This window comes from Arthrobacter sp. OAP107 (assembly GCF_040546765.1).
Lineage (GTDB): Bacteria > Actinomycetota > Actinomycetes > Actinomycetales > Micrococcaceae > Arthrobacter.
In genome coordinates this window covers 1,305,156-1,361,483 of sequence record NZ_JBEPOK010000001.1, presented here as the reverse complement: position 1 = coordinate 1,361,483, position 56,328 = coordinate 1,305,156, and the positions used below count along the sequence as shown (strand labels likewise).

Annotated in this window: 55 protein-coding genes and 1 pseudogene (2 of these 56 running past the window's edge); 20 read left to right on the top strand and 36 right to left on the bottom strand. The window is 66.8% G+C overall.

The features are described from left to right. Positions 1-631 carry the 5' portion of a PHP domain-containing protein gene (locus ABIE00_RS06395; RefSeq protein WP_354258162.1) on the bottom strand. 215 nt of this gene lie to the left of the window's left edge, so the window shows 631 of its 846 coding nt (coding positions 1-631); its start codon is at positions 629-631; its stop codon lies beyond the left edge, outside the window. Positions 632-748: 117 nt separating this feature from the next. On the opposite strand from ABIE00_RS06395, the gene ABIE00_RS06390 reads away from it, so the two are divergent. Continuing rightward, positions 749-2,338: an aminopeptidase P family protein gene (locus ABIE00_RS06390; RefSeq protein ID WP_354258159.1), complete on the top strand. Its 1,590-nt coding sequence runs from the start codon at positions 749-751 to the stop codon at positions 2,336-2,338. Between the two features lie 85 nt (positions 2,339-2,423). Here the strand turns inward: ABIE00_RS06390 and ABIE00_RS06385 are convergent, their stop codons facing one another. Further along, positions 2,424-3,335: a general stress protein gene (locus ABIE00_RS06385; protein ID WP_354258156.1), complete on the bottom strand. Its 912-nt coding sequence runs from the start codon at positions 3,333-3,335 to the stop codon at positions 2,424-2,426. Positions 3,336-3,412: 77 nt separating this feature from the next. On the opposite strand from ABIE00_RS06385, the gene ABIE00_RS06380 reads away from it, so the two are divergent. The 3 genes from ABIE00_RS06380 to ABIE00_RS06370 are packed head-to-tail and all read left to right on the top strand — an operon-like array spanning position 3,413 to position 6,537. Continuing rightward, a complete protein-coding gene (locus ABIE00_RS06380) occupies positions 3,413-4,696 on the top strand; it encodes a magnesium transporter MgtE N-terminal domain-containing protein (RefSeq protein WP_354258153.1) in 1,284 nt (427 codons plus the stop codon). Beyond that, the gene (locus ABIE00_RS06375) at positions 4,680-5,399 is read left to right on the top strand and encodes a DUF1003 domain-containing protein (protein WP_502914204.1); all 720 of its coding nucleotides are present in this window, start codon (positions 4,680-4,682) and stop codon (positions 5,397-5,399) included. Before ABIE00_RS06380 ends, ABIE00_RS06375 begins: the two co-directional genes overlap by 17 nt. A gap of 10 nt (positions 5,400-5,409) precedes the next feature. After that, complete coding sequence (locus ABIE00_RS06370; RefSeq protein WP_354258142.1) at positions 5,410-6,537, top strand: Mrp/NBP35 family ATP-binding protein; 1,128 nt, start codon at positions 5,410-5,412, stop codon at positions 6,535-6,537. Between the two features lie 73 nt (positions 6,538-6,610). On the opposite strand, the gene ABIE00_RS06365 is transcribed toward ABIE00_RS06370, so the two are convergent. The 3 genes from ABIE00_RS06365 to sigE form a co-directional block, all read right to left on the bottom strand. Then, complete coding sequence (locus ABIE00_RS06365; RefSeq protein WP_354258139.1) at positions 6,611-7,009, bottom strand: twin-arginine translocase TatA/TatE family subunit; 399 nt, start codon at positions 7,007-7,009, stop codon at positions 6,611-6,613. A 90-nt stretch (positions 7,010-7,099) separates the two neighbouring features. Further along, positions 7,100-8,044 carry an anti-sigma factor gene (locus tag ABIE00_RS06360; protein WP_354258137.1) on the bottom strand — a complete coding sequence of 315 codons (945 nt, stop codon included), beginning with the start codon at positions 8,042-8,044 and terminating at the stop codon, positions 7,100-7,102. 8 nt (positions 8,045-8,052) lie between these two features. Beyond that, entirely contained in the window at positions 8,053-8,670 is a 618-nt protein-coding gene (gene sigE / locus ABIE00_RS06355; RefSeq protein ID WP_354258134.1) for an RNA polymerase sigma factor SigE, read from the bottom strand. Between the two features lie 320 nt (positions 8,671-8,990). On the opposite strand from sigE, the gene ABIE00_RS06350 reads away from it, so the two are divergent. Then, on the top strand, positions 8,991-9,623 hold the full coding sequence (locus ABIE00_RS06350) for an O-methyltransferase (RefSeq protein WP_331575711.1): 633 nt from the start codon (positions 8,991-8,993) through the stop codon (positions 9,621-9,623). A gap of 64 nt (positions 9,624-9,687) precedes the next feature. On the opposite strand, the gene ABIE00_RS06345 is transcribed toward ABIE00_RS06350, so the two are convergent. The 4 genes and pseudogenes from ABIE00_RS06345 to ABIE00_RS06330 form a co-directional block, all read right to left on the bottom strand. After that, complete coding sequence (locus ABIE00_RS06345) at positions 9,688-9,855, bottom strand: DUF3117 domain-containing protein (RefSeq protein WP_102973820.1); 168 nt, start codon at positions 9,853-9,855, stop codon at positions 9,688-9,690. Between the two features lie 257 nt (positions 9,856-10,112). Then, positions 10,113-11,445 (bottom strand): annotated as a pseudogene (locus ABIE00_RS06340) (putative hexosyltransferase). Further along, positions 11,442-11,924, bottom strand: coding sequence for a DivIVA domain-containing protein (locus ABIE00_RS06335; RefSeq protein ID WP_354258130.1), 483 nt, complete (start codon positions 11,922-11,924; stop codon positions 11,442-11,444). The pseudogene ABIE00_RS06340 and the gene ABIE00_RS06335 overlap by 4 nt, the downstream one beginning before the upstream one ends. A gap of 51 nt (positions 11,925-11,975) precedes the next feature. Beyond that, on the bottom strand, positions 11,976-12,761 hold the full coding sequence (locus ABIE00_RS06330; protein ID WP_331575704.1) for an LOG family protein: 786 nt from the start codon (positions 12,759-12,761) through the stop codon (positions 11,976-11,978). A gap of 106 nt (positions 12,762-12,867) precedes the next feature. Between ABIE00_RS06330 and ABIE00_RS06325 the strand changes: the two genes are divergently transcribed. The 4 genes from ABIE00_RS06325 to ABIE00_RS06310 all read left to right on the top strand — a co-directional run bounded on the left by ABIE00_RS06325 (position 12,868) and on the right by ABIE00_RS06310 (position 16,187). Next, complete coding sequence (locus ABIE00_RS06325) at positions 12,868-13,623, top strand: amino acid ABC transporter ATP-binding protein (protein ID WP_331575702.1); 756 nt, start codon at positions 12,868-12,870, stop codon at positions 13,621-13,623. A gap of 86 nt (positions 13,624-13,709) precedes the next feature. After that, a complete protein-coding gene (locus ABIE00_RS06320) occupies positions 13,710-14,600 on the top strand; it encodes a glutamate ABC transporter substrate-binding protein (RefSeq protein WP_354258126.1) in 891 nt (296 codons plus the stop codon). 100 nt (positions 14,601-14,700) lie between these two features. After that, positions 14,701-15,351, top strand: coding sequence for an amino acid ABC transporter permease (locus ABIE00_RS06315; protein WP_354258123.1), 651 nt, complete (start codon positions 14,701-14,703; stop codon positions 15,349-15,351). Then, positions 15,348-16,187, top strand: coding sequence for an amino acid ABC transporter permease (locus ABIE00_RS06310; protein ID WP_354258120.1), 840 nt, complete (start codon positions 15,348-15,350; stop codon positions 16,185-16,187). The genes ABIE00_RS06315 and ABIE00_RS06310 overlap by 4 nt, the downstream gene beginning before the upstream one ends. Positions 16,188-16,289: 102 nt before the next feature. On the opposite strand, the gene dapE is transcribed toward ABIE00_RS06310, so the two are convergent. Continuing rightward, on the bottom strand, positions 16,290-17,414 hold the full coding sequence (dapE, locus tag ABIE00_RS06305) for a succinyl-diaminopimelate desuccinylase (RefSeq protein WP_354258117.1): 1,125 nt from the start codon (positions 17,412-17,414) through the stop codon (positions 16,290-16,292). Between the two features lie 149 nt (positions 17,415-17,563). Here dapE and dapD point away from each other — a divergent pair, with 149 nt between their 5' ends. Both dapD and ABIE00_RS06295 read left to right on the top strand, forming a co-directional pair. Then, entirely contained in the window at positions 17,564-18,592 is a 1,029-nt protein-coding gene (gene dapD, locus ABIE00_RS06300) for a 2,3,4,5-tetrahydropyridine-2,6-dicarboxylate N-succinyltransferase (protein WP_354258114.1), read from the top strand. 90 nt (positions 18,593-18,682) lie between these two features. After that, a complete protein-coding gene (locus tag ABIE00_RS06295) occupies positions 18,683-19,534 on the top strand; it encodes a hypothetical protein (protein WP_354258111.1) in 852 nt (283 codons plus the stop codon). Between the two features lie 70 nt (positions 19,535-19,604). Here the strand turns inward: ABIE00_RS06295 and ABIE00_RS06290 are convergent, their stop codons facing one another. The 5 genes from ABIE00_RS06290 to fdxA form a co-directional block, all read right to left on the bottom strand. Further along, on the bottom strand, positions 19,605-20,216 hold the full coding sequence (locus ABIE00_RS06290; RefSeq protein ID WP_214853796.1) for a hypothetical protein: 612 nt from the start codon (positions 20,214-20,216) through the stop codon (positions 19,605-19,607). 89 nt (positions 20,217-20,305) lie between these two features. After that, positions 20,306-20,971 (bottom strand): TetR/AcrR family transcriptional regulator, encoded by a 666-nt coding sequence (locus tag ABIE00_RS06285; RefSeq protein WP_354258107.1) that lies wholly within the window; start codon positions 20,969-20,971, stop codon positions 20,306-20,308. Positions 20,972-21,119: 148 nt separating this feature from the next. After that, a complete protein-coding gene (locus tag ABIE00_RS06280; RefSeq protein ID WP_331575684.1) occupies positions 21,120-22,421 on the bottom strand; it encodes a citrate synthase in 1,302 nt (433 codons plus the stop codon). A 323-nt stretch (positions 22,422-22,744) separates the two neighbouring features. Next, entirely contained in the window at positions 22,745-23,884 is a 1,140-nt protein-coding gene (gene dapC / locus ABIE00_RS06275; RefSeq protein ID WP_354258103.1) for a succinyldiaminopimelate transaminase, read from the bottom strand. Positions 23,885-23,895: 11 nt separating this feature from the next. Next, entirely contained in the window at positions 23,896-24,222 is a 327-nt protein-coding gene (gene fdxA, locus ABIE00_RS06270) for a ferredoxin (protein WP_026265673.1), read from the bottom strand. A 154-nt stretch (positions 24,223-24,376) separates the two neighbouring features. Between fdxA and ABIE00_RS06265 the strand changes: the two genes are divergently transcribed. Further along, complete coding sequence (locus ABIE00_RS06265; RefSeq protein ID WP_354258100.1) at positions 24,377-24,619, top strand: putative acetyltransferase; 243 nt, start codon at positions 24,377-24,379, stop codon at positions 24,617-24,619. Here the strand turns inward: ABIE00_RS06265 and ABIE00_RS06260 are convergent. Then, a complete protein-coding gene (locus ABIE00_RS06260; protein WP_354258097.1) occupies positions 24,616-25,983 on the bottom strand; it encodes an MFS transporter in 1,368 nt (455 codons plus the stop codon). The genes ABIE00_RS06265 and ABIE00_RS06260 overlap by 4 nt on opposite strands. Before the next feature lie 64 nt (positions 25,984-26,047). Between ABIE00_RS06260 and ABIE00_RS06255 the strand changes: the two genes are divergently transcribed. Next, positions 26,048-26,557 (top strand): helix-turn-helix domain-containing protein, encoded by a 510-nt coding sequence (locus ABIE00_RS06255; protein WP_331575676.1) that lies wholly within the window; start codon positions 26,048-26,050, stop codon positions 26,555-26,557. Positions 26,558-26,575: 18 nt separating this feature from the next. Here ABIE00_RS06255 and ABIE00_RS06250 read toward each other — a convergent pair whose 3' ends face one another. Together ABIE00_RS06250 and typA are read right to left on the bottom strand one after the other, a co-directional pair. After that, positions 26,576-26,944 (bottom strand): hypothetical protein, encoded by a 369-nt coding sequence (locus ABIE00_RS06250; protein ID WP_354258094.1) that lies wholly within the window; start codon positions 26,942-26,944, stop codon positions 26,576-26,578. Positions 26,945-26,972: 28 nt separating this feature from the next. After that, complete coding sequence (typA, locus tag ABIE00_RS06245) at positions 26,973-28,901, bottom strand: translational GTPase TypA (protein WP_003805173.1); 1,929 nt, start codon at positions 28,899-28,901, stop codon at positions 26,973-26,975. Between the two features lie 274 nt (positions 28,902-29,175). On the opposite strand from typA, the gene ABIE00_RS06240 reads away from it, so the two are divergent. Continuing rightward, positions 29,176-30,018, top strand: a complete 843-nt coding sequence (locus ABIE00_RS06240; protein ID WP_354258089.1) for an SGNH/GDSL hydrolase family protein — start codon at positions 29,176-29,178, stop codon at positions 30,016-30,018. Between the two features lie 97 nt (positions 30,019-30,115). On the opposite strand, the gene ABIE00_RS06235 is transcribed toward ABIE00_RS06240, so the two are convergent. Continuing rightward, positions 30,116-31,990, bottom strand: a complete 1,875-nt coding sequence (locus tag ABIE00_RS06235; RefSeq protein WP_354258086.1) for an ABC transporter ATP-binding protein — start codon at positions 31,988-31,990, stop codon at positions 30,116-30,118. A 79-nt stretch (positions 31,991-32,069) separates the two neighbouring features. Between ABIE00_RS06235 and ABIE00_RS06230 the strand changes: the two genes are divergently transcribed. After that, positions 32,070-32,699: a PH domain-containing protein gene (locus ABIE00_RS06230; protein WP_354258083.1), complete on the top strand. Its 630-nt coding sequence runs from the start codon at positions 32,070-32,072 to the stop codon at positions 32,697-32,699. 43 nt (positions 32,700-32,742) lie between these two features. On the opposite strand, the gene ABIE00_RS06225 is transcribed toward ABIE00_RS06230, so the two are convergent. The 4 genes from ABIE00_RS06225 to ychF all read right to left on the bottom strand — a co-directional run bounded on the left by ABIE00_RS06225 (position 32,743) and on the right by ychF (position 38,783). Beyond that, the gene (locus tag ABIE00_RS06225; RefSeq protein WP_502914203.1) at positions 32,743-33,876 is read right to left on the bottom strand and encodes an ABC transporter permease; all 1,134 of its coding nucleotides are present in this window, start codon (positions 33,874-33,876) and stop codon (positions 32,743-32,745) included. Then, positions 33,873-35,414 (bottom strand): ABC transporter permease, encoded by a 1,542-nt coding sequence (locus ABIE00_RS06220; protein ID WP_354258080.1) that lies wholly within the window; start codon positions 35,412-35,414, stop codon positions 33,873-33,875. Before ABIE00_RS06220 ends, ABIE00_RS06225 begins: the two co-directional genes overlap by 4 nt. Positions 35,415-35,592: 178 nt before the next feature. Continuing rightward, entirely contained in the window at positions 35,593-37,371 is a 1,779-nt protein-coding gene (locus ABIE00_RS06215; protein ID WP_354258077.1) for an ABC transporter family substrate-binding protein, read from the bottom strand. A gap of 326 nt (positions 37,372-37,697) precedes the next feature. After that, positions 37,698-38,783, bottom strand: a complete 1,086-nt coding sequence (ychF, locus tag ABIE00_RS06210) for a redox-regulated ATPase YchF (protein ID WP_331575662.1) — start codon at positions 38,781-38,783, stop codon at positions 37,698-37,700. A 91-nt stretch (positions 38,784-38,874) separates the two neighbouring features. Here ychF and ABIE00_RS06205 point away from each other — a divergent pair, with 91 nt between their 5' ends. Then, on the top strand, positions 38,875-40,110 hold the full coding sequence (locus ABIE00_RS06205) for a DNA recombination protein RmuC (RefSeq protein ID WP_354258074.1): 1,236 nt from the start codon (positions 38,875-38,877) through the stop codon (positions 40,108-40,110). 38 nt (positions 40,111-40,148) lie between these two features. Here the strand turns inward: ABIE00_RS06205 and ABIE00_RS06200 are convergent, their stop codons facing one another. Both ABIE00_RS06200 and ABIE00_RS06195 read right to left on the bottom strand, forming a co-directional pair. After that, entirely contained in the window at positions 40,149-41,225 is a 1,077-nt protein-coding gene (locus ABIE00_RS06200; RefSeq protein ID WP_354258071.1) for a 4-hydroxy-3-methylbut-2-enyl diphosphate reductase, read from the bottom strand. Positions 41,226-41,283: 58 nt separating this feature from the next. Then, a complete protein-coding gene (locus ABIE00_RS06195; RefSeq protein WP_354258068.1) occupies positions 41,284-42,132 on the bottom strand; it encodes a hypothetical protein in 849 nt (282 codons plus the stop codon). A 307-nt stretch (positions 42,133-42,439) separates the two neighbouring features. Here ABIE00_RS06195 and xseA point away from each other — a divergent pair, with 307 nt between their 5' ends. Together xseA and ABIE00_RS06185 are read left to right on the top strand one after the other, a co-directional pair. Continuing rightward, positions 42,440-43,723: an exodeoxyribonuclease VII large subunit gene (xseA, locus tag ABIE00_RS06190; protein ID WP_354258065.1), complete on the top strand. Its 1,284-nt coding sequence runs from the start codon at positions 42,440-42,442 to the stop codon at positions 43,721-43,723. Between the two features lie 79 nt (positions 43,724-43,802). Then, positions 43,803-44,072, top strand: a complete 270-nt coding sequence (locus ABIE00_RS06185; protein WP_354258062.1) for an exodeoxyribonuclease VII small subunit — start codon at positions 43,803-43,805, stop codon at positions 44,070-44,072. Positions 44,073-44,126: 54 nt separating this feature from the next. Here the strand turns inward: ABIE00_RS06185 and ABIE00_RS06180 are convergent, their stop codons facing one another. The 10 genes from ABIE00_RS06180 to ABIE00_RS25935 all read right to left on the bottom strand — a co-directional run bounded on the left by ABIE00_RS06180 (position 44,127) and on the right by ABIE00_RS25935 (position 53,284). Beyond that, positions 44,127-44,981, bottom strand: a complete 855-nt coding sequence (locus ABIE00_RS06180) for a PPK2 family polyphosphate kinase (protein ID WP_354258059.1) — start codon at positions 44,979-44,981, stop codon at positions 44,127-44,129. A 35-nt stretch (positions 44,982-45,016) separates the two neighbouring features. Continuing rightward, complete coding sequence (locus ABIE00_RS06175) at positions 45,017-46,237, bottom strand: pyridoxal phosphate-dependent aminotransferase (RefSeq protein ID WP_331575648.1); 1,221 nt, start codon at positions 46,235-46,237, stop codon at positions 45,017-45,019. A gap of 171 nt (positions 46,238-46,408) precedes the next feature. Beyond that, the gene (locus ABIE00_RS06170; protein ID WP_354258055.1) at positions 46,409-47,368 is read right to left on the bottom strand and encodes an ABC transporter substrate-binding protein; all 960 of its coding nucleotides are present in this window, start codon (positions 47,366-47,368) and stop codon (positions 46,409-46,411) included. Further along, a complete protein-coding gene (locus ABIE00_RS06165) occupies positions 47,365-48,108 on the bottom strand; it encodes an ABC transporter permease (protein ID WP_354258052.1) in 744 nt (247 codons plus the stop codon). Before ABIE00_RS06165 ends, ABIE00_RS06170 begins: the two co-directional genes overlap by 4 nt. After that, a complete protein-coding gene (locus ABIE00_RS06160) occupies positions 48,105-48,818 on the bottom strand; it encodes an ABC transporter permease (protein WP_354258049.1) in 714 nt (237 codons plus the stop codon). The genes ABIE00_RS06165 and ABIE00_RS06160 overlap by 4 nt, the downstream gene beginning before the upstream one ends. Further along, complete coding sequence (locus ABIE00_RS06155) at positions 48,818-49,924, bottom strand: ABC transporter ATP-binding protein (protein WP_354258046.1); 1,107 nt, start codon at positions 49,922-49,924, stop codon at positions 48,818-48,820. Before ABIE00_RS06155 ends, ABIE00_RS06160 begins: the two co-directional genes overlap by 1 nt. Positions 49,925-50,140: 216 nt before the next feature. Further along, complete coding sequence (gene rsgA, locus ABIE00_RS06150) at positions 50,141-51,202, bottom strand: ribosome small subunit-dependent GTPase A (protein ID WP_354258043.1); 1,062 nt, start codon at positions 51,200-51,202, stop codon at positions 50,141-50,143. Positions 51,203-51,526: 324 nt separating this feature from the next. Further along, entirely contained in the window at positions 51,527-51,991 is a 465-nt protein-coding gene (locus ABIE00_RS06145) for an NUDIX hydrolase (protein ID WP_354258040.1), read from the bottom strand. A 67-nt stretch (positions 51,992-52,058) separates the two neighbouring features. Beyond that, positions 52,059-53,039, bottom strand: coding sequence for an N-acetylglucosamine kinase (locus ABIE00_RS06140; RefSeq protein ID WP_354258037.1), 981 nt, complete (start codon positions 53,037-53,039; stop codon positions 52,059-52,061). Then, positions 53,036-53,284, bottom strand: coding sequence for a hypothetical protein (locus tag ABIE00_RS25935; RefSeq protein ID WP_502914202.1), 249 nt, complete (start codon positions 53,282-53,284; stop codon positions 53,036-53,038). Before ABIE00_RS25935 ends, ABIE00_RS06140 begins: the two co-directional genes overlap by 4 nt. Here ABIE00_RS25935 and ABIE00_RS06135 point away from each other — a divergent pair. Further along, complete coding sequence (locus ABIE00_RS06135; RefSeq protein ID WP_502914273.1) at positions 53,174-54,106, top strand: nitronate monooxygenase; 933 nt, start codon at positions 53,174-53,176, stop codon at positions 54,104-54,106. The genes ABIE00_RS25935 and ABIE00_RS06135 overlap by 111 nt on opposite strands. 64 nt (positions 54,107-54,170) lie before the next feature. Here the strand turns inward: ABIE00_RS06135 and ABIE00_RS06130 are convergent, their stop codons facing one another. Continuing rightward, positions 54,171-55,157 carry a LysR family transcriptional regulator gene (locus ABIE00_RS06130; protein ID WP_354258034.1) on the bottom strand — a complete coding sequence of 329 codons (987 nt, stop codon included), beginning with the start codon at positions 55,155-55,157 and terminating at the stop codon, positions 54,171-54,173. Between the two features lie 91 nt (positions 55,158-55,248). On the opposite strand from ABIE00_RS06130, the gene ABIE00_RS06125 reads away from it, so the two are divergent. Next, positions 55,249-56,328, top strand: the 5' portion of a protein-coding gene (locus tag ABIE00_RS06125; protein WP_354258032.1) for an MFS transporter. Its footprint extends 222 nt past the window's final position; 1,080 of the gene's 1,302 nt are visible here — the first part of the coding sequence; its start codon is at positions 55,249-55,251; the stop codon falls past the right edge of the window.

Sequence of the window (56,328 nt, the reverse complement as noted above, 5' to 3'; positions counted from 1 at the left end):
CGTCGATCATGCTGTGGTAGGTGCTTTCGCCCACGATGCGACCCCGCGCGGAGGCGACGGGGTGGGCAAAGACGGGAACGCCGCCGGCGGCGCGGACCAGTTCGACGGCGAGGGCCGGCTCCGGCGCGTAGTGCTGCACGAAGTAGCGCGAGTGCGAGGTGAGGATCGAGGTGAAGGCCTCGGAACGGTCCGCCACCACACCGGCAGCCACCAGGGCATCGGCGATGTGCGGCCGACCCACCGTGGCCCCCGGCGCCACGTGGTGGATGACATCGTCCCAGGTCAGAGGGTAGTCCTCGGCGAGCAGCGTGACCATGCGCTCGGCGCGGGTCAGGCGGGCTTCCCGGGCTTTCGTGATCTCTTCGAGCAGGCCCAGGTGCGCGGGGTCGTGCAGGTAGCTCAGCAGGTGGACACTGATCCCGTTCTCCGTCCTGCAGGAAATCTCCATGCCGGGCACCAATGCCACGCCGTTGTCAGCCGCCGCCCGGGACGCTTCCTCCCAGCCGTCCGTGGAGTCATGGTCCGTCAGCGCAATGACGTTCAGCCCCGCCGCCGCGGCGGCCGCCATGACCTCGGCCGGCGTTTCCGTGCCGTCAGAAACATTTGAGTGGGCGTGCAGATCTATCCTCACCTGCCCAGCCTAGTAGATGGCGCGCTCCTGTGGCCGGGTGGGGCGTGAATCTGCCCCCGCTTCTCCCTGCAGGGCCGGTGTTGGCCTAAGCCGCTCGGCTGGTGAGACGATGGGACCGTGAACTCTGCAGACAACACCCACAACGGTGACAACACAGCTTCCCAGCCCCTGGAAGAGCGCGTCAACAACCGCTCCCAGCGGCCCAGTTCCGCGGCTTTCAAGGCCTTCATGGCCAGCAACTGGGCGCCCGCGCCGCAGGTGACCCCTGAACGGGACGCCGTTGCCAGCCATGCCGCGAGGAGGCGGCGGGCCATCTCCGACCAGTTCAAGGGCGAACGCCTCGTGCTTCCGGCCGGGCCCCTGAAGGTCCGCTCCAACGACTGCGACTACCGCTTCCGCCCGCACTCCGGCTTCGCCCACCTCACCGGCCTCGGGCTGGACCATGAGCCCGACGCCGTGCTCATCTTCGAACCCGTCGAGGAGGGAAAGGGCGACGACGGCGGCAGCCACCGCGCCACGCTCTACTTCCGGCCGCTGGCCGGACGGGACACCGAGCAGTTCTACGCCGACGCGCGGTCGGGGGAATTCTGGATCGGGGCACGGCCCACGCTGGCCGAGTTTGAGGCCCGGCTCGGAATCCCCACAGCCCACATCGACGAACTCGAGGTGGCCGTCACCAAGAACGTCGGCGCCCCCGAAATCGGCGGCATCTCCATCCGCCTGGTGCGCAAGGTGGACGAGAACATCGACGCCCTCGTGGACACCGCCCGCTACAACACCGCCAAGGATCCGGACAACCTGGACCTGGGCGTGCTGGACGCCCTCGACGAGAAGCTCTCCGAGGCCCTCTCCGAACTGCGCCTGACCAAGGACGAGTGGGAAGTCGAGCAGATGCAGATCGCGGTGGCCGCCACGGTGGAGGGCTTCACCGAAGTGGTAAAGGCCCTGCCCCGCGCGCTGACGCACTTCCGCGGCGAACGCGTGGTGGAGGGCGCGTTCTTCGCCCGGGCCCGGGAGGCGGGCAACGAACTCGGCTACGACACCATTGCCGCCGCCGGCAACAACGCCACCGTGCTCCACTGGACCCGCAACACCGGCAAGGTCAACGCCGGCGAGCTGCTCCTGCTGGACGCCGGTGTTGAGGCCGATTCCCTCTACACCGCGGACATCACGCGCACGCTTCCGGCCAACGGCAAGTTCTCGGCCGTGCAGCGCAAGATCTACGAGGCGGTCCTGGATGCGGCCGATGCCGGCTTCGCAGCCGCCCAGATCGGTGTGAAGTTCCGCGACGTGCACACCGCCGCCACGACGGTCCTCGCGGAGCGGCTTTCCGAATGGGGCCTGCTTCCGGTCTCCGTCGAGGAGGCCCTGGGCGAGGACGGCCAGCAGCACCGGCGCTGGATGCCGCACGGCACCAGCCACCACCTCGGCCTCGACGTCCACGACTGCGCCCAGGCCAGGCGGGAACTCTACCTGGACGGCGTGCTGCGCGAGGGAATGGTCTTCACCATCGAACCCGGCCTGTACTTCAAGCAGGAGGACCTCGCCATCCCCGAAGAGTACCGCGGCATTGGCGTGCGCATCGAGGACGACATCCTGATGACCGCCGAGGGCCCCGTAAACCTCAGCGCGGCGCTGCCCCGCACCGCGGACGATGTCGAGGCCTGGATGGCCGGCATCTACCAGGAGATCGACGCCAAGGACTAAGCGCTCCGACACAGGAAGGGACGGCCACCGGATGATCCGGGTGGCCGTCCCTTCCTGCTGTCCTGGCCTTATTGCCGGGACCGGGCTACTGCTGCTGTCCGTCCCGGCCCTGCTCGGCCTGGTTTGGGTCCACCCGTACGCCGTACTGCGGCCGCCCGTCGGGCAGGTCCGGGTAGCGGACGGCCGGGCGCTGGCCTGCTGCCGGTGTGCCCTCTGCTGGCTGGCCCTGCTCCGCGTCGTACGGCTGGCCCTGCTGGTGCTCACCGTACTGGTGGTGCTGGCCCTGCGGCTGTCCGCCCTGAACGTGCTGGTCTGGGACGTGCTGCCCGTTGGCGTCCTGGCCGCGCTGGCCGTAGGGGTCGTTCCAGCCAGCCGGGCGCTGCGGCGCCTGGCCCTGCGGGGGGCCCTGGTGCCGGCCCGGCTGCTGGTAGGGCTGGTTCTGGTAGTCGTGCTGGGTGTGCGGCGCCGGGTGCCCGCCCGGGGTTGCGTCGGACGGCGTCATCGGCAGCTGCAGGAGCAGGCGGCGGGCCTCATGGGCAGCCTCGAAGGCCACGACCACGTCGTAGCTGGTGGCAACCACCTGGCTGGTGGACGTGAAGTCGCGCTTGCCGCGCTGCATGGCGTAGGTGACGATCCCGAACAGCATGAAGAACGCGGCACCCATCAGCACCGAGCTGATGATGGAGAACGTCCCGCCGGCGGGCGTGAAGAAGGACAGCATGACACCGACGAAGAGGCCGAACCACATGCCGCTCAGCGCACCGGAGAGCGCCACCCGCGGATAGCTGAGGCGCCCCGTCACCCGTTCCACCATCTTGAGGTCGTTGCCCACGATGGACACCAGGTGCACCGGGAACTGCTGGTCGGCGAGGTAGTCCACGGCCTTCTGGGCGTCCAGGTAGGAGGTGTACGAGCCGACGGTGTCCCCCGTGGGGACCGTCTTCGATTCGTCCGAGCCGTTGGGTCCAGCCTTGGGAGCACCAAAAATATTCGCCATGTCTTCATTCTTGCCTATAAGGATGGGTGTGAGCTGAAAATTCAGCTAAAAGAGAGCAGACTCGGTAGCCTGTAGAGGTGAGCACGAATCCTACCCGCGTCTTTGTCGCGCGCCTCCTCGGACTGGATGTCTTCGACCCTCTGGGCGACCGTCTGGGACGATTGCGCGACGTCGTCGTGCTCTCCCGCGGAACCCGGGGCGCCCCGCACGTGGTGGGCATCGTCGTCGAAGTTCCCGGCAAGAAGCGCGTCTTCGTCCCGATGACCCGGATCACCTCCATCGACCAGACCCAGATCATCTGCACCGGCCTGGTGAACCTCCGGCGCTTCGAGCAGCGCGGCGCCGAGACACTGGTGGTGGCCGAAATGTTCGACCGCCGGGTCACCCTCACGGACGGCAGCGGCGACGCCACCATCGAGGACATCGCCATGGACCAGCACCGCTCGGGCGACTGGTTCGTGAGCAAGCTGTTCGTCCGCCGCGGGCATTCCCTGGCGCCCCTGAGCAGGCTGCGCCGCAACGAGACCATGATCATCGACTGGGCAGACGCGCACCAGGGCCCCAAGACGGAACCTCAGGCAGCCACGCAGTTCGTGGCCAACCACGAGGACCTCAAGCCCGCGGACTTCGCCGAGGCGCTCCAGGAAATGAGCGACAAGCGCCGCTTCGAGGTGGCCAGCGAACTGCAGGACGAGCGGCTCGCGGACGTCCTGCAGGAGCTGCCCGAGGACGACCAGGTGGAAATCCTCTCCGCCCTCGACGTCCAGCGCGCCGCCGACGTCCTGGAGGAGATGGACCCTGACGATGCCGCCGACCTCCTCGGCGAGCTGCCGTCCGCCCAGGCCGAGGAACTCCTTCAGCTGATGGAGCCCGAGGGCGCCGAGGACGTCCGTCGCCTCCTCGAATACGACGAGGACACCGCCGGCGGCCTCATGACCCCCGTTCCGGTCATCCTCCCGCCCGAAGCCACGGTGGCCGAGGCTCTCGCCCACGTCCGGCGCGAGGAGCTCTCCCCCGCCCTCGCCTCGTCCATCTTCATCGCCCGTCCGCCGCTGGAAACCCCCACCGGCCGGTTCCTCGGCGTGGTGCACATCCAGCAGCTGCTGCGCTTCCCGCCGTTCGAGTCGCTGGGCAACCTCGTGGACAAGAACCTGGAACCGCTCTCGGACCTGGCCCACATCAGCGAGGTGGCCCGCACCCTCGCGACGTACAACCTGAACTCGCTGCCGGTGGTCAACCAGGCCGGCAGGCTGGTCGGCGCGGTGACGGTGGACGACGTCCTGGACCATCTGCTGCCCGATGACTGGCGGGCCAACGACGGCGAGGCACCGGTCAGGAAGCTTGGTGGCCGCATTGGCTGAGAACACGGCAAAGGGAACCCGTCCGGGCGCAAAGCCGGCAGCCCAGGGCAGCCTGGACACCCCGCTGAGCGGCCGCCAGCGCATCCTCCCCAAGTTCTCGCCGAACCCTGATGCCTTCGGCCACGCGACGGAGGGCTTCGCCCGCTTCATGGGCACCCCGCAGTTCCTGCTCTACATGACCGTGTTCTGTGTCTTCTGGCTGGCCTGGAACACCTTCGCTCCCACGGCCTGGCAGTTCGACAAGGTCGAACTCGGGTTCACGCTCCTGACACTGATGCTGTCCCTGCAGGCGTCCTACGCCGCGCCGCTCCTGCTGCTCGCGCAGAACCGCCAGGACGACCGCGACCGTGTATCACTGCAGCAGGACCGCCAGCGGGCCGAACGCAACCTCTCGGACACCGAATACCTCACCCGGGAACTGGCCGCGCTCCGGATCGCGCTGCGTGAAGTCGCCACCCGCGACTACGTCCGGGCGGAACTGCGCAGCCTGCTGGAGGACCTGCTGGAGGCCCAGGAGGAGCTCCGCACGCACGAACCGTCCGGGCCCGGCAGCCATGAATCGCCGCGCGAACTGGTCCGGGAAAAGCTGAAGGAGAAGCGGGAAAAGCAACGCAACCCCCGCACGCAGCAGATCCCCAAGATCAAGTCTGAAAAGACGCGCCAGGGCCGGGCAGCCCACCGACCCACCTCTCCCGAAAGCTGAGCACCACGGCATGAGCACCACCCTCGTTCAGGCAGTCAACGCTGCCCTGGCAACCGTCATCGACCCCGAGCTCCGGCGCCCCATCACCGAACTGGGCATGGTGGACTCCGTGGAGATTTCCGACGACGGGACCGTCCACCTGTCGGTGCTGCTCACCATTGCCGGCTGCCCCCTGCGCGACACCATCACCCGGGACTCCGAGGCGGCGCTGCTGGACGTACCCGGCGTGACCGCCGTCGAAGTGGACTTGTTGGTCATGACCCAGGCGCAGCGCGACGCCCTGAAGGAGCAGCTGCGCGGCCCCGGCGGCGAGCGGGGCATCCCGTTCAACCAGCCGGGGTCCCTCACCAAGGTCTTTGCGGTGGCCAGCGGCAAGGGCGGGGTGGGAAAGTCCTCGGTGACCGTCAACCTCGCCTGTTCCCTCGCGGCACAGGGGCTGCGCGTGGGCATCGTGGACGCGGACGTGTACGGTTTCTCGGTGCCGGCCCTGATGGGGATCACCCAGGCCCCCACCCGCGTGGACGACATGATCCTGCCGCCGGTGGCTTATGGCGTGAAGGTCATTTCCATCGGCATGTTCGTCACCGGAAACCAGCCCGTGGCCTGGCGCGGACCCATGCTGCACCGCGCACTTGAGCAGTTCCTCACGGACGTCTACTTCGGCGACCTGGATGTGCTGTTCCTGGACCTCCCGCCGGGCACCGGCGACATCGCCATCTCGGTCGCGCAGCTGCTGCCCAAAGCCGAGATCCTGGTGGTCACCACTCCCCAGGCGGCCGCGGCCGACGTCGCCGAGCGTGCCGGCGCCATCGCCACCCAGACCGGGCAGACGGTGGCCGGGGTCATCGAGAACATGTCCTTCCTGGAAATGCCCGACGGCGGCCGGATGGACCTGTTCGGCACCGGCGGCGGCGAGGTGCTCGCCGAGAGGCTCAGCGCGTCGACCGGCACGGACGTGCCGCTGCTGGGCCAGATTCCGTTGGACATTCTCCTGCGCGAAGGCGGCGACTCAGGCAGGCCCATCGTCCTGGGCGGCCCGGACACGCCGGCCGCAGCGGCACTCTCCGGCACCGCCGGGAAGCTCGCGGCCAGGCCGCGGGGACTGGCCGGGATGAAGCTGGGCGTCCAGCCCCGCTGATTATTCCGGTTTCGCCGGTCGAACCCGGGCGACCGCTAAGCCTGTCCCCTGGGTGGGCCTGCCGAAACCCGGGTTACGTCGCCTCGGAATCGAAAGGGGCCCGCTCCCCCACGCCAAGGCTTTCGATGATGCGGGCCGGCCGCTCCTCGGCCAAGGAAGCCGCGGCTGATGCCGCGGCGGCCACGGCCGCGGGACTGCCCGAGCTCACCGGCTTGGTGTCGTCCTCGAGGAGCGCTTCCTTGATGATGCGCCGCGGATCGTACTGGCGGGGATCGTATTTCTTCCAGTCAACGTCATCGATGTCGATGCCGACTTCTTCCTTGATCTGCTCCCGCGCGCCGGAGGCCATCCGCCGCACTTCACGGACCAGGTTTGCCAGTTTCTGGGTGTATTCGGGCAGCCTCTGGGGGCCGATCACCAGAATGCCGATGAGCAGCAGAAGGATAAACTCCGGGCCGTTGATTCCAAACACTTTAGGAAGATTACCCTCTCCGGGGAGGCAGTGACGATTTCATCCCGGCCAGCGTCCTGCGGGCCCATTCTGCAGGGACGGGCAAGCGTCTCAAAGCCCCAACTGGCGCGCTATTTTACGCAGGCCGCGTTCCACCCGGTCAACGGCAGTCTCCTGCGCCGGTCCCTGGGCTCCGGCACTGCCGCTGGCCGCGTCCGTCCCTGCGGCAAGGCCCGGGCTGGCCGCCCCTCCGGCCCCGGCGAGCATCGCCACGGCGTCGTCGGCCGAGGTGGCGGGCAGGTCCGACACGTAGGTGAAGGTGCTCCGGGACGTCTGGTAAATGGCGCTCCATGGTTGCCCCGCCTTGACCCAGACCTGGCCGACCGCCGTCGTTCCCGGCAGGTTGGCGGCCACGTATCCGTCGCTTCCGGCAGGGTGGCCGGTCAGTGGGTTGACCGGCCAGGGCGCCGCCGGCGTTCCCTGGTGCTGTTCCAGGATCCGTGCCGTGTGCTGCCCGTCCGTCAGGCGCAGTTCGACTGTGGGCTGGCCCGCCAGCACCGTTGTGCTGGCCGAAACAAGGTGGAAACCCATGGCGCGCAGTTCGGGGCAGGTCCAGCCGGAGGACCGCAGGGCGGCGAGCCGGCTGTCCGTTCCCGGGGAATGCCCTGACTGGCCATAGAGTGAGGCCGTTCCGGCGGCGTACTGGCGGGGTTCCCCGGCCACCGTGTACGCTCCGGCGGCCACCGCCCCGGCCGCCACCACGGCTACCCCGCCGGCCAGCCCGGCCAGCCGCATGCGGCTGGGCCGGTAGACGGGGGCCGGCGCCATGGCCAGCTGCTGGGTGCGGAGCAGGAGCCGCGCTGTCAGCTCGTCACTGGCGGCCGGGACAGCGGCAGTACGGAGCCGCTCGATGTACTGGCGCTGCCGGTGCAGGGCGCTGGCGCACTCCGCGCACGCGCGGACATGGTCCGGCGTCTGCGGGTGCCGTCCGCCGGCAAGCGGCGAGAACGCTGCCTTCCTCCTGAGCCCCTCCAGCAAGCGATGTAGCTGACGCATGTCGCCGATCAGAGAACGCCGGCGATGCGGGGCATCTTCAGCCGCGGCTTGCGTGCCTGCTGCGGCCGCGGATCGCGGTGGGCAAGCTTTTCGCGCAGCATGGTCCGGCCGCGGTGAATGCGTGACCGCACCGTGCCCAGCTTCACGCCCAGGGCCTCGGCGACCTCGTCGTACGACAGCCCTTCAAGGTCGCACAGGACGACGGCGGCACGGAAGTCAGGCGGGAGTTCCTCGAGGGCGGCCTGGACGTCGAGGTCCAGGTTGTTGAGTTCGAAGCTTTGCTCGGGGCCGGGTTCCCGGCCGGGCAGCCGCGATTCGGCGTCCTCGGCCAGCGCGTCAAAGCGGATACGGCTCTTGCGCCGCGCCTGGTCGAGGAAGAGGTTGGTGGTGATCCGGTGCAGCCAGCCGTCCAGGGTTCCCGGCTTGAAGTTCTCCAGGGAACGGAAGACGCGGACGAACACCTCCTGGGTGAGGTCCTCGGCGTCATACTTGTTACCGGTGAGCCGGTAAGCGAGACGGTACACCTTGGCGGAGTGGTTGGTGACCACTTCCTCCCACGTGGGCGGGGCCCACTCGGCGGCTTGCTGTTCAGTTGCAGGGACAGGTGCCGCAACGGATGCTGACATCGTCCACTCCCCTCGTGGATGTAATAACGCCTGACGTGCTTTACATCATTGGTTCGGCGCCGATCACCACTTGGATGAGCGGATTATTATCATGTCAAAGTTGGCTGGGAATTTCCTGACCGCGGAGCCCCCCTTTGCTAAAAGCGCAACTTATTCACCCGAATTGTGCGCCGGTTTCCGGGGCACCGTCCCTGCGGTTCACGGCACCGGGTGACAGTATGCGCCATCACAGGCGTCGCCGCCGTCACTTGCCCGTCGGGCGCCGTCCAACCAAGTACGCTGTAAGAACATGCCCCCCTGCCGCCCAGAAAGCGAAATCCATGAGCGCCGATAAGTCCACGAGCTGGTCCTATGCAGAAGATCTGCCTGCCGAGGATGAGGTCCTGCTTCGTGCCCGGGAGCGTTCGTTCGAGCTTGGCGTGACACCCATCGGCCGTGGCGTTGGCGCCGTGCTGACTGTGCTGGCTGCGGCATCCAAGGCGCAGACCGCCGTCGAGATCGGTACCGGCGCCGGGGTGTCCGGCGTCTGCCTGCTCCGCGGCCTCGGCCCCCAGGCCGTGCTCACCACCATTGACGTGGACGTGGAGCACCTGAAGGCGGCGCGGGAGGCCTTCCAGGAAGCAGGCAGCCCGGCCAACCGTACGCGTACCATCTCCGGCCGTGCCGGCGATGTCCTGCCGAGGCTCACGGATGCCGCCTACGACCTCGTATTCATCGACGGGGACAAGCCCAACTTTCCCCGCTACGTGGAGCAGGCCGTGCGCCTGCTCAAGACCGGCGGCCTGCTGATCGTCAATGACGCCCTGGACAAGGACCGGGTGTCCAACCCTGCGGCCCGCGATGCAACCACCGTTGTGCTGCGCCAGGTGGGCAAGGCCGTCCGCGACGACGACCGGCTGGCTTCCGCCATGCTTCCCACCGGTGACGGGCTGCTGGTAGCGGTCAAGAGATAGACCGGCCAGACATACGAAAAAGGCAGGGCCCGCAGCCTTCCGGCTGCGGGCCCTGCCTTTAGTCTTATTCGGTGACGCCGACGAGGCAGTCCTTGAGGTTGGCCGCCTCTGCGGCGTTGAGTTCAACCACGAGCCGGCCCCCGCCTTCGAGCGGCACACGCATGATCAGGCTGCGGCCCTCCTTGGTTACTTCCATAGGGCCGTCGCCGGTGCGTGGTTTCATAGCCGCCATGAGGAATATCCCCTCCAGTAGTCCCAGGACCGAGCAGCCCGGCCGGGCTGAGTCCGCGTGGTCAAAACAAAGCCGCTCTGGCGGTCCTTTCGGCAGCCGCCATGGCTGAACAATCCGAATGCTTTTTGTCCTTGCTTACTACCTATTATCCTGTAATTACCCGTCTGTAGCTAATCGATGGACAATCCGTTCACGTGTGGATTCCTGCGCCCTGCCGCGGGCTGATCTGGGAAAACCCGTCCGGGAAACCCGGCCTGTCACGGCGGATAGTCGCCGCCGCCCGGCAACTGGGCCCACGCCCACAGCCACACCACCCAGACGATCTGGAGCAGGACGAACATCGTGATCACGGCGCCGCGGTAGGCGCGCGAGCGGGAAACGAGCGCGGCGGCCAGGGCCAGCGGAAACAGCGGCAGCAGCATGCGGAAGGTGCTGGTCTGCGGATGCAGGAACACCACGAGGTATCCCATGTAGCACACGCACCACAACCGGAGTTCCGTTCCCAGCCGGCGCACCGGCGGGGAGGCCATGAACAGGCCGAACAAGGCCACGAAGACGAACGGTGCCACGAGTCCCAGCACAGGCCCGAACAGCAGGACGCCGGTGTCGAACCAGGGTTTGAAGGGCACGAGGTCGTCCCCGCGCCATACGGTTTCGGTCTTGGTGTACGCGGCGATGTCACCGGTGGCCGCCCACGCGATGGCGGGCCAGGCGAGGGCGCCCGCACAGCTGACGGCAGCGAGCCCGGCGAGGGACAACAGTTCGTTCCGGCTGTGGACCCGGTCATGGATCCGGCGCCCCCCGGCGGCCAGCCCGTTGTTGCGTGCCCCGAGCCAGGCCTCACCGGCCCGGTACAGGAACAGGATCCCGACGGTGGCAGCAAACGGCACGCCCGTGGGCCGGGAAAGGCACATGGCCAGAACCACGGGAATGGCCCACAGGTAGTGCCGCCTGACCACCAGCAGCAGCGCAGCGGCCAGCAGCAGGAGGTTCAGGGATTCCGCGTACGGCACCTGGAGCACCGGCGCGACGGGGAAGGTGGCGAAGAACGCGGCGCCCCACACGGCAGGCCAGTGGGCTGTGCGGGTGCGGAAGAGCAGGTAGACCACCAGCGAGGCCGCCAGCCCGGCGAGCATCGCAATGGATATGAGGGGCGGCGGCAGGACTCATGCCCGTGGCAGCGGAGAGCATCCGCCCCAGCGTGGGAAACAGCGGATAGAAGGCCCAGGTGTTCTCCTGCACGTTGCCGGCAGGATCCATCGGCAGTTCGGAGGGGTATCCGGCGGTGATGACGGATTCGTACCACCGCGCGTCCCAGATGTTGATGAAGTTCCAGTAGTCGGGCTTGGCCGGGAACCAGGGGTTGAATCCCTGGTGCTGGGCGGCCGACATGAAGATGCAGGCACTGACCAGCCGGGCGGCCACGTAGACCGCCGCCACCTGGGCCCACCACGGCCAGCGGCCAAGGCGGCCGCCGAGCCGCGCCGCGGCAGTCCGGAAGGCCCTGTCCAGCCGGGTCCCGTCCTCGGACGGCGGGGGTTCGGCGGTTGCAGGCGGCACGGGGCGGGGAGCCGGCATCGGGGAGCTCACGTCCGGTCCTTGGCGGCCGTCCGGTCCTCGGCTGCGGGCTGCGCGGCAGCCGGTTCGGCGTCGGGCTCCTCGGCAGCCGGTTCGGCGTCGGGCTGCGCGGCAGCAGGTTCGGCTGTGAACGGTTCGGCGGCAGTCAGGTGGGCACAGGCGCGCAGCTGCTCGCGGAGGCTTTCTATTTCGGCGTTCCTGGCGGCCAGCTGGTCGCGAAGGTCGTCCAGCACCTGGTCCACCTGGTCCATCCGGTAACCCCGAAGCCCCAGCGCAAACCGGACGTGGTCGACGTCGGCCGGTGTGGCGTCGTCGGGGAGCAGCACCGGAGGCAGAGACGCCACGGGTTCATCGAACCCGTCACTGAAGCCGTCTCCGGCGAGAGGCGCGCGGGCGCGTTTCCTCCGCAGCATGCCCGCCCCGAGGTTGGTCCCGATAAGGGCAGTGGCTCCAATCAGGACGATGGCGAGGAAAACGAGGAAGAAACTCACACCACCCATCGTGCCAGACGCAGCCCCGGCTGCCCGCGTACCGGGGCGCCGCTATTCGGGCCGCTGGTCGCCGTTGGTGGACGGAGGCCGGACGTGGCCGTGGAGGACCAGGTTCACGGCTTCCTCCGGAGTGTCCACCACTTGAATGAGGTCCAGGTCCTTTGCCGAGACCATGCCCTCAGCCACCAGGGTCCCCTTGATCCATTCGATCATCGGCCCCCAGAACGCCGCCCCCAGCAGGACGATCGGGAACGAGGTGACCTTCTGCGTCTGCACGAGGACCATGGCCTCGAAGAGCTCGTCAAGAGTGCCGAGGCCGCCGGGAAGGACGATAAAGCCCTGGGCGTACTTCACGAACATGGTCTTCCGCGCGAAGAAGTAGCGGAAGTTGATGCCGAGGTCCACCCACTGGTTCAGGCCCTGCTCGAATGGCAGCTCGATGCCCAGGCCCACTGAGACTCCGTTGCCTTCCACGGCTCCCCTGTTGGCGGCTTCCATCGAGCCGGGGCCGCCGCCGGTGATGACGGCCACGCCGGCCTCTGCCAGTTTGCGGCCCACCTCGACGCCCATGTCGTAGTACGCGCTTCCGGGCTTGGTGCGCGCGGAACCGAACACGCTGACGGCCTGGCCCAGATCGGAGAGGGCACCAAAGCCTTCCACGAACTCGCTCTGGATCCGCATGACGCGCCAGGGGTCGGTGTGGATGAAGTGCCCGGGGCCCTTGGTGTCGAGCAGCCGCTGATCCGACATCTCCACCGCGGCTTGCTTGCGGCGCAGCTCGAGGGGCCCTTTCCGGCGGGGCTGTACTGATTTTGACGGATCTGCGTTAATGCTCATCCCCCAAGGCTAACCTGCTGACCTGCAGGTATCTCTTGAATTACGATCAGCGGGAAGTTGGAGTGATTCCAGTCATAACCGGTCAATGTTCGCTAGATTCATCTTTATGACTACTCAACTGCCCGGCGATGCACTCGTCTCTCTGAATGCCGTCAACAAGCATTACGGTCAGCTGCACGTTCTGAAGGACATCAACCTCCAGGTCCGCAAGGGCGAGGTGGTTGTGGTCATCGGCCCGTCAGGTTCGGGGAAGTCCACTCTGTGCCGGGCGATCAACCGGCTGGAAACCATCGACGACGGCGACATCGCCATCGACGGCAAGCGCCTGCCCGAGGAGGGCAAGGAGCTTGCCCGGCTGCGCGCCGACGTCGGCATGGTGTTCCAGTCGTTCAACCTGTTCGCGCACAAGACCATCCTGGAAAACGTGACGCTTGGCCCCATCAAGGTCAAGGGCGTCGCGAAGGCGGAGGCGGACAAGGAGGCCATGGCCCTGCTTGAGCGGGTGGGCGTGGGTCACCAGGCCCCCAAGCTTCCGGCCCAGCTGTCCGGCGGCCAGCAGCAGCGGGTGGCCATCGCACGCGCCCTCGCCATGAAGCCCAAGGTCATGCTGTTCGACGAGCCGACTTCGGCCCTCGACCCGGAAATGATCAATGAGGTCCTGGACGTCATGATCCAGCTGGCCAAGGAAGGCATGACCATGATCGTGGTTACCCATGAGATGGGATTCGCCCGCAAGGCCGCCGACCGCGTGGTGTTCATGGCTGACGGACAGATCGTTGAGGACGCCACTCCTGAGGAATTCTTCACCAATCCCCAGAGCAGCCGTGCCAAGGACTTCCTGTCCAAGCTGCTCACGCACTGACAAACCAATCCAGCAATCCCCAACTTCAAGACCCCCCGATTTCGCACCCAGGCCGTCACGGGCGGCCGCCCAATGAAAGGAATGTCATGAAGGCATTTTTGACCCGAAGGAAATCCCTTCTGGCAGCAGCATCCGCGGCCATCGCCCTTACACTGAGCGCTTGCGGCGGCGGCGGCGGCACCGGGACCGGCTCCAACCCCACGCCGGTCGAGAAGCCCAGCTTCGCTGCCGGCACCACCATGGAAAAGCTCGCCTCCGCCGGCAAGATCACCATCGGCACCAAGTTCGACCAGCCGCTGTTCGGCCAGAAGGGCCTGGACGGCAAGCCTGTCGGTTTCGACGTCGAAATCGGCAAGCTGCTGGCCGCCAAGCTGGGCATCCCCGCAGACAAGATCGAATGGGTCGAGACCGTCTCCGCCAACCGCGAGCAGTTCATCAAGCAGGGCAAGGTGGACCTGATCGTGGCCACCTACACCATCAATGACAAGCGCAAGACCGAAGTTGACTTCGCCGGCCCGTACTATGAAGCCGGCCAGGCGCTGATGGTGAACAAGGACAACACGTCCATCACCAAGCCCGAGGACGTCAAAGGCAAGAACGTCTGCTCCGTGACGGGTTCCACCCCGGCCTCCACCATCGTGGAGAAGTACGGCGCGGTCCTGGTTCCGGCCGCCACCTACTCGGCCTGCCTCGAGCCGCTGCGCAACAAGCAGGTTGAGGCCGTGACCACGGACAACGTCATCCTGGCAGGCTTCGTCAACAAGGAGCCGGACGCGTTCAAGCTGGCATCCGACGAGACCTTCACCAAGGAGCCCTACGGCATCGGCCTGAAGAAGGGCGACACAGAGTTCCGCAACTGGATCAACGACCAGCTGGAAGCCTTCGCCAAGGATGGCTCCTACAAGAAGGCATGGGAAGACACGGCCGGCGCGGTCATCAAGACGGCACCGGAACTTCCGGCCATCGACCGCTACTAAAACGATCGTGGCGGTTACCGGCGGCTGTGCATGCTACAGCCTGCCGGTAACCGCCGCTTCCGTTTTCCGCACATTCCCCTGAACGCAGCTAAAGGACCCTATGGACGTCATCATTGAAAGCCTCCCCCAATACTGGGACGGCTTTCTCAGAACCCTGTTCCTGGCAGCCGTTTCCGGCATCATCGCGTTGGTTGTTGGCACCCTGCTGGCCGCGGCGCGTGTCTCCCCCGTGGCTGCCCTCCGCGGCTTCAGCATGTTCTATGTGGAGGTGGTGCGAAACACCCCGCTGACCATTGCCTTCTTTTTCGCGGCCGTGGTCCTGCCCCGGCTGGGCGTGACCTTCCAGCAGTTCGAGATCGCAGCCATCATCGCCCTGAGCGCCTACACCTCCGCGTTCATCGCCGAGGCGGTGCGCTCGGGCGTCAACAGCGTTCCTGTCGGCCAGGCCGAGGCGGCCCGCAGCATCGGCATGAAGTTCGGCCAGGTGCTCTCGCTCATCATCCTTCCGCAGGCACTGCGGACCGTGATCCCCCCGATGATCAACATCCTCATCGCGCTCGTCAAGAACTCGTCCGTGGCCGGTGCCTTCTACGTGCTGGAGCTGTTCGGCTACGGCAAGCAGCTGGCCAACGACCACGGCGACGCCGTCATGTGGGTGCTGGTGGGCGTTGCCTTCTTCTATCTCCTGATCACCGTGCCGCTGGGCTACCTCGCCCACCAGGTCGAACGAAAGGTGGCGATCGCTCGATGAGTTCGGTTCTCTACGACGTCCCCGGGCCCAAGGCCCGCCGCACCTCGCTGATCGGGTCCGTGATCGGCGTCGTGCTGATCGCGGCCCTGCTGGCCTGGGCCATCATGACCCTCGCCCAGCAGGGCATCTTCCAGGCGCAGCGCTGGGCCATCTTCGGCCAGGCGGATGTCTGGACGCTGATCTTCAACGGCATCAGCGCGACGCTGAGCGCGGCGGCCATCGCAGCGGTCATTGCCTTTCCGCTGGGACTCCTGCTGTGCCTGATGCGCATCTCCGACGTCGCCTGGATCCGGATTCCCACCCGGATCGTGCTCGAGTTCCTCCGCGGCATGCCGGTGGTCCTGATGATGCTGTTCGTGCTGCTGGTCTTCGCCACCAGCTCGTTCATCGCCGTGGTGGCCGGACTGGTCCTCTATAACGCGGCGATCTTCGCGGAAATCATCCGCGCAGGCATCCAGTCCCTCCCCCGCGGCCAGCGCGAAGCGGGACTGGCGATCGGCCTGACCAGCTTCCAGTCCCGGCTGACCATCGAACTGCCCCAGGCGGTCCGCCGCATGCTGCCATCCCTCGTGGCACAGCTGGTGGTCCTGCTGAAGGACACGTCACTGGGATACATCGTGGCCTACGGCGAACTGCTGCGCGCGGTGCAGGTGATGGCCGACTTCCTGGGCCCGCAGTTCCTGTTCCCGGTGTTCTTCGTGGCAGCGGCCATCTACATCGCCATTAACCTGGCGGTATCCCGGCTGGCCATCTGGATTGAGCGGCACGGGTCCAAGAAGGCTGCCGGCGGAGTGGCGAAGGCCCCCACCGCCGGTGTTTCCACCGTCATCAAATAGTAAACAGTGGTGACATAACGGGCAGTCATTTACAGCGAAGGGTCCGCAGCCATCCGGCTGCGGACCCTGCGTGCTTATCGGCCGGGACTCAGGCCGGCATGCTCAGGAAAGCCACGTCTGCAGTGCCCGCAGGCAGGTGCGGATAGCTTCGGCCTCCACGTGCTCGTTGTCCTTGTGTGCCAGGAGCGCATCTCCGGGCCCGAAGTTCACGGCCGGAATGCCCAGTTCGCTGAAGCGGGCGACGTCGGTCCAGCCGTATTTGGGTTTCGGCTCGCCGCCCACAGCAGCCACGAAGGACGCGGCAGCAGGGTGGTTCAGTCCCGGCCGCGCACCGGCCGCGCTGTCCGTGCGGACCACGTCGAACCCGTCCAGCAGCTCACGCACGTGCGCTTCAGCCTGGTCAGGGGTCTTGTCCGGGGCGAAGCGGTAGTTGATCTCCACAACGCAGCGGTCCGGGATGACGTTGCCGGCGGTGCCGCCGTGGATCTTCACCGCGTTCAGGCTTTCGCGGTAGTCCAGTCCGTCCACGGCCACGGTCTGCGGGCTGTACCCCGCGAGCCGTTCCAGGATGGGCGCTGCCGCGTGGATCGCGTTGCGGCCCATCCAGGCCCGGGCGGAGTGGGCAGCCTCGCCGAAGGTGGTGGCGTGGAAGCGCATGGTGCCGTTGCAGCCGCCCTCCACGGTGCCGTCGGTCGGCTCGAGGAGGATGGCAAAGTCGCCGCCGAGGAGTCCGCCGTGGTTGCGCACCAGCCGGCCCAGTCCGCTCTTGACCGCCTCCACCTCCTCATGGTCGTAAAACACGAAGGTGACATCCTTGTCCGGTTCCGCCCCGCCGTCGAACATTGACGCCGCCAGCGCGAGCTGGACGGCAACGCCGCCCTTCATGTCCGTGGCGCCGCGGCCATACAGGACGCCGTCGCCGGGGACGCCCGACGGCCAGGTGGACGGCACCGTTCCCAGTGAGTCTTCCGTGACGGGCAGCGGCACGGTGTCCAGGTGGCCCGCCAGAATGACCCGCTCACTCCGGCCAAGGTTGGTACGGGCGATGATGGAGTCGCCGTCACGCACCATTTCGAGGCCGGGCAGCTGGCGGAGCGCAGACTCGACGGCGTCGGCCAGTTGGCGCTCGTTGCCGGAGACGCTGTTGATGTCGATCAGCGCGGCGGTCAGCAGTGCCACGTCCTGGCGCAGGTCAAGGGTTACGGGGGCTGTTTCGGCAATCACCATCCCACTGTATCCCGCGCCCGCCCGTGCCCTCCGGGTGGCAGCCCGGGGCGTTCCCAGGGAGTGCCAAGGGCCCGGAACGCCCCGAAATGCGACTCCGATATGCACGGACCGGTTTCGGCGCGTGCACCTCGTCTCGATAGACTTGGCGCATGACTGAAACCGCTTCTTCCGCCGTGCCCGCTGCCCAGACACTGTCCGACGAATCCCGTTCGGCCTATGGATTCGGCGTAGCCACCATCGCCACGCGGAACGGCGAAGCCACCGTGCTGGACGCCTGGTTCCCCGCCCCTGCCCTCGGTGTGGCCGCGGAAAGCCTTCGCGCCGTGGAAAACGCCGACGAGACCCTCACGGAAATCGCAGCCGCCGGCACCGACGCCGACCGCGGTACCGAGCAGAAGGTGGTGTTCGTCCAGATCAACCTGGACGCGGCTCCGGCCGACACCGCCGATGCCTACCTGCGCCTGCACCTGCTCTCGCACCGCCTGGTCCGGCCCAACAGCATCAACCTTGACGGCATCTTCGGTAAGCTCCCGAACGTCGTCTGGACCAACTTCGGCCCGTGCGCCGTGGACGGGTTCGAACTGACCCGCGCCAAGCTGCGCAAGCGCGGTGCTGTTACCGTCTACGGCGTGGACAAGTTCCCGCGGATGGTGGACTACGTCGTTCCCACAGGCGTCCGCATCGCCGACGCCGACCGCGTGCGCCTGGGTGCCCACCTCGCCGAAGGCACCACTGTCATGCACGAGGGCTTCGTGAACTTCAACGCCGGCACGCTGGGGACCTCCATGGTTGAGGGCCGGATTTCGGCTGGTGTTGTGGCCGGCGACGGCACCGACGTCGGCGGCGGCGCCTCGATCATGGGCACCCTCTCCGGAGGCGGCAAGGAGAAGGTGTCCCTGGGCCAGCGCGTCCTCCTGGGCGCCAACTCCGGCGTCGGCATCAGCATCGGGGACGACTCCGTGGTGGAGGCCGGGCTGTACGTCACGGCGGGCACCCGCGTCCGCCTTGCCGGTCCCAAGGACGCCGACGGCGAGGACACCAGCAAGATCGTCAAGGCCATTGAACTGTCCGGCGTGCCGAACCTGCTTTTCCGCCGCAACTCCACCACCGGTGAAGTTGAAGTCCTGCCCCGCCAGGGCCAGACCGTGGAACTGAACGACGCCCTGCACGCCAACTGATTGCCCGCCAACTGACCGCACGCCAACCGGCCGTGAGGACATAGCTGGCACGCCCCGACGGGCGTGCCGGCAGATTGCTGGAGTAACCACGTGACACGCAGACGCAGGCTGCGCGGGGCTGTCATCGCTGGCCTCTCCATCGCCCTGGTCGCCGGCGGCATCTATACCGCAGCCTCATTGCTGCAGCGCTCCGAGCAACTGATCACCGAGGAATGCACCGCCGCCGCCGGTTCGCAGCACGCCAACCTGGCCACGGACCAGGCTGCAAACGCCGCCCTGATCACGGCTGTCTCCGTGCGCCGCGGGCTGCCGCCGCGGGCAGCCAGCATTGCCTTGGCCACCGCCATGCAGGAATCAAAGCTCCGGAACATCGGCCACGGCGACCTCGCCGGCCCGGATTCCAGGGGCCTCTTCCAGCAGCGCCCGTCCCAGGGCTGGGGCACGCAGGAACAGGTCATGGACCCGATCTACGCCACGAATGCCTTCTACGATGCCCTCGTCAAGGTGCCCGGCTATGCCACCCTGGATATCACCGATGCCGCCCAGCGGGTCCAGCGCTCCGCCTACCCGGCTGCGTATGCCGAGCACGAGGCGATGGGGCGGTCCTTCGCCTCGGCCCTGACGGGAGAGACGCCCGCTGCCTTGAACTGCACGCTCCGCTCACCGGACACCGCCGGCAACACCGCTGCCGTACTCACGCAGCTGGAAGCCGCCTATGGGAGCATTCCCGTGTCCGCCACCGGCCAGACAGTAGAGGTCGACGTCACCGACAGTTATGCCTGGTCCGTGGCCCATTGGGCGGTGGCAAACGCCAAAGAGCTCTCCGTGGAACGCGTGGACGTGGCCGGAAAGCGGTGGGACAGGAATGCCCGCAACGGATGGCAGGATGTGCCGGACGCCGGCGGCCGGGTGGCCATCACGGTGGCTGCCGACGGTTCCTAAATCTGCGAGTCCTGAATCTGTGGTCTGAATCTGTGGTCCTGGCCCTCAGGCCGGGGCCGGCCTCCGACGACTAGACGAGGATCTCCACCACCGGCTGCACGTAGCTGCGGAACACCTCGGGCTGGGACAGCAGCTCGTGGCTCATGATGATCTTGTCCGGCTCCAGGTACCAGGCCCGCTGCTCATCCAGCGGCAGCTCAATAATCGTCAGCGCAAAGTCCCGTGAGTCCCGGCCCACCTCCAGGAGCCTGTCCTCCACGATGTCCTCGAGCAGGTGTGCGGAGCCACCCGCCACGCGTTCGGCCTCCAGCTCGGCGTACTCCGCTCGCCGTTCCCGGGCCCAGGTCAGGGCCGCCCCGAAGTGCGCCTGCAGGACCTTGCGCAGTGCCGGGGAGTTGGCGAAGGACCGGAATCCCGGGGGCGACAGCTCCGGCGACATCTGCGGGTGGGCCTTCAGCAGCTGCTCCCACCAGGCTTCCCACTCCGTTTTCAGGGCGCCGATGCCACCTACTTCGGCGGTGAGGTGGGCATGGTCCACGTGTCGGACCTTCGGGGCGGCATGCGAAAGCGCCGGAAAGCCTGCGCCGTCGAGCCCGGCAACATCACGTATATAGAGGGCAATGAGCATGGGCCCCGACGTGTCCATAGTGATTCGCCAGCCTGGACCGCCTGTGTGCTGCATGCGTATGCCTCCTTGGCATCTTGATTTCCACCCCGTCGTGCCGGCAACCCGCTCTCCGGCTTTCAGTCTATTCCCCCAGCCCGGGGAGGTTAATGGTTGGCACCCACACTCCTGCGAAGCCCCTCGATGTGGGATTCGAGCACGTCACGGCACATTTCCGGCGACATCCAGCCCGGCTGCAGCAGGGCGTGCATGGCCAGCCCGTCCAGGGTCGCCAGCAGGTGTTCGGCCGCTGTCACCAGCTGCGGTCCGGCATCGAGCACCCCGGCGTCGGCGCCGGTGGCATCGTCCCCCACGGCGTCCCCGCGCAGGACCGCGGTGATTACCTGGCCAACGACGGCCGCCACGGCCCGGTGGCTCCTGTCGGCCTCGGCGGCCAGGAAGGGCCGGATCCTCGCCGCGTTCCTAAAGGCCAGCCACGCGCACGCGTCCATGGCGCGCTCCTCGTCCAGAGGCAGGAATTCGCATAGCAGTGTTAATACCGCCCGGCTCCTGTCCTGGTCGTGGGTTGGAGTCCCCAGCCCGGTGAGCCCGGAGTGAAGGCGGGTCAGGAGGCGGTCCGAAACCGCCGCAAAGGAGTAGGCCAGAAGGTCGTCGCTGCTGTCGAAGTAGTGCCGTACGGAACCCACCGCGAGGCCGGCCTCCTCCGCCACTTCCCGCAGGGACGCACGCTCCAGGCCGTCCGTGGCGATGATCCTGCACACGGCGCCAACGATTTCCTGCCGGCGCTGCGCGGCGTCCACGATTTTCGGCACTCTTGTTTTTAGCACGGGTGTGCGCCAAAACTGCGGCGACGCGGCGGCACGAATCGTGCTTCGGCTTGGCTCAGCCGGTTAAAGCGCAACGGCGGCTGTCCACCTGGGGTGGACAGCCGCCGTCGTATTTCATCGGGAGCCGTGGGGATTAGCGGGCGGGGTACTGCCGCTCGGGCTCTCCTGTGTAGAGCTGCCGCGGACGGCCGATCTTGGTGTTCGGATCGTTGATCATTTCGCGCCACTGGGCAATCCAGCCCGGCAGGCGGCCGATGGCGAACAGCACGGTGAACATCTTCTCCGGGAAGCCCATGGCCTTGTAGATCAGGCCGGTGTAGAAGTCCACGTTCGGGTAGAGCTTGCGCTGGATGAAGTAGTCATCGCCCAGGGCCTTCTCTTCGAGGCGCATGGCGATGTCCAGCAGTTCGTCATTGCCGCCGAGCTTGCCGAGGACCTCGTGCGCGGTGGCCTTGATGATCTTGGCACGCGGGTCGTAGTTCTTGTAGACCCGGTGGCCGAAGCCCATGAGGCGGACGCCGTCTTCCTTGTTCTTGACCTTCTCCATGTAGTCCTCGGGCTTGACGCCGTCGGCCTGGATCTGGCGGAGCATCTTCAGGACTGCCTCATTGGCACCGCCGTGGGCGGGACCGAACAGGGCGTTGATGCCTGCGGAGACGGACGCGAAAAGGTTGGCATTGGAGGAGCCCACCAGGCGCACCGTGGAGGTGGAGCAGTTCTGCTCGTGGTCCGCGTGCAGGATGAGGAGCAGGTCCAGGGCCTTGACCACTACGGGGTCCAGCTCGTATTGCTCGGCCGGCAGGCCGAAGCTGAGGCGCAGGAAGTTCTCCACGAGGTTCATGGAGTTGTCCGGGTACAGCATCGGCTGCCCGATCGACTTCTTGTGTGCGTAGGCAGCAATGACCGGCAGCTTCGCCATGAGGCGAATGGTGGAAACCTCCACCTGCTCGTCATTGAACGGGTCCAGCGAGTCCTGGTAGAACGTGGACAGCGCGGACACGGCCGAGGACAGCACGGGCATCGGGTGCGCGTCGCGGGGGAAGCCGCCGAAGAAGCCCTTGAGCTCCTCGTGCAGCAGGGTGTGGCGGCGGATCTTCTGGTCGAAGTCGTCCAGCTCGGCCGGCGTCGGGAGGTTGCCGTAGATCAGCAGGTACGAGACTTCGAGGAAGCTGGAGTGCTGGGCCAGCTGCTCGATCGGATAGCCGCGGTACCGCAGGATGCCTGCGTCGCCGTCGATGTAGGTGATGGCCGACGTCGTGGCGGCGGTGTTCATGAAGCCGGGGTCAAAGGCGACGGCGCCCGTCTGCTTCAGTAGCTTGGAAACGTCGTAGCCTTCGTTTCCCTCAACAACCTTGATGCGCGGGAGCTCGAGCTCCCCGCCTGCGTGGCGCAAGATCGCACTGGTGGTCTCAGTTGCGCTGGTGGTCTCAGTCATGGAGTCCCCTTCATGAGGCCTCTTGGCCTCGCTAGAAAGCTTGATCCAACATCAGGTGAGCCGCGCGGGATCCCGCACGGCGGGACGTCCAACGGCCGTGCTGCCTTCTTGTAGAAAGCCACCATTGATAGTCAGTTAAAAACTACCGCCACTTTTCGGCTGCCACTAATCCGCGGGCGCCAAATCATCCCAAAAACAGGCCAGTTGTGGCGCGAGTCACACCATTGTTACGACCTCCGGAGCGTCAAAAGTCGCCCGTCCGGAGCCTTGGGCTTTGCAGGACGGCTGCCACCATGCCCCCGGCCCCGACGCCCGGAAACCGCCTAGGCCAGGCGGGCCACCGCGGCGTCGATCCGTTCGTCGGTTCCGGTCAGGGCCACGCGCACGTAGCCGTGCCCGGCATCGCCGTAGAAGACTCCGGGACCCACCACGATCCCCCGCTCCGCGAGGCGTGCCACCGTGTCCCAGGTGGCTTCGCCCGCAGTGCACCACAGGTAAAGGCCGGCGGCGGACTCATGCAGGGTCAGACCGAAAGACTCCAGCGCCGGGAGGAGCCGCTCCCGCCGTCCGCGGTACAGGTCCTTCTGGGCCAGGACGTGCGCGTCGTCGCCGAGGGCCACCCGCATCGCTTCCTGCACCGGGTACGGCACGATCATGCCGGCGTGCTTGCGGCTGTTGACGAGGTTGGCCATCAGGGCAGCATCGCCGGCGACGAACGCCGCCCGGTAGCCGGCCAAGTTGGACTGCTTGCTCAGCGAGTACACGGCAAGGAGCCCTTCGTGGGACGCACCGGCGACGCGCGGATCGAGGATGCTCGGAACCGCCTGCCCGCCGCGCTGCAGGTCCCACTCCCCCCAGCCAAGCTCGGCATAGCACTCGTCGGAAGCCACCAGCGCACCGATTTCGCGGGCCTGGTCCACAATCTTCTTCAGGGATGCGGCGTCCCGGACGCTGCCGGTGGGGTTGCCCGGGGAGTTGACCCAGACCAGGCGGACCCTGGCCCGGGTGGCCGCGTCGAGTTCGTCGAGGTCATCAGCTGCCACCGCCGTAGCCCCGGCGAACGTGGCCCCGATGTCGTAGGTGGGGTAGGCGACGGTAGGCCGGACGACGACGTCGCCCGGCTTGAGGCCCAGCAGGAACGGCAGCCACGCCACGAGTTCCTTGGAACCCACGGTCGGCATGACAGCGAGGGGGTCGAGCCCCTCCACACCACGGCGGCGGGCGAACCAGCCGGCGATGGCTTCCCGGAGCGCGGGCGTGCCGTGGACGGTGGGGTAACCGGGCGCATCCGCGGCCGCCTTCAGGGCGTCCTGGACGACCGGTGGTGTGGGGTCCACGGGAGTGCCGATGGAGAGGTTGACCACACCACCCGGGTGTTCAGCCGCTTTGGCGAGGTACGGCGCCATCGCTTCCCACGGGTAGTCGGGCAGGCTTAGGCCGAAACTGCGCACAGCTGTAGTCACGAACGGTCCGCCTAGTGGTCCTGGTTCTGCGGCGGGAGCGCTGCAATCATCGGGTGGTCCTTGCCGGTGTTGCCCACCTTGGCTGCGCCGCCCGGGGAGCCGAGGTCGTCAAAGAATTCGACGTTCGCCTTGTAGTAGTCAGCCCATTCCTCGGGGGTGTCATCTTCGTAGTAGATGGCTTCCACCGGGCATACGGGTTCGCAGGCGCCGCAGTCGACGCACTCATCGGGATGGATATAGAGGGAGCGTTCGCCTTCGTAGATGCAATCGACGGGGCACTCCTCAATGCATGCCTTGTCCTTAACATCTACACACGGCTGCGCGATTACGTACGTCACGTCCCTTGCCTCTCCACGTTGATTGCCGGCCAGTGGCCGGTTGCTGCATCCGGCCTGTATGCCGGCCTGTCCACTTCAGAGCCTATTATCTCCCAGTCCCGCCCCGCGAACGAAGCGGGCGCGTCACACTCCGGACAGGTCATACGATGGACCGGTGAATCCGACATCACCAACACCCCGGCAGTTCCTGGCCACGGCCCCGGCCGGAACCCGTGTGGTGGTGCGTTACAGGATCGACAGCGGCTTTACGGACGCGCTGGGAGACCTCCTTGGGTGCGGCGAAAGTGAGTGCACCATACGGACGCGGAGGTCCGACGTCGACATTCCGCTGGACCTGGTGGTTGCCGCTAAACAGGTGCCGCCGGCACCTCCGCGGCGCGGTTCACGGCGGGCCTAGGCCCTGTCCCTTCCCTCCAGTGCACCATCATCAAGTGCACCGCCATCCAGCGCCTCGTTATCAAGCGCCTCGTCCTCCAGGCTCCCGTCCGCCTGCACCTCGTCTGGAAGCGTGCGCATCGTTCGGAGTGGAGAGAACAGGACAGGGACGGCGGCCAGGAGGCTGCCAGCCGCTCCGATCAGCATGGTGGGTACCAGCCCCAGGTGTTCGCCCAGGTAGCCGGAGCCCAGGGCGGCCACTGGCATCACACCCCACACCGCGAACCGGATGGACGCGTTCATCCGGCCGAGCAGCCGCGGCGGGCAAACCCGCTGGCGCATGGTGAGCTGCATGATGTTGTAGACCAGCACGCTGAAGCCGAACCCGAGCTCCGAAACCAGCAGCAGGGCCAGCGAGGCCGCCGGTTCGGAAACGACCGCGGCGAGCGGCACCAGCAGCAGAAAGACCGAACTGACCAGGGCGCACACGGGAATCACGGTGCCCTCGCCGATCCGGGCTGCGAGCCGCGGCGCTGCGACTGCACCCAGCAGCCCTCCCGCGGCGCCGACGGTCATGATGAGGCCCATGCCCTGCGGTCCCAGTCCGAGGGTGCGCAGTACCAGCACCGGCATCAGCGTGTAGATCAGCATGCCCGAAAAGTTCATTCCGCCGGTGCAGGCCGCAATGCGGCTGATGAGCGGATGCCGGACAACGAACGTGAGGCCTTCCCGTATTTCGACCGGAAGGGGACGCCGTGCGGCCACCGGCACACGTGCCTCTGAATCGCGGGTCCGTGACAGAAACAGCGCGGAGAGCAGGTAACCCGCGGCCTCGCCCAGGAACAGCACGGGGGCCGACACGACCGCCAACAGCGCACCGCCGGCGGCGGGTCCGCCGATGCGCGCCAGCTGGGCCGTCGCCTCAAGCTTTGAGTTGGCCTCCCTCACATGCCGGGACGCCACCAAGACGGGCACGTAGCTCTGATAGGCGACGTCGAAGAACACCGTGGCCGTTCCCACGATCCCCGCGGCCAGATAGAGATGCCAGATTTCCAGGCCGCCGCTCCACCACAGGACCGGCACCGCGGCCATGGCGGCCATCCGGAGCAGGTCGGCAGTGATCATGGTCCTGCGCTTCAGCCAGCGGTCGACCCACGCCCCGGCCGGCAGCCCTACCACCAGGAACGCCGCAAGGCCTGCGGCGTTCAGGGCGCCCACCTCGAATTCAGAGGCGGAAAGCAAGGTGACGGCCAGCACGGGGAGCGCCAGCTGGCCCAGCTGCGCGCCGAACTGTCCCAGGGCTTGCCCGGCCCAGAAGGTGGCGAAGTTCCGGTCGCGCCACAGCGGGCCTTCTGCAGGCTCCGCGGCGGTGGGTTCGGCAGTCACGGCTTCAGTTTCGGCGGGCGATTGGGCATATGTCAATCGCTTACTGCTCGTTACACTTGCGTCTATGAACCACCCGCCGGAAAGCGACGACGCAGACCTGGTGGCCAAGGGCCGCGCGCTGAGTTCGCCGCTGCGGCTGAGGATACTTCGGCTGTGCCTGCACCAGTCGCGCACCAACAAGGAAATCGCCGAGCTGCTTGGCCTCAATCCGGCTTCAAGCCTCCACCACGTCCGGACCCTGGTCCGGACCGGATTCCTGCTGGCGGAGGAACGCCGGAAGGGCCGGCGCGGGGCCACCGAGGTGCCGTATATCGCCAGCCGCAGGTCGTGGACCACTCCGGTGGACAACGTCTCGCCGATACTCATCGAGACGTTCCTTCAGGAGACCCGGGACCTTCCGCCGGAGGACATCGAGGTGTGGCGGCTCGGCGTGAAGTTCAATGCGGCACGGCGGGAAGAAATGCTGGGCAAGCTGCGCGCCGTCGTCGAGGAATACATGGCACTTCCCGCAGACGACGACGGCGAGGCCACCTCACTCATGATCGCCCACCACCGGGATCCGACGGCTGACTAGGGCGGTACCTTGGGTTGACTAGGGGCGGTACCGCCGGCACCAGGTCAGCATGGCGACCGTGACCACCACGATCCCATAGACCCAGATACTCCCGGCCAGGTCCCCCGCGATCAGCCGCTTGCCGGATTCCATTCCGGACCACCAACCGGCCAGGGCGTAGCAGAGCGCGCCGCACACCGCCGTCGGAATCAGCGTCCGGAACGCCGCGCCGAGGAACAGCTGGAGCGACGCCAACAGCAGCAGCGCCGCGACAGCCCCCAGCGGCACGTCAGCACCGATGGCTGCGAACTCCTGGCGGTGCAGCGCCGTCCCGGCCAGGGCAGCAAAAAGAGCTGCCGGCACGGCGGCGGCCAGGCCGCCTGCCGTGCCGGCAGCTCTTCTGTTCACAGTCTCAGTTCCCTGCCCGAGGGAACCGCTACGCCTTGGCGCGGGCGCGGTTGGCCTTGGCACGCTCGTTGGAATCGAGGATGACCTTGCGGATGCGGATGTCCTCCGGCGTGACCTCGACGCACTCGTCTTCGCGGGCGAATTCGAGGGACTCTTCGAGGGTGAGCTCGCGCGGCGGGGTGAGGTTCTCGAAGCTGTCCGAGGAAGCCGCACGCATGTTGGTGAGCTTCTTTTCCTTCGTGATGTTCACGTCCATGTCGTCTGCGCGGGAGTTTTCGCCCACGATCATGCCTTCGTAGACCTCGGAGGTCGGCTTGACGAAGAAGGAACCGCGTTCCTGCAGGTTGATCATGGCGAACGGGGTCACCACACCGGCGCGGTCGGCCACCATGGAACCGTTGGTGCGGTATTCGATGGGTCCGGCCCAGGGCTCGTAACCCTCGGCGATGGAAGCGGCGATGCCGGCGCCGCGGGTGTCCGTGAGGAACTTCGTGCGGAAGCCGATCAGGCCACGGGCCGGAACGATGAATTCCATCCGGCACCAGCCGGTGCCGTGGTTGGCCATGTTGGTCATGCGGCCCTTGCGGGCGGCCATGAGCTGGGTGACGGCGCCGAGGTACTCTTCGGGCACGTCGATGGTCATGTGCTCCATGGGCTCGTGGACCTTGCCGTCAATGGTCTTGGTGACCACCTGGGGCTTGCCGACGGTGAGCTCGAAGCCTTCACGGCGCATCTGCTCCACGAGGATGGCCAGCGCGAGCTCGCCACGGCCCTGGACTTCCCAGGCGTCCGGACGCTCGGTGGGAAGAACCTTGATGGAGACGTTACCGATCAGTTCCTTGTCCAGGCGGTCCTTCACCTGGCGCGCCGTGACCTTGGCGCCCTTGACCTTGCCGGCCAGCGGGGAGGTGTTGATACCGATGGTCATCGAGATCGCGGGATCGTCAACGGTGATCAGCGGCAGCGGCTGGGGGTTCTCGACGTCGGTCAGGGTCTCACCGATGGTGATCTCCTCAATGCCGGCGACGGCGACGATCTCGCCCGGGCCGGCGGACTCGGCCGGAACCCGCTCGAGGGCCTTGGTGGCGAGGAGTTCGGTGATCTTAACGGTCTTGAGCTCGCCGTTGGCGCGGGCCCAGGCAACCTGCTGGCCCTTGCGGAGGGTGCCGTTGTAGATGCGCAGCAGGGCGAGGCGGCCCAGGAACGGGGAGGCGTCCAGGTTGGTGACGTGCGCCTGCAGGACACCTTCCGGGTTGTAGGTCGGGGCCGGGATGTGCTCGATGATGGCGCTGAAAAGCGGTTCGAGGTCCTCGTTCTCCGGGGCGGTGCCGTCGGCCGGCTGCTCAAGGGACGCGCGGCCTACCTTTGCGGCGGCGTAAACCACCGGGACGTTGAGGATCTTGTCCAGGTCAAGGTCGGGAACCTCGTCGGCGAGGTCGGAGGCCAGGCCCAGGAGCAGGTCCATGGACTCGTGGACGACCTCTTCGATACGGGCGTCGGGGCGGTCGGTCTTGTTGACCAGGAGGATCACCGGCAGGTGCGCGGCGAGGGCCTTGCGGAGGACGAAGCGGGTCTGGGGCAGCGGGCCCTCGGAGGCATCCACGAGCAGAACGACGCCGTCCACCATGGACAGACCGCGCTCCACCTCGCCGCCGAAGTCGGCGTGGCCGGGGGTGTCGATCACGTTGATGGTGATGGTTTCGCCGTTGGAGGACGGTCCGTTGTAGGCCACCGTGGTGTTCTTGGCCAGGATGGTGATGCCCTTTTCGCGCTCCAGGTCACCGGAGTCCATGACGCGGTCTTCGAGGTGGTTGTGCTCGGCAAAGGAGTTGGTCTGCTTGAGCATGGCGTCCACAAGGGTGGTCTTGCCGTGGTCAACGTGGGCCACAATCGCGACGTTGCGCAGGTCACTGCGAACTGCAGTTGCTACCGCGGTGTTGGTGGTGGTTTCAGACATGCGTTATTGCTCGATTCAGTGGTGAAGTCAGCTGTTGTATCGCGACATTTCCAACCGGAACGCACGACGGATCAGACCCTTAACACAGGGCACCTACTGCCAGTCTAAACGCTCAGCCATTTATTGGCCTAAAACGGCCGCCCTCCCCCGACTCCGGGCCCGTTACCAAATCGTGAATCCAGCGCGGCGTCACGTGAGCAAAATCACTGGCTTTTCCGAAAGTGATCCACCACTATTGGCTAGACCACTTTACGAACAGGCCAGGAGTCCACGGATGTTACAAGCCTCGACGCGGGCCCTCCTGATTGGCCCGGTCATCGCCGCCAGCGTATTTTTGGCGGGCTGCGGCGCCACGGGGCCTGCGCCCGGAACCGGAACGACCGTGGTCCCGCGTGCCGCCGCCCCGGTGGCCTCCCCCGGCGAGGCCGTGGCCGCCGGCTCGGCAGTCGTGCGCGACCTGGGGGCCGCCGTCGACCCCGCCAGCCTTCCGGCCGGCGCGCTGTACCGCAATCCGGCCAACGGCCGGGACGAGGTCATCGTGGGCAACATCGCCCACACCGCGCTGCTCATTGGTGACTCACAGTCCGAGCCGCAGGCCAGCTGGCCGCGGCGGGCACTTGCGGGGCTGGGCTACGACGTCTTCTTCTGCGGCAAAGGCGGCACCGGCTTCGTCGCCTCCAACGGCACCACGGGCAACTACGTCGATGCCTTGCAGCGCGGTGACTGGCACCTGCCCTACGGCTTCCCTCCGCTGGTGCTGATCGAGGGCGGCGGCAACGATGCAAAGCAAGGGGCGGGTGACGAGCAGATCTCGGCCAACGCAGACCGGCTCATCACCTCGATCAAGCAGCGGTACCCGGGCGCGAAGCTGGCCATGGTGGGAACCCTGGGCAAGGGAGCGGACCACGGCGGCGCCCGCCGCGCCGAGGTCGACGCCCTGCTGGGGGCCGTTGCCGCGGACCACGGCATTCCGTTCGTCAGTGTCGGCGACTGGCTCACCCGCTATGGGCTGGAATCGCAGCTCAAGGACAGCGTCCACATGAACGGCGAGGGGCACCGCGCCCTGGGCGCGCTGCTGGGTGACAGGCTCGCGAAACTCGGGCTGGGCCTGTCCTAGCTTCAGTCGGGGGGAGCGCTTTTTGGCCACAATGCAAAAGGGAGCCGGCGGCCGCCTGAAGGCGGACACCGGCTCCCTTGCTCTGTTTCAGTCCCGGCTACTCCGTTCCCGTGGCCAGCAGCTGCGCCCGGAGTTCCCGGCGCTCACGCTGCTTTTCCGGATCCGGCAGCGGCACGGCGGCAAGCAGCCGCTGTGTGTAGGCCTCCTGCGGGTTGCGCAGGATCTGGTCTCGGGTGCCCTGCTCAACAATCCGGCCGCGCTGCATGACGCAGATGCGGTCAGCCAGCACATCCACGACCGCGAGGTCGTGGGTGACGAATAGGCAGGCGAACCCGAGCTCACGCTGCAGGTTCTGGAACAGCTCCAGGACCTTGGCCTGCACCGACACGTCCAGCGCAGACGTCGGCTCGTCCGCCACCATCAGCTTCGGCTTGAGCGACAGTGCCCGGGCAATGCCGACGCGCTGCTTCTGCCCGCCGGACAGCTCGTGCGGGTACCTGTTCCGGTAGTTCCGCGGCAGCTCCACCTGGTCCAGCAGCGCCTCGATGCGCTTCTGCAGGTCGCCTCCCTTCGCCACGCCGGCGAGGTACATCGGCTCGCCGATGCTCTCGCCGATGGGCAGGCGCGGATTCAGGGACGAGGACGGGTCCTGGAACACCATGCCGATGTGGCGCCGGACCTGGTGCAGCTGCTTGCCGTTCTTCTTCGCAGCGGAGATGTCCTCCCCCACCACACGCATAGTTCCGGCAGCCACCGGCAGCAGTCCGACGGCGGCGCGCCCGATGGTGGTCTTGCCCGATCCGGACTCCCCCACGAGGCCCACCACCTGCCCGGGATGGATGGTCAGGTTGGCTCCCTCGACGGCGCGGAAGGCCGGGACACGGCCCTGCTTCGGGTACTCGATGGCGACGTCGGTCAGCTCCAGGACCGGTTCCCCCACGGGCCCCCGGGCTTCAGCGGCTGCCAGGGCAGCCGCGTTCTCCCGCTCGCGCCGGACCAGCTCGTCGTGGTCCACGGACTCAAGCTGGGCGTGGGTGGCCGCTGCCAGGGCCGCGGTCACGTCCACCTCCGGGGCGGCGTCGGTTCCGCCCTGCCCGAGGTGCGGCACGGCCGCCAGCAGCGCCTGCGTGTACGGATGCCGGGGATTGTGGAAGATCTGCTCGGCGGTGCCGGTCTCCACGATCAGGCCCTTGCGCATGACGGCGATCCGGTCCGCCAGGTCCGCCACCACGCCCATGTCGTGGGTGATCAGGACGATGGCGCTGTCCAGCTTGTTGCGCAGGTTCCGCATCAGGTCCAGAATCTCTGCCTGGACCGTGACGTCCAGCGCCGTGGTGGGCTCGTCCGCGATCAGCAGCTTGGGGTCGCAGGACAGCGACTGGGCGATCATGGCGCGCTGGCGCTGGCCGCCGGAGAGCTGGTGCGGATAGGACTTGAACGCCTTCACCGGATCCGGCAGTTCCACGAGCTCAAGCATCCGCAGCGCACGCTCCTTGGCCTGCTCCGGCGAGACCTCGTTGTGAAGCCGAACCGTCTCGACGATCTGCGCACCCACGGTGTACACCGGGTTCAGCGCCGTCATGGGCTCCTGGAAGATGACGGCAACATCCTTGCCGCGGACGCTGCGGATGTTGCCCGCGTCCTCGCCCAGCAGCTCCTTGCCCGAGAGCCTGACACTTCCGGACACCCTGCTGTTGCTGGGCAGCAGGCCGAGCAGCGCCATGGAACTGGCGCTCTTGCCCGAACCGGACTCACCGACGATGGCCAGGACCTCGCCGGCGCGGACCTCATAATTAAGTCCGATGGCGGCCGGCACCCACTTTTTTTCGACACCGAAGTCGACGCTGAGGTCGCGAACTTCCAGGACGACGGAACCCTTCCCGTCCCCCTTCCGCCGTCCGGCGCCGGGTTCAATGGAGTCCGGCCCCAGCGGGTCCGGCGACGGGCGGTCAGGGCTGATGTAGTCAGACATGTTGGGGTTTTCCTTCCACCCGTGCCAGCGGAGCAGCTGTGATTAGTGCTGCGGCCGGGAATACTGAATTATTGGGGGCATGAGCACTGTGCCGCATGCCGGAAACGCCGCAATCTTCAAAGCGCGCACCAACAAATGGTTTGCAGGATTCTCGTGGTTCGTGGCGGCCGCCGGGCTGGCCGGCCTCGTCGTGGCGGGCGGTATGCCCGCCCTGGCCGGTGCCGGGCCGCTGTTGCTCATCGCCTACCTGGGCTGGCTGCTGTTTTGGCGTCCGGCTGTGGTGATCCACGATGCCGGCGTCACCATCGAAAATCCGTTCCGCGCCATCACGGTGCCGTGGGCGGCGCTGGTTCAGGTGGATACCCGCTACGCGCTGACCCTCGTCACCCCCGGCCGGAGCTACGGGGCCTGGGCGGCTCCCGCCCCCGGCATCTGGGGCGGACGCAACGCCCGCCCGGAGGACCTCCGCGGACTGCCGGACAGCACGTACGGGCCTGGAAACTCCGTCCGCCCGGGCGACCTGAAGAGCACCGACTCGGGGCAGGCCGCGCAGCTGGTCCGTGGACGCTGGCAGCGGCTGATCGAATCCGGGCTCCTCGATGCCGGGGCAGCCGAGACCACTCTGGTCAGCGTGAGGTTCCGCTGGCCCGAGGCAGCAGCCACCCTGGTCCTCCTCGGGCTCAGCTACTGGAGCGTGGCCGCGCTTTAGGCCGGAAGCGAGCTGCACCCGCCTGCGGCGTCGCAGCAGCACCTCAGACTCCCCTGTCCCCGCCGGCGGCCCGGCCGTCGTCGGCCCGGCTGTCCAAAGCCGTCACCGGCGTCGCCTCCGGAACAGTTGCCCCGGTGTCCCTGGCCTTTTTGGCGTTGAACTTCTTCTGCCGCGGATCGAAGGCATCACGCAGGCCGTCACCGATGAAGTTGATGCTGAGGCAGATGAGGACGATGAACAGGCCGGGGAACCAGAACAGCCAGGGACGGGTGGCAAAGGCTTCCTGGTTTTGGGAGATGAGCAGGCCCAGCGAGGTGTCCGGGGATTTAACGCCCACGCCCAGGTAGCTGAGGGCTGTTTCGGTGAGGATCGCCGCCGACATGGTCAGGGTGACGTTGACGATCAGCACGCCCACCGCGTTGGGCAGGATGTGCTTGAAGATGATCCGGGCGTTGCTGGCCCCGGAAATCCGCGCCGCGTCGACGAACTCGCGCTCCCGCAGGGTGAGGAACTCGCCGCGCATCAGCCTGGCCAGGCCCACCCAGCTGATCAGCCCCAGGAAGATGCCGAGCGCAAGGACACCGTTGCTGCTGGCGAAGGCCGCAAACCAGCTGCCCTCGTCCCGGCGTCCTGCCAGCTGCGCCATGACCGCGGCGAGCAGCAGCGCCGGGACAATGATGATGACGTCGGTGAGCCTCATCAGGATGGCTTCCATCCAGCCCCGGAAGTAACCGGACAGGGCCCCGACGACCACACCGATCAGGCCTGCGATGAGGCCGATGACCACCATGATGGTGATGGACTGCTGGGCACCGCGCATGGTCATGGCGAACAGGTCGCGTCCGATCCGGTCCTGCCCGAAGGGATGCTCCCCCCATGCAAGGGGCCACAGCGACGCGGTGGGAGTGCCGTCATTGACCAGCGGCGAGACGGCTTCGTGGGTGTATTTCCACCAGCCGGGGATTCCGGCGTAGCCCACGGACGTGAAGGCCATGACGAAGATGATGGCGAAGACGGCCAGGCCGACGATGGCGCCGGAGTGGCCAAGGAACCGCTTGCGGACAATCTGGCCCTGGCTGAGGCCCTTGGCTTCGGCGACAGGTTCGATGCCGGCGGCTTCCTGCCGCAGCCCGGCCTCCTCGGCCATGATTTCATCCTGCTGACTGGGCTGGCTCATGCTTTCACCCTTACTCGTGGATCCAGTGCGGAGTAGGCGAGGTCCGCGATGAGGTTGAACGCCATGGCCGTGATGGCGACGCAGACGAACACGCCCATGACGGGGTTCGGGTCAACGTGCTGGATGCCGTCAAGGAAGAGGAATCCCATGCCCCGGACGGAGAATACCGTCTCGGTGATGACCGCGCCGCCGATCAGTCCGCCGATGTCGAACGCGACGATGGTGGCCACCGGGATCAGCGCGTTCCGGAACGCGTGGCGCATGACCACGGTCCGCTCGGACAGGCCCTTGGCCCTCGCCGTCCGGATGTAGTCCATGTTCATGATCTCCAGCATGGATGCCCGGGTGAACCGCGTGTAGCCGGCGAGCGAGATGAGAATGAGCGCGGTGGTGGGAAGGATGAGGTGCGTGAAGGAATCGAGTCCCAGGATCCAGAAGTCGCCCTCGATGTTCGGCGTGCCGGCGCCGATGGTGGCGATTGGCCGCCCCCGGACCCGGCTGTTGTTGAAGTATGCGGGCCAGGCCTGCATGAAGCGGTCCAGCATGATCAGGAAACCCACCAGGAAGGACGTGATGGCAGCAGCGCGCATGGACTGCCCGCGGTCGTAGCCGCCCATCAGGTAGCCGATGGCCATGCCGACCAGGACTGCGGCGACCGCCAGCAGCACGATCATCAGGAACGTTGCCTGGCTCAGCAACGGCTGGACCACAAAGTAGAGGACCACGCCCACGCCCGCGGCAATCAGGGCGGACTGCAGTGCTTTGCGGTTCCGCAGGCCCGCTGTCAGCAGGGTCACGGCAAATGCGATGCCCACGCCGGCGATGGCGATGACCACGGGGCCCAGGCCTGGAGTCTTGAACCACTGGGTGACGGAGAAGTAGATGAGGACGGCAGCGACGACGGCAAAGACGACGCCGCCCGTCAGTACCCTGCGCCTGGCGTCACCGCCGGCCACGATCAAAGCCACGGCGCCGAGGACGGCCCCGACGCCGAGCGAGACCGGCAGCGGTATCTCCGGGTTCCGAAGGAAGTTGTTGAAGCCGATGGCGCCGAATTCCTTGAGCAGGACGGCGACCCAGAAGATCGGCAGGGAGAAGAACAGGAAGGCCATGAAGGTCACGCCGTAGTCCAGCGTGCTGTACTGGCGCAGGGCTGTGATGATGCCGAGCGTGATGCCCACGAGGATGGCCAGGACGGCGGCACCGGTGACCAGCGTCAGCGTCTGAATGAGTGCGTGGCCGAGGGCGTCCGTGATGGGCTGGCCGGCGATGTTTTTACCCAGATTGCAGGAACCGGTAAACGGCACCAGGCACTGGGCTGCGCCGCCGAGCCATTTGAAATACCGCACCGGGGCAGGTGTGTCGAGATCCAGCAGCGCGGATCTCGAGTCCATGAGCTGCTGCTTGTTCGGCGCGCTGCTGGCGCGGAACTCTGCGAGCGGATCGCCTGACGCTGCGGTCAGCAGATACACCAGGAACGATGCGCCCAAAAGAATGAGTGCGGCGGTGACGAGCCGCCGGACTATGTAGGTCACCATTGTGATTGAACCTCAGGATTCGGGTCCGGGGATTGCCCGGACCGGTCGCAGGTTTGGCGGCGCCTAGCTGCTTGTGCTGCCAACACAGGCACCGCCGGGGGATGGCGCTGCAAGGCGCCGGGACCGTGGTGCGTGGTCCCGGCGCCTCAACTAGCTTGCTGCACTTCGTGGCACGGGCTTACTTCTCGGCCCACTCCCAGAAGTTCCACCAGACGCCCGTCTGGTTCGGCATGAACTTCACGCCGGTGATGCGGTCGCTGTAGGCGTCAACACCAACGGACTGGAAGAGCGGGAGGCCGTAGGCCGAGTCCCAGATCTTCTTGTCGATCTGCTTGGACAGCTCATCCTGCTTGCTGCGGTCGGTGGTCACAATGAGTTCGTCCATGAGCTTGTCGGCCTCAGGATCGCTGAACTTGTTGAAGTTGGAACCGTTGCCGGAGCGGAAGATCTGCGGCACGCCGGAGACTCCGACGCCAGGGTTGATCCAGCCGAAGATCGTGGCGTCGTAGCCGCCCTTGCCGAGGGCCTTGCCCCAGTCAGAGGCGCCCAGTCCGCCGTCGACGATCTTGAAGCCGGCCTTGGTTGCGGACTCACGGATCAGCGAGAACGCGTCCACGCGGTTCGGGTTGTCCTTGTTGTACATGATGCGGACCTCGGGGGTGGCACCGTTCAACAGTTTCTTGGCACCGTCAACGTCCGCATCCTGGTAGGACGAGGAGCCGTTGCCCTGCACGGAGGCCTCGTAGGCCGGCTGCGCGGGAACGAACAGCTGCGAGTCCAGGGGCTTCGCCTGCGGATCGAGCTTCTTGATGATCTTGTCCACGATGTCCTTGCGGGGAACCGTCTTCAAGAACGCCTCGCGGACGTTCTTGTCAGCGAACGGTCCCGTGTAGTTCAGGTCAATGTGGTCGTAGGAGAGCTGGTTGCCCTGGTCCACCGTGACGCCCTGGCTCTCGAGTGCTTTGAGCTGGTCGAGGGTGTCAGCCGAGGCCTGCGGGGCGATGATGTCGGCTTCGCCGTTCTTCAGGGCCTGCACCTGTGCCGGAGAGGAACCGATGTAGCGCACGGTGATCTCGTCCAGCTTGGCTTCGGGGCCCCAGTTGTAGTCCTTGTTGCGGACCATCGTGAGCGACTGGTCCTGGTTGATGCTCTGGACCACGAACGGGCCGTTCGACAGGAACAGGCTCGGGTCACTCGGCAGGGTTTTGGAGTCGAAGCCGGTGTTCCACATGTCCGACATGGCCTTGAGCTTGGCGTCGGCGGCCTTGGGTGCCTTGGAATCACCGCGGGGCAGGCTCTTGAGGTGGTCGATGAAGGCCTGGGTATCGGCCAGTCCGGCCTTCTTGGCCAGGACATGGGCCGGGATATCGATGCCCGGTCCGCCCAGCGCGATCTCCCAGTCAGCGAAGGGCTTGGAGTATTTGATGGTCATGGAGCGGTTGTTGTCGCCGATTTCCGGGAAGTCGGTGAGCCCGAGACCCGTGGAGTCGCCGGCATACGAGAAGTAGGATGTTCCCGTCTTACCCTCGGCGTCGGCGTCGTTGTAGTACCCGGAGAATGCTGCCCACTGAAGGAGCAGGTCGGCGGCCGTGACGGGTGTGCCGTCCGACCACTTAACGCCTTCGTTGATGGTGTACTTGACGGTCAGCGGATCGTCAGACGTCTTTTCCATCTTGCCGAACTTGTCATTGTGGACGACGTTCAGCTGGTTGTCGATGTAGTAGAACCCGGAGTGTGTGGCGTAGCTGACCTTCGAGTTGATGTCAGTGTTGCCGTCGGCCGTGTTGGGGTTGAAGGTGTTGAACGCGTTGACCTCAACGACAGTGGCTGTTCCCCCCTGTTTGCCGGCCGCATTACTGGACGGGGTTGTCCCGCCATTGGTGCTCGCGCAGGCGCTGAGCGCCAGTGCAGCCGCGGCTGCAACGCCTACTGCTTTGGAAATACGACTGAATCGCATTCCGCCTCCTATGTTTCTGTGAGTGTGGAAAAGACCTTCGCTGTGGGCGCCGGCCAGACCCGCTACATCCCCCCAGTGAGATGTGGCGAGTCTCACATGACAAGTAGCCTAGACCCGAACCCGGCGGCCGCGGTCCGAAAGTTGTCCCTCAGTAAAGGTTGTTATCGAGATGCAACCAAGCTGTTGCCGCGGGAAAAGTACCCGCCCTTTTTCCTTGACGCCCTGTGGCCCGGAGGGTAGAGGCGTCAATCACAGAAAAAGCCCCGATCCTAGGGATCGGGGCTTTTCGCCGTTAATACTCAATCACTGAGTAGCCCGGCGGAAACTCACACGTTGAAGCGGAACTCCACCACATCGCCGTCGGCCATGACGTATTCTTTGCCTTCGATGCGGACCTTGCCGCGCGATTTCGCCTCGGCCATGGAACCGGCATCGATGAGGTCCTCGAAGGAGACAACCTCGGCCTTGATGAAGCCGCGCTGGAAGTCCGTGTGGATGACGCCGGCGGCCTGCGGGGCGGTGTCACCCTGGTGGATGGTCCACGCGCGCGCCTCCTTCGGCCCGGCCGTGAGGTAGGTCTGCAGCCCGAGCGTATGGAATCCGACGCGGGCCAGCTGGTCCAGCCCGGATTCGTCCTGCCCGTTCATTTCGAGCATTTCGCGCGCCTCGGCCTCGTCGAGCTCCACCAGGTCGGACTCGAGCTTGGCGTCCAGGAAAATGCAGTCGGCCGGCGCAACCATGGCGCGCAGCTCAGCCTGCTTCTCCTCGCTGCCGAGGATTCCTTCGTCCGCGTTGAACACGTAGATGAAGGGCTTGGCGGTCAGGAGGCTGAGTTCCTTGAGGTGCTCCATCTCCAGCTTGTCGCTCTTGACGGAGGAGTAGATGGTGTCGCCGCGCTCCAGCACGGCCTGCGCGGCCTTGATGGCAGCGAGCTCCGCGGCCTCCCGCTTCTTGATCTTGACCTCTTTTTCGATCCGGGGAATGGCCTTCTCGATGGTCTGCAGATCGGCGAGGATCAGCTCGGTGTTAATGGTTTCCATATCCGAGCGGGGATCGACCTTGCCGTCGACGTGGATGACGTCGGGGTCATCGAACACGCGCACCACCTCGGCGATGGCTTCCGCTTCGCGGATGTTGGCGAGGAACTGGTTGCCCAGGCCTTCCCCTTCGGACGCGCCCTTGACGATGCCGGCGATGTCGACGAAGGACACAGCCGCGGGCAGCACGCGCTGTGAGCCGAAGATCCCGGCGAGCTGCTGGAGCCGGGGGTCGGGCAGGTTCACGACGCCGACATTGGGTTCGATGGTGGCGAACGGATAGTTCGCCGCCAGGACCTGGTTGCGGGTCAGTGCGTTGAAAAGTGTTGATTTGCCGACGTTGGGCAGTCCGACGATGCCAATAGTAAGAGCCACGGACATTGATTCTACCTGTTCGGCCCCCGCTGCCCGTGCCGCGGGTGTTGCCTACCCAATAAATGTCACAGCCCCATGCCACAGTGAAGGCATGGAACCTTTTGCAGTCATTCTGGCCCTATTAATGCTGTTGCTGGGCGCCGTGTCCGGCGCGGGCGCGGTGTACGTGGTGCTGCGCCGCCGGACCAGGGCCCTGGAGGCGGATTTCGACGGCGTTTCGGCGCGGCTTTCGGAGGTCAGCGCCCAGTTTGCTGCCGCGGATGCCGAGCGGAAACTCCTGTCCGCCCAGAACCGGGACCTGGGCATGTCCCGCGATCAGGACTCCAGCGTCCTGCGTGCCCTGGCGCCGGTGGCTGAGAAACTGACGGCGGTCCAGCAGCAGGTTTCCCTGCTGGAACGGGACCGGCTTGAACAGTACGGTCAGCTGGCCCAGCAGCTGCAGGAAGCCCGCCTTACGGATGAACAGCTGATGCGGTCCACGCATGCGCTGGAGTCGGCGCTCCGGTCAAACAGCGCGCGCGGCCAGTGGGGCGAAGTGCAGCTCCGCCGTGTTGTGGAGGCCGCAGGCATGATGCGGCACGTCGACTTCCATGAGCAGCACCACGGCACGTCAGGCGCCGAGGCCGCCGTCCGCCCGGACCTTGTGGTCCAGCTGCCGGGCGACAAGCAGCTCGTTGTCGACGCCAAGGTCCCCCTGTCCGCCTACCTTGAGGCGCAGGAGCTGGGACAGTCGGCCAGTGACAAGCCCGGGCTCAGCCAGGCCGCGCGGCAAAACCTCCTGGCGGCCCACGCCAAGGCACTGAAGACCCACGTGGACGCGCTCAGCACCAAGAAGTACTGGGACATTTCCGGGAACTCGCCTGAACTGGTGATCTGCTTTGTCCCGGCCGAGTCCATCCTCGCCGCCGCGCTCTCGGCCGACCCGGCTCTGCTGGATCACGCGCTGTCCAAGAATGTGGTGCTGGCCTCCCCCGGCACGCTGCTCGCGGTGCTCAAGTCCGTGGCGTTCACGTGGCGCCAGGACGTTCTCACGGACAGTGCACGCGAGCTCTTCGAACTTGCCCGGCAGCTGTACGAGCGGATGGGCACGCTCGGGGACAACGTGGGCAAGCTGGGGTCAGCGCTGAAAAGCTCGGTGGACCGCTACAACGCGATGGTCGGCACACTGGAGGCCCGCGTGCTTCCCACCGCGCGGAAACTCAATGCCCTGGACACCAGCGGGCTTGCCACTCCCCCGGCCGTACAGGTCACGCCGCGGTCCCTCGCAGCCCCGGAACTGGAAACGAGCGGGCCGCTGGCACCTGTGGACGAAGAGGACGCCGCCTAAAGAAAGCCGCCGGACGGACGCCGGCCCGCCTGGCGCTGCTAGCGCGAGCGGCGTCCGCCGAGGGCGCGGGACACATCCCCGGCTTCCTTGAGCGTGGCGCGGAGCTCCTTGGGCAGGGAGAAGAGCAGGTCCTCCTCCGCGGTCACAATCTCTTCGACGGCGTCGTATCCATAGTCGGCCAGGAGGCGGAGCACGTCCTTGACCAGGACCTCCGGAACGGACGCGCCCGAGGTCACGCCCACGGTGGCAACACCCTCGAACCAGGACTCGTCCACCTCGTTGGCGAAGTCAACACGGTACGATGCCTTGGCTCCGTATTCGAGTGCCACCTCCACGAGGCGCACGGAGTTGGAGGAGTTTGCCGAGCCCACCACGATCACCAGATCTGCCTGGGGCGCGATCTTCTTGATGGCCACCTGGCGGTTGGTCGTGGCGTAGCAGATGTCGTCGCTCGGCGGATCCTGCAGCGTGGGGAACCGTTCCTTGAGCAGCCGGACGGTTTCCATGGTCTCGTCCACGCTGAGCGTGGTCTGGGAAAGCCAGATGACCTTTTCGGGGTCCCGGACCGTCACTTTGTCCACTTCGTGGGGGCCGTTGATGATCTGGATGTGGTCGGGGGCCTCGCCGGACGTCCCCTCAACCTCTTCGTGGCCGTCGTGGCCGATCAGGAGGATGTCGAAATCGTCCTTGGCGAACCGGACGGCCTCCTTGTGGACCTTGGTCACGAGGGGGCAGGTCGCATCGATGGTGCGCAGTCCGCGGTCCTCCGCGGACTGGACCACGGCCGGGGACACGCCGTGGGCCGAGAAGATGACCAGGGCGCCTTCAGGCACCTCATCCGTTTCGTCCACGAAGATGGCGCCCTGCTCCTCAAGGGAGCTGACGACGTGCACGTTGTGGACAATCTGCTTCCGGACATAGACCGGCGGTCCGTAGTGCTGCAGGGCCTTTTCGACGGCGATGACCGCTCGGTCCACGCCTGCACAGTATCCGCGGGGGGCTGCCAGCAGAACCCTCTTGGGGCCCGGGACCGGTGCCGCCGCGAACACTTCCTCCGGCGAACGCCGCCGGCGCGGGACGGTTGGCATCGAAAGGGAAACTGCAGAGGAAGTCATTGCTCCATGCTACCGGCTGGGCGGCAGGCCATAAGCTGGCGCATCGGCTGCATGGGGCTCAACGCCTGCGGGCAGGGCCGCCGACCACCCTGAGCAGCAGGCCGGCCGCGATCAGGGCCGCGCCGGTGATCGCCGCCGCCAGCGTCCAGGGCGCAAACCCGGCGGCGGAAGCCGCCACGAACTCCCGCTTGAACAAGTCTGCCATTTCGTTTCCGCTCGCGGTGCCCAGGACGGCGTCGGCGGCCCAACGGGACGCCAGCGTCCACAGTCCGGAAAGCGCGAGCGCGCCCACTCCTACGCCGGCCAGTACTTTCCACCGCCGGCGGGCGGTCACGAGCGCCAGAAGGAACGCGACGCCGGCACCGACCGCCAGGCTGTACCCCAGCGGAGCGTAGGCCGAAACCCGTTCGATGAGCTGGCGCTGGCCCGTTTGGCCAATGTTCACCAGGGTCTGGCGCGGAGCCTCAAGCTGAACACCCACCTGGCTGGATATCTGCTTGGCAGCGAGGCCGACGAGCGGGGCCACGTCCAGGGTCAGCGAGGTGCTCGAGTCCGCTTCGGGCGGCAGGGACGACGGATCGGCGAAATTAAGGCGGTGGCTCTTGCGCAGCGTCTCTTCCCAGGCAGCCGGGTAACCAGGCAGGCCGGTGAGGGAGGTTGCCGCCTTTTCCAGCACCGGCCGGACCAGTGCGGCCACCTGCGCCGGAATGGTCCCGCCGGTGTCAATGCTGTTGACGGCGGCGGTCGCCAGACGCTTTTGGAAATCCGGGTTCCTGCCCAGAGGCGCCGCGAGGGCAACGAAGCCGTCCTCCTGCACGATGTTGCGGTCCACCCAGATGGCCGGAACGGCGGCGGCGGAAAGCAGGAGACCAAGGATGACGGCCAAGGCCGCAAGAAATAAGCGCAAGGGATTCCTAGCTGGTCGGGTTTCTCGGCTTGTCGAGTTTCTGGCTGGTCAGGTGCCTCGCCGGTCGGGAAGACACTGCCATCCTAGGCGCGGTGTCCTGCGATCAAAAATGTCCGGCGATCAAAATGTCCGGCGATCGAAAATCTCGGAGCATCGGCAATGGCGGCTACCAACAAGGCCGCATCATCAGCAATGTCTGAGCCCGGTGATACAGCTATGGATAGAGTTGATTAACCCACGGCACGCACCATCCACAGGCAAAGGACCGCGACCATGCAACTGGCATTCGCCGCCACCGGGGCTGCACATGGCTGAAAACGCCACCGTCCCTGTACCCGGCACAGCCCCCGGAGCCGGCCCCAGCACGGTGCCGGCCACCGCCGCTGAGACCAGCCCGGACAACCCCTGGCCGCTGCAGTTGCTGTCGCAGAAGCTCAAGACGCACATCGAACGGGCACCGGCCGCCTGGGTTGAAGGTCAGGTCATCGAACTGAACAGGCGCGGCGGCAGTGCGTTCCTCACGCTCCGGGATGTTGACGCCGAGATCTCCCTGCCGGCCTCCATCTGGTCCAAGTTGCTCGACCGGCAGGAGACGCCGCTTGAGCGCGGAAGCCGGGTGGTGGCCCTGCTCAAGGCTGAGTTCTGGCTGAAGACCGGACGCCTTAACATGTCGGTGAAGGACATCCGGCCGGTCGGATTGGGAGACCTCCTCGCACGGATTGAACGGCTGCGCCATGCCCTCGCCGGGGAAGGCCTCTTTGCCGAGTCGAGGAAAAAACGCCTGCCGCTGCTTCCCCACAGGATCGGGCTCATTACCGGCCGCGATTCCGATGCCAAGAAGGACGTGCTGCGCAACGCGGCCCTGCGCTGGCCGGCGGTCGAGTTCGAGATCCGTGAGGTCGCGGTGCAGGGAAACACCGCTGTATCGCAGATGGTCAAGGCACTGCGCGAACTCGATGCCCGTCCCGAGGTCGATGTCATCGTCATTGCCCGTGGCGGCGGCGCGCTGGAGGACCTCTTGCCGTTCAGCAGCGAGGAACTCATCCGCGCCGTAGCCGCCGCGGTGACTCCGGTGGTCAGCGCGATCGGGCACGAGGCGGACCGGCCCATCCTGGACGATGTCGCCGACCTCCGGGCTTCCACGCCCACGGACGCGGCAAAGCGGATCGTCCCGGAAGTCTCGGAAGAACTAGCCCGGGTCCGGCAGGCTGAAGCCCAGCTGCGCCGCTCCGTGACAATGCTGGTAGCCCGCGAAACGGACCGCCTGGCGGCAATCAGGTCCCGCCCGGTCCTCGCGGCTCCGGAGAGCATGATCACGGTGCGCGCGGACGACGTCGAACGGCTGGCCCGCCGGTCCACGGCGGCCATCAGCGCCGCAGTCACGAGGGCTTCGGACCAGCTGGTCCACCTCCAGGCGCAGGTCCGGGCCCTGTCACCGCAGCAGACCCTGGACCGCGGTTACGCCGTGGTGCAGCTTTCCGGGTCCGGCGGTGCAGTTGTCCGCCAGCCGTCCCAGGCCCCCGCCGGTACCCCGCTCTCGGTCCGGGTGGCCGGCGGGCGGTTCGGCGCGGAATCCACGGGCGCACCATAACGCGCCCCCAAAACTACGCCAGCGCCGCCGCACCGGCGCCGGCAGCCAACGCCCCCATCGACACGACAGGCCAGAAAAAATGACAGACCCGAGCACCAGCACAGACTCCGGCAACTCAGAGCCGAACACATCACAGCCCGGTCCCGCGCTTCCTCCGGACATCGATGCCCTGAGCTATGAGGAGGCACGGGAACAGCTGGTGGCCGTGGTCTCCAAGCTCGAGGCGGGCGGTACCAGCCTCGAGGATTCGCTGGCCCTGTGGGAGCGCGGCGAGGCATTGGCCCGGCGCTGCGAGGAATGGCTGGAGGGCGCGCGGAAGAGGCTGGCGGCTGCCCGCAAGGACAGTTGAGCGGCAGCGGACAACTGACGCCTGGCACGGACTCTGCCGGAGACTAAGCCCGCATCAGGACCGGTCGACGAGGCGCCGCTCGGCTTCGACGTCGAACTCGGCCTTTGGCCACTCCAGTTCGAGCTCGCCGAGCCCTTCCAGTAACAGCTGCTGGACCGCGATGCGCGCGTACCACTTCTTGCTGGCCGGCACGACATACCAGGGTGCGTACTCGGTGTTGGTTTCGTCGAAGGCAGCCTGGTAGGCGGCCATGTAGTCGTCCCAGAACGCGCGCTGTTTAAGGTCCTCGGTGTTGTACTTCCAGTGTTTGGCGGGATTGTCCAGCCGGGCCAGCAGCCGCTTCTTCTGCTCGTCATTGCTGATGTGCAGCATGACCTTGACCACCTTGGTCCCGACAGCCACCTGCCGGGCCTCGAACTCGTTGATCGCCCGGTAGCGGCGTTCAAGCTCTTTCGGATCCGCCCAGCGGTGTACCCGGTGGATCAGGACGTCCTCATAGTGGGACCTGTCGAAGACACCCAGCATGCCGGCGGCCGGGACTTCCCGTTCGATGCGCCACAGAAAGTCGTAGGCCTTTTCCTCCGGCGTGGGGGCTTTGAACGACTTGAACTGGACGCCCTGCGGATCCATGGCACCCAGCACGTGCTTCACGATGCCGCCCTTGCCGGCGGTGTCCATACCCTGCAGGATCAGCAGGACGCGTTTGGTACCACCAAACTTGGACTCGGCAAACAGCTGCTCCTGAAGCCGCGCGAGCTTTGCGTCCAGTTCCTCCAGGAGCAGCTCGCCGTCGGCCTTGTTCCCCGGGTAACCCACCGTGGCGTCAGCGTCAACGTCGGCCAGCTGGAATCCCTTCCCGGCTTTCAACGTTTCGGAGGGGAGCTTCGTGAATTCCACAACGCCGGCCATCGGGTCCTCTTTCCACGGTTGTCTGTGGGTAAAGGCTAGTTCCCCTGATACCTGCTGAGGAAGTCTCCCATCCGGCCAATTGCTTCTTCGATGTCCTTGACGTTGGGCAGGGTCACCATCCGGAAGTGGTCGGGCCGGACCCAGTTGAACGCCCGGCCGTGGGAAACCAGGATCTTCTGTTCCTTGAGCAGGTCCAGGACAAACTTTTCGTCGTCCCGGATGTTGTAGACCTCGGGGTCCAGCCTGGGGAACAGGTAGAGGGCTCCCCGCGCCTGCTGGGTGCTGACGCCGGGGATGGCGTTGAGCATGTCGTATGCCTTGTTCCGCTGCTCCAGGAGCCGCCCGCCGGGCAGGATGAGGTCATTGATGCTCTGGTATCCGCCCAGGGCAGTCTGGATGGCGTGCTGGGCCGGGACGTTGGCACAGAGCCGCATATTGGCCAGCAGGTTGATGCCCTCGAGGTAGTCCGCGGCCTCCTTCTTGGGCCCGGAGATGGCCATCCATCCTGCCCGGTAGCCGCAGACGCGGTAGGCCTTCGACAGCCCGCTGAAGGTCAGGCACAGCACGTCGTCGCCGGTGAGCCCTGCCATGTTCACGTGCACGGCGTCCTCGTAAAGGATCTTCTCGTAGATCTCGTCGGCGAAGAGCACCAGCCCGTGCTTCTCAGCCAGGGCAACGATCTTGCGCAGCGTGCTTTCCGGGTACACGGCGCCGGTGGGGTTGTTCGGGTTGATGACCACGATCCCCTTGGTGCGGGGCGTGATCTTGGCCTCAAGGTCCTCCAGGTCGGGCTGCCAGCCCGAGTCCTCGTCACAGAGGTAGTGCACCGGACGTCCACCGGCCAGCGCCACCGAGGCGGTCCACAGCGGGTAGTCCGGGGTGGGGATGAGGATCTCGTCGCCCTCTTCAAGCAGGGCCATCAGCGACATGGTGATGAGCTCGCTGACGCCGTTGCCCAGATAGATGTCGTCCACGTGGATGCTCTGGATGCCGCGGGTCTGGTAGTACTGCGAGACGGCGGTGCGGGCCGAGAAGATGCCGCGGGAATCGCTGTATCCCTGGGCGTGCGGCAGGTGGCGGATCATGTCCACCAGGATCGCGTCCGGCGCTTCAAAACCGAAGGGTGCGGGGTTGCCGATGTTCAGTTTGAGGATGCGGTGACCCTCTGCCTCCATCTGCTGGGCGGCCTGAAGAATCGGTCCACGGATGTCGTAAAGGACATTATGAAGCTTGGTGGACTGCTTGAATTCTGCCATTCATCAAATATGCCACAAGCGGGATGTACTTCCGGGGAGACGTGCCTCACACGGGTAACCGCGGACGTAACGGGCCGGCGGACGGCGGCGTCACCCAAGTAGCTCGCACTTGTTGTCGTTTTGGGGCTTCAAAACGACAACAAGTGCGAGTCAGTTGGGTTGGCACGTGGCCTACTTGACGATGCCCTTGTCCTTGAGCCAGGCGGCAGCAGCGTCCTTGGCGTTCTGCTTCTGGGTTCCGCTCACCGCACGGTTGAGGTTGATCAGGTCGTCGGTGGTGAGGGTCTTGGAGACGTTGTTGAGCGCTTCCTTGGCCTTGTCGGTCACCTTGGCCGTGTTGTAGAGCGGCAGCACCTGCTGGGCCTTGAAGTTGTTCTTCGGGTCCTCCAGCACAACCAGGTCGTTGTCCGCGATGGACGGCGTGGTGGTGAAGATGTCGGCCACCTGCACCTCGTCGCTCAGGAGTGCCTGCAGCGTGAGGTTGCCGCCGCCGTCGCTGAAGGGCTTGAGCGCCTTGAGTTCGCAGTTGTAGTTCTTCTTGAGCCCCGGGAACCCGTAGGAGCGCGTTTCAAACGTGGCAGGTGCAGCCATGGTCAGGTCCTTGCAGACCTTGGCCAGGTCCTCGATGGACTTCAGCTGGTACTTCTCCGCGGTGGCCTTGGTGACCACCATGGCGTCCTTGTCCTCGGCCTTGGACGGGTCAAGCACGGCGAGGCCCTGGGGCAGCTTGCCCGGAAGTGCTTTGATGATGTCTTCCGGCGTGACCTCGGCAGCCTGCGCGTCGACGTGGGAAAGCAGGTTGCCGGAGTAGTCGGGAACGACGTCCACCGAACCGTCCTGGACGGCCTTGAAGTAGATCTCACGGGAGCCGATGTTCGGCTTGGTGGTGGCGGTGACGCCGGCCGCGTTCAGAGCGCCGGCGTAGATCTCGGCGATGATCTGGCTTTCCGGGAAGTCCGCCGAACCGACCACGAGGGAGCCGCCGGAGGTGGCGCCGCCGGCTGCACTCGTGGAGGGGGACGACAGCGGATTGCCGCTGCTGCAGGCGGACAGGGCAAGGGCGACGCCGACACCGGCGGCGAGGCCGCCCAGGCCGCGGCGGGTAAGGGTCGTGCGGACGGGGTACTTCATGCGGTGCCTCCTTGAACAGCGGCCGCCGCGGGCGCGGCAGCCGAGAGATCGGTAGCGGCCTTGCGGCCGCCCTTGGAACGTGCGGAAAGTCCCGGTGAAACGACCAGCCGCTGCACTGCCGCCAGGACAAGATCGACGACGATCGCCAGCGCCGCGATGAGCAGCGAACCTGCCAGCATCCGCGGAAAGTCCTGGAGCACCAGTCCGTCGAACAGGTAGCGCCCCAGGCCGCCGAGCGGAAGATATGCCACCACCGACACGGTGGCGATCACCTGCAGCACAGCCGTGCGGATGCCGCCGAACATCACCAGGAGCCCGTTGGGAACCTCCACGCCGAACAGGACCTGCAGCTCTTTCATGCCCATGGCACGGGCGGCATCCACCACGTTGGAGTCCACGCTGGAGATGCCGGCATAGGTGCCGGCCAGCAACGGCGGCACGGTGAGGATGACCAGCGCCCACACCGGCGGCATGAGGCCGCTGCCGGCGACGAGGGCGAACAGCACCAGGAGCCCCAGCGTGGGCAGCGCGCGGAGGGCGCCGGCCACGGCCACGGCCACCACGCGGCCCCTGCCGGTGTGGCCAATGTAGAGCCCGACAGGGACTGCGATGGCGGCGGCGATGATCAGGACCAGGAAGCTGTACTGCAGGTGTTCGAGCAGGCGGACGGGTATCCCGCCCGGGCCGGACCAGTGCGTTGGGTCGGCCAGCCAGGCGAAGGTTTCGGTGAAGATGTTCACGAGCCCGCCCCCGCGTGCACCTTGGCGTCGGCGATGAATTCGGCGCCGGACCTGGCGTGCGCATCGGACTTTGCGGACCCGGCCCTGGTCCACGGCGTGAGGACCCGTTCCAGGATCACCAGCAGCGCATCCATGACGACGGCGAGGAGCAGGATCGCGACGATCCCCACCACCACCTCGGTGACGAAGTTCCGCTGCAGTCCGTCCGTAAACAGCATCCCGAGGTTGCCGACGCCCAGCAGGGCGGCGACGCTCACCAGCGAAATGTTGCTCACCGACACCACGCGGAGGCCGGCGAACATCACGGGCAGGGACAGCGGCAGGTCGATCTGCAGGAAGCGGGCGGCCGGTTTGTAGCCCATGGCCACGGCCGCCTGGCGGAGGTCGTCATCCACGGAGTCGAAGGCGTCCATCGCGGCCCGCACAAGCAGCGCTACGGCGTAGATGGTCAGGGCGACGATGACGTTCAGCGGGTCAAGGATCCGGGTTCCCAGCAGCGGCGGCAGGATGATGAACAGCGCGAGCGACGGGATGGTGTAGAGCAGGGAGCTCACGGTGGCCACGAGCTGCCGGAGTGCGCTGTGCCGCCGTGAGACCTGTGCCAGCGGGATCGAGATCAGCAGGCCCAGGACCATCGGAACGAGTGCCAAAACCAGGTGCTGGCCGGCCCGCTCGAAGACCATGGGGCTGTTCGCGAGGAACCAGTCCATCAGAGCGCGCCCTGCCGGGTTTGGCGCGCGGACTCGATGACGGAAAGCACCTCCGCGCCCTTGACGACGCCGGCTACCCTGCCGTCGCCGTCGACCGCCACGCCGAGCCCCGAAGGTGAGGAGAGGGCGGCGTCCAGGGCGCGCCTGAGGGTATCGCCCGGCCGGAACAGCGAGCCGCCGGGGATGAGCTCGGAGTCCAGGCCGGGGCCTTCCCAGCCCAGCGGGCGCCGCTGGTCATCCACCACGAGCCGCCAGGCGGCCGGGTTCGCAGTTTCGACCTGGTTCGCTTTGCCGTCCCCGCCCCGGGTGACCGTGTCCACGGGGTGGACCGTGACGCCGTCGGCCGTGGTGAACGCAAGGTGCCGGAATCCGCGGTCCCGCCCCACGAAAGAAGCCACGAACTCGTTTGCCGGTGCCCGCAGGATCTCCTCCGGCGTGGCATACTGGGCCAGCTTGCCGCCGACGGCGAAGACCGCCACCTTATCCCCCAGCACGGTGGCCTCATCGATGTCGTGGGTGACGAAGACGATGGTCTTGGCCAGGTCGCGCTGCAGGCGCAGGAGTTCCTGCTGCAGTTCGTCGCGGACGACGGGATCAACAGCGCTGAAGGGTTCGTCCATCAGCAGGACCGGCGGATCGGCGGCGAGCGCCCGGGCCACACCGACGCGCTGCTGCTGGCCGCCCGAGAGCTGCGACGGATACCGCTTGCCGAGCGACGGAGCCAGCCCCACGACGTCGAGCAGTTCTTCCGCGCGCTTGCGGGCGTCAGCCTTCGGCACCCCATTCAGCCGCGGCACGGTGGCGATGTTGTCCACCACGGAGCGGTGCGGCATCAGACCGGACGACTGCATCACGTAGCCCATGGATCGCCGGAGCTCTGCCGCCGGGACTGAGGTAACGTCCCGTCCGCCCACGGTGATGGTCCCGGATGTGGGCTCCACCATCCTGTTGATCATGCGCAGGGAGGTGGTCTTGCCGCAGCCTGATGGTCCCACGAACACCGTGATGGAGCCGCGGTCAATGGACATGCTCAGCTGGTCCACCGCCGGTTGCCCGCTCTGGTACTGCTTGGTGACGCTCTGGAACTCGATCATGGCTTCGGCCATACCCGGCTTACCTAACTGTTGGGCGGCAACATCGGACGGTAAAGCGAATTGATCATAAGCACGCTGTTTTTTGGCTGTAAAGCGCGTCTTGACACAGCGTAACCAGTGCCCGAAGCAAAACCACGGCAGGCACGGACACCGTAATCATTCGGAGACAAACACCGGTGATTCGGGGCCAGTCCCCTCCCGGATGGGTGGAGGAGTCTTTGTCCAGTCTCAGGAATGGCGGTAGCGCTCTGCGGCCCGCTGGCTCCGGCCAGCCACCACCACTTTCTGGTGCCATTCCCGCTGGTACGCCCTTCTCGCCGCAGCGTCGTGGCGCCGCTCCAGGGCGGCGAGTTCGCGCTGCAGCTTGAGGTAGCTTGCCCACCGCCGCTCCTCGAGGGAGCCGTCGTCGAGCGCCTCCCGGACGGCGCACCCGGGTTCCCTGTCATGGGCGCAGTCGGAGAAGCGGCACTGCCCGAAGAGCACCTGCAGGTCCCCGAACATCTCCTCCATCCCGCCGTCGGCATCGAACAGCCCGAAGCCGCGGACACCGGGCGTGTCCATCAGCACGGCGCCGTTGGGCAGCGGTACCAGTTCCCGCGAGGTGGTGGTGTGGCGGCCCCTGCCGTCGGTGGTGCGCACGTCACCCGTCGACTGGGCGTGATGGCCCACGAGCGCGTTGATGAGCGTGGACTTTCCGGCACCGGAGGGTCCGAGCAGGGCCAGCGTCCCGCCTGGCCGGACCCGGGAAAGCAGTTCGTCGATGCCGTCCCCCTGCTCGGCAGAGGTGGTCACCACGTCCACGCCGGCTGCCTGCAGGATGACCTTCCCGACGACGTCATCGGCGATGTCCGCCAGGTCCGCCTTTGTGATGATCACCAGGGGTGTCGCGCCGGAGTCCCAGACGGCCACCAGTGTCCGTTCGAGCCGGTTGTGGCTCAGCGGACGGTCCACGGGAACGACCACGCCCACCATGTCGATGTTCGCGGCCAGGACCTGCGCCTCCGTGGACGGGTCGAAGGCACGCTTGCGGCTCAGCTCGGACGTGCGCGGAAGGACGCCGACGACGGCCGGTTCCGCCGCCCGGTTACGTCCGATCCAGATCCAGTCGCCGGTGGCTGGCACCGCACCAGCCGGATAGGGCAGGTGCACCAGTCCGTCAGCCGTGGCCGCGACAATACGGTTGCGGTCCACCCGGACCACGCGGGCGGCCGCCTCGCCGCCGCCGGCCGGATGGGCGGCGAAGTGCTGCGCCGCTGCCGCCGTGAAGCCGTACTGGAGCGGGCCGGGCATTGAGTCAATGTTTATTGAAGGGCCTTGAAGCTGGTTGGCACGAGTGCCGGAAGAGTTTTTCACTGTGAACCTCGGGTTGGCCCCGCAGCGCCGCCGGCCGTCCAGGCAGTGCGCTGTGCACCGGGTGTGCTGGACCGGCTACGAGTGGGCAGCAGGGGCAGGAGTAATGAAGGTGTTTTCGACAGGGCGCGGAGCGCGCACGAATTCTGCAATCATCAGGTCCACCTCCCCCGCACGAAGTTCAAATGCCAGATTGGCCGCCGCCGGACAAAGGTCCGGGGACTCCCCCAGAATAGCCAGCCGGGCGCCGGCTGGCTAGGGAATTTACTCGGGAATTGAGTCCAGCTTGCCGTTGACCGGGCGCTCGCGGAACAGCCGCAGCGCGGCGTCCACCAGGGACACCCTGTTGAGCGAGCCGATGTCGGTCAGCGGTATCCACGCGGCGTGCGTGGTGGTGCCGTTCTCTTCGTGGGTGAGTTCCCCGCCCGTAACCCTGGCCTCATAGACGAGGCGGAGGGCCTGGAAGTCGCGTTCCGCCCCGTCCAGCCGCGAACCCGCCGGCCAGTGCCCGACGTCGATCCCCAGCATCGGCCCGATTTCGGCACGGTAGCCGGTCTCCTCGAAGACCTCGCGGATGCAGCCGTCCACCGGGTGCTCGGCCAGGTCCAGCCCGCCGCCGGGCAGCGTCCAGCCTTCCTTGCCGTCCTGCTTCCAGTACGCCAGGAGGATGGCACTGTCGCGGATGATCACGGCGTAGGCGGCGGGGCGGGTGTCGAAGAGAACGGTCATGGCTCCAGCGTAGCCCCGTGTTATCCGCGTGCCGGCGGCCGGGCGCGACGTCCTGACCTGAAGTTCCTCAGGCCTGCTCGCGGACCAGCAGCGGAACACCGAAGACGGGATCCTGCTCCAGGATGCGCACGTCGCTGACCCCCGCCGCGGCGAGGTGTTTCCGGAAGGACTCCTGGAGCCGGACAACGTTCATGCCCAGGCCGCTGCCAAGAATGACCGGTCCGTCCAGCTCCAGCTGCCGGAGGACCTGGGCGGCCATGTCGGCCAGGTCCTTGCCCGCCTGGTCGATCAGGCCCCGGCTAACACTGTGGCCGGCGTCGGCCGCCTCCACCACCAGCCGGGCCTGCTGCGCCCAGAAGCGGCGGCCCGTCTCCGGGGAGTGGAAGAGCGCGATCAGCTTGTTCGGGTCATCGGTGTTGCAGGAGTCCAGCAGCGCCCGGGTCAGCTCATCCGGTTCCTGCCCCTGGTTCATGCGCCGCAGGCTGTGCCGCACGGCCTCCCGGCCCAGCCAGTAGCCGCTGCCTTCGTCACCCAGGAGGTAGCCCCAGCCGCCGGCCCGCGCCTCGCCGCCGCCGTTCGTGCCCCAGGCCGCCGAGCCGGTGCCCGCAATGACTGCGACGCCGGTGCTGGCGCCCCCGGCCGCCAGCAGGAGCCGTGAGTCGTGGACCACGGTGATCCGGGCACCCGGGGCGTGCGGCTCGATCAGGGCGGCCAGGGCGGCGGCGTCCTCCTCGGTGTCGATCCCGCCGGCGCCGGCGTAGACCTGTGCCACGGGTCCGCTGCCGATCTTGGCGAAAAGCTCCGCCAGATGCGCAGCGGCTTCGGCGCGGCTGACGTTCTGGACGTTGGCGCTTCCCACGCTCCCGTCTGCTACCGGTTCCCCGTGCTCGAAGCGGACGCCCCTGGTTTTGGTGCCGCCGATGTCGAGTCCGATCACGACGCCGTCTGGCCGGGCGGCGCCGGCATCAGCACCGGCGAAGGCCGGACTGGACGAAGCTGCATTGGACGCACCGGGGGCCGCACCGGATAGGTTGTCAGAGTTAGTCACCAGAACAGCGTACTGATTAGCCCCAAGGAGCCGGCCATGCCCCACGCCGAGATCGATACCCGCATCGTTGCAGCACCCATGGCAGGCGGGACGTCCACGCCCGGCTTCGTCCAGGCCATCCACCGCGCCAAGGGCTGGGCTTCCTCGCCGCGGGCTACAAGAGTGCCGACGCCGTCAGCGCGGAGATCCGTGCCTGCCGGGACGCCGGAGCCAGGTTCGGCGTCAACGTTTTTGTTCCCGACCATGCACAGCTGAACCCCTCCCCCGACGCCGTGGCCGCGCTGGAGGACTACCGGACCAGCCTCGGCCAGGACGCCGCGCGCTACGGCGTGACCGTGCCGCCCCTGGTGCTTGATGACGACGATGCCTGGCAGGCGAAGATCGACCTCCTGCTGGAGCACCCCGTCGAACTGGTCAGCTTCGCCTTCGGGCTGCCCGATTCCGCAGTGGTCGAGGCGCTCCGGAAGGCGGGGTCAACCGTCCTCGCCACGGTCACCAGCCGCGCCGAGGCTGAACTGGCATCCGGGCGCGGATTCGACGGACTGGTCGTCCAGCACGGCAGTGCCGGGGCCCACTCCGGCGCCTTCCTGCACGCGACGAATCAGGGCGGCATGCCGCCGTCGACGCCTGACCTGATTCGGGAGGTGGCGGCCGCCGTCGACCTTCCCCTGATCGCGGCCGGCGCGGTGTCCGACGCCGCCGCCGTCAGATCGGTCATCGCGGCCGGAGCGGTTGCCGCCCAGGTGGGAACGGCGCTGCTGCGGACGGATGAAAGCGGCGCGCGGCAGCTGCACAAAGACGCCCTCGGCGATGAGCGTTTCACTGAAACAACACCCACCCGGGCCTTCACCGGCCGCTACGCCCGGGCGCTCGTCAATGAGTTCGTCCGCGACCACGGGGACGCCCCGGAGGGCTACCCCGCCATCCACCATCTGACCGCCCCCATACGCGCGGCAGCGGCCGCCGCCGGCGACCGGGAGCGGCTGAATCTCTGGGCGGGCAAAGGCTGGCGCTCGGCCAGGACGGGATCCGTGGCGGACGCGGTAGGCGCGCTCCTGGACGTCTGAGCCCCGCACCAAGACGCGCGGCAGCAAGGGGGCCGGCAGCGAGAGACCGGCAGCGAGGGGCCGGTCAGGCGCCCGACCGGGCGCGGACCAGCCCCGCCAGCAGAGCCGGCCCCTCGTCCAGCACCAGCTCCCGGAAGAGGCGCACGGCGTCCGGTTCGCCCTCCCGCACGCTGCGGCGCTCACGCCAGGCCAGGCCGATTTCGCGGTATGCCAGTTCCGATTCCAGCGCGATTTCGACCCAGCCCAGATCCCCGGTGTCCGCCGTGACGCCCCGGCCCGGGCCGCTGCCGCCCTCCGGCGGAAGGATGCTCACGCCCAGCCCGGCGGACACCAGGCCGCGGGCGGTGTGTGAATCCTGGCTCTCAAAGGCGATCCGCGGCCGGAAACCGGCTTCCCGGAACAGGGCATCCGTCAGCGAGCGCAGCCCGTAACCGGATTCGAGCGCTACGAAAGGGTCTTTCCGGATCTCGGCCATGCTCACCGACTTCCGGTCCGCCAGCTGGTGCCGGTGGTGCACCACGAGCCGCAGCGGCTCCCGGTACAGCGCGGCGGAGCCGATGGTCCTGCCGGCGGGCGCCACGGGCGCGGTCAGGGCGAGATCGGCGGCGCCGGAGGAGAGTTCGGCCAGGCAGCTGTCACGTGAGCCCTGGCTGAGATCGAACTCGGTCTGCGGATAGCGGTTCCGGAACGCGCTGATGAGCAGTGGCAGCGTCGCCTCGCCGAACGTGTGCTGGAAGGTCACAGCGATCCGGCCGCGCACCACCTCCGACTCGTGCCGGACAAGGTCCAGGCCGGCGCGGAACTCGGCCAGCGCCGACTCCACATAGGGCAACAGCGTCGTGGCGGCAGGAGTCAGCCGCACTCCCCTGCCGTCCCGGACGAGCAAATCGGTCCCCACTGCAGCGCTGGCGCGTGCCAGGGCGCGGCTGACGGTCGACTGCGGAACGCCCAGCAGCTCGGCGGTCTCGGTGATGTGCTGTGTCCGCCCCAGCTCCGCCAGCAGCGGCAGAATCGGCAGCAGCTGCACCAGCTGCCTATGCTTGATGTCCAAAGGTTTTCCTCCCTCAATCAATCCGCTTCTGCATGAATTATCGATGAATCATGCATTGGATGCTAGGTCAGCATGGATTTACGCTGAAGGCATGCCAACGCCCCACAAGCACGCTCCCCGAAGTTCGCCGGGCCAGTCCCGGCCGCCGGCAGGCAGCGGGTGGAACGGGCACCGGAAGGGTTCACAGGCCTACGGCAGGATCCTGGCTGGCCTGGCGTTCGCCGGCGTGGCCACTTTCGCGCAGCTCTATTCCACCCAGGCAGTGCTCCCCGTCATGGCCGCCGAGCTGCGGGTGAGCGCCGCGGAGGCCGCGCTGACCATTTCGCTGGCCACCGTAGGCCTCGCCGTCACCGTCATCCCCTGGTCGTTCCTCGCCGACCGGATCGGGAGGGTAAAGGCCATGACGTGGGGCATCTGCCTGGCCACGGCCCTGGGACTGCTGGTGCCGCTGGCCACGTCCTTCCCCGTCCTGCTGGGCCTCCGGATGCTGGAGGGCATGGCCCTGGGCGGCATTCCTGCCATCGCGATCGCCTACCTCAACGAGGAAATCGACCGGGCGCACGCCGCCGTCGCCGCGGGCAGCTACGTCGCGGGCACCACGCTGGGCGGACTGGCCGGCAGGCTGGTGGCCGGACCGGCGGGGGAACTCTGGGGATGGCGCGCCGCCGCCCTCGCGGTCTCCGTCCTGGCCACCGTGGCGGCCGTGCTCTTCCTGGTCCTTATCCCCAAGGCCCGCGGATTCAGCCCGGCCCGTGGGATGGGCCTCCGCGGTGCTGCCAGGACCCTGTCCGGCCATCTGGCCAATCCGCGGCTGCTGGCGCTCTACGTGCAGGCCTTCCTGCTGATGGGCGGCTTCGTGGCCGTCTACAACTATCTCGGGTTCCGGCTCTCCGGCGAGCCGTTCAGCCTTCCGGCCACGCTCATCAGCCTCATCTTTCTGGCCTACCTGTCGGGCACCGTCACCTCGCGCTGGGCCGGCGCCCTCACGCAGCGCTTCGGCCGGCGCACGGTGCTGCTGGCCGGCATTGCGGTAATGGCGGCTGGCCTGGCCCTCACCCTTACCCAGGTGCTGGTGCTGATACTGGCCGGCCTCATCATTTTCACCGGCGGCTTCTTCGCGGCCCACAGCATCGGCTCAGGCTGGACCGGAGCCATCGCCCAGACCGGCCGG

Coding starts and splice junctions, on each gene's coding strand:
- ABIE00_RS06330 (WP_331575704.1), bottom strand. CDS start 12,761: ATGAGCATTAACGCAGATCCGTCAAAATCAGTACAGCCCCGCCGGAAA.
- xseA (WP_354258065.1), top strand. CDS start 42,440: ATGGCTGAAAACGCCACCGTCCCTGTACCCGGCACAGCCCCCGGAGCC.
- ABIE00_RS06200 (WP_354258071.1), bottom strand. CDS start 41,225: ATGACTTCCTCTGCAGTTTCCCTTTCGATGCCAACCGTCCCGCGCCGG.
- ABIE00_RS06185 (WP_354258062.1), top strand. CDS start 43,803: ATGACAGACCCGAGCACCAGCACAGACTCCGGCAACTCAGAGCCGAAC.
- ABIE00_RS06170 (WP_354258055.1), bottom strand. CDS start 47,368: ATGAAGTACCCCGTCCGCACGACCCTTACCCGCCGCGGCCTGGGCGGC.
- ABIE00_RS06225 (WP_502914203.1), bottom strand. CDS start 33,876: ATGAGCCAGCCCAGTCAGCAGGATGAAATCATGGCCGAGGAGGCCGGG.
- ABIE00_RS06315 (WP_354258123.1), top strand. CDS start 14,701: ATGGACGTCATCATTGAAAGCCTCCCCCAATACTGGGACGGCTTTCTC.
- ABIE00_RS06180 (WP_354258059.1), bottom strand. CDS start 44,981: ATGGCCGGCGTTGTGGAATTCACGAAGCTCCCCTCCGAAACGTTGAAA.
- ABIE00_RS06360 (WP_354258137.1), bottom strand. CDS start 8,044: ATGCGTCAGCTACATCGCTTGCTGGAGGGGCTCAGGAGGAAGGCAGCG.
- ABIE00_RS06240 (WP_354258089.1), top strand. CDS start 29,176: ATGTTACAAGCCTCGACGCGGGCCCTCCTGATTGGCCCGGTCATCGCC.
- ABIE00_RS06370 (WP_354258142.1), top strand. CDS start 5,410: ATGAGCACCACCCTCGTTCAGGCAGTCAACGCTGCCCTGGCAACCGTC.
- ABIE00_RS06230 (WP_354258083.1), top strand. CDS start 32,070: ATGAGCACTGTGCCGCATGCCGGAAACGCCGCAATCTTCAAAGCGCGC.
- ABIE00_RS06160 (WP_354258049.1), bottom strand. CDS start 48,818: ATGGACTGGTTCCTCGCGAACAGCCCCATGGTCTTCGAGCGGGCCGGC.
- ABIE00_RS06175 (WP_331575648.1), bottom strand. CDS start 46,237: ATGGCAGAATTCAAGCAGTCCACCAAGCTTCATAATGTCCTTTACGAC.
- ABIE00_RS06310 (WP_354258120.1), top strand. CDS start 15,348: ATGAGTTCGGTTCTCTACGACGTCCCCGGGCCCAAGGCCCGCCGCACC.
- ABIE00_RS06320 (WP_354258126.1), top strand. CDS start 13,710: ATGAAGGCATTTTTGACCCGAAGGAAATCCCTTCTGGCAGCAGCATCC.
- ABIE00_RS06155 (WP_354258046.1), bottom strand. CDS start 49,924: ATGGCCGAAGCCATGATCGAGTTCCAGAGCGTCACCAAGCAGTACCAG.
- ABIE00_RS06280 (WP_331575684.1), bottom strand. CDS start 22,421: ATGACTGAGACCACCAGCGCAACTGAGACCACCAGTGCGATCTTGCGC.
- sigE (WP_354258134.1), bottom strand. CDS start 8,670: ATGTCAGCATCCGTTGCGGCACCTGTCCCTGCAACTGAACAGCAAGCC.
- rsgA (WP_354258043.1), bottom strand. CDS start 51,202: ATGCCCGGCCCGCTCCAGTACGGCTTCACGGCGGCAGCGGCGCAGCAC.
- ABIE00_RS06145 (WP_354258040.1), bottom strand. CDS start 51,991: ATGACCGTTCTCTTCGACACCCGCCCCGCCGCCTACGCCGTGATCATC.
- ABIE00_RS25935 (WP_502914202.1), bottom strand. CDS start 53,284: ATGGTCGGGAACAAAAACGTTGACGCCGAACCTGGCTCCGGCGTCCCG.
- ABIE00_RS06220 (WP_354258080.1), bottom strand. CDS start 35,414: ATGGTGACCTACATAGTCCGGCGGCTCGTCACCGCCGCACTCATTCTT.
- dapE (WP_354258117.1), bottom strand. CDS start 17,414: ATGGTGATTGCCGAAACAGCCCCCGTAACCCTTGACCTGCGCCAGGAC.
- ABIE00_RS06215 (WP_354258077.1), bottom strand. CDS start 37,371: ATGCGATTCAGTCGTATTTCCAAAGCAGTAGGCGTTGCAGCCGCGGCT.
- dapD (WP_354258114.1), top strand. CDS start 17,564: ATGACTGAAACCGCTTCTTCCGCCGTGCCCGCTGCCCAGACACTGTCC.
- typA (WP_003805173.1), bottom strand. CDS start 28,901: ATGTCTGAAACCACCACCAACACCGCGGTAGCAACTGCAGTTCGCAGT.
- ABIE00_RS06385 (WP_354258156.1), bottom strand. CDS start 3,335: ATGGCGAATATTTTTGGTGCTCCCAAGGCTGGACCCAACGGCTCGGAC.
- ABIE00_RS06345 (WP_102973820.1), bottom strand. CDS start 9,855: ATGGCGGCTATGAAACCACGCACCGGCGACGGCCCTATGGAAGTAACC.
- ABIE00_RS06205 (WP_354258074.1), top strand. CDS start 38,875: ATGGAACCTTTTGCAGTCATTCTGGCCCTATTAATGCTGTTGCTGGGC.
- ABIE00_RS06325 (WP_331575702.1), top strand. CDS start 12,868: ATGACTACTCAACTGCCCGGCGATGCACTCGTCTCTCTGAATGCCGTC.
- ABIE00_RS06290 (WP_214853796.1), bottom strand. CDS start 20,216: ATGCAGCACACAGGCGGTCCAGGCTGGCGAATCACTATGGACACGTCG.
- ABIE00_RS06255 (WP_331575676.1), top strand. CDS start 26,048: ATGAACCACCCGCCGGAAAGCGACGACGCAGACCTGGTGGCCAAGGGC.
- ABIE00_RS06235 (WP_354258086.1), bottom strand. CDS start 31,990: ATGTCTGACTACATCAGCCCTGACCGCCCGTCGCCGGACCCGCTGGGG.
- ABIE00_RS06350 (WP_331575711.1), top strand. CDS start 8,991: ATGAGCGCCGATAAGTCCACGAGCTGGTCCTATGCAGAAGATCTGCCT.